General features: G+C 73.2%; 50 protein-coding genes and 3 pseudogenes (2 of these 53 cut by a window edge). 30 read left to right on the plus strand and 23 right to left on the minus strand.

What is annotated here, in order from left to right; all coding sequences use genetic code 11:
• The 3 genes in view from FE374_RS12795 to xdhC are tightly spaced (at most 1 nt apart) and all read left to right on the plus strand, a layout consistent with a single transcriptional unit that may run on beyond the window.
• Positions 1-479 carry the final stretch of a xanthine dehydrogenase small subunit gene (locus FE374_RS12795; protein ID WP_139929581.1) on the plus strand. 1,057 nt of this gene lie to the left of the window's left edge, so only the last 479 of its 1,536 coding nucleotides appear in the window; the start codon falls outside the window, past its left edge; its stop codon occupies positions 477-479.
• Positions 476-2,893, plus strand: a complete 2,418-nt coding sequence (xdhB, locus tag FE374_RS12800; protein ID WP_139929583.1) for a xanthine dehydrogenase molybdopterin binding subunit — start codon at positions 476-478, stop codon at positions 2,891-2,893. The genes FE374_RS12795 and xdhB overlap by 4 nt, the downstream gene beginning before the upstream one ends.
• Before the next feature lies 1 nt (position 2,894).
• On the plus strand, positions 2,895-3,740 hold the full coding sequence (gene xdhC / locus FE374_RS12805) for a xanthine dehydrogenase accessory protein XdhC (protein WP_139929585.1): 846 nt from the start codon (positions 2,895-2,897) through the stop codon (positions 3,738-3,740).
• Positions 3,741-4,090: 350 nt separating this feature from the next.
• On the opposite strand, the gene ligA is transcribed toward xdhC, so the two are convergent.
• Positions 4,091-6,448, minus strand: a complete 2,358-nt coding sequence (gene ligA / locus FE374_RS12810) for an NAD-dependent DNA ligase LigA (protein ID WP_139929587.1) — start codon at positions 6,446-6,448, stop codon at positions 4,091-4,093.
• A 36-nt stretch (positions 6,449-6,484) separates the two neighbouring features.
• The gene (locus tag FE374_RS12815; RefSeq protein WP_230978296.1) at positions 6,485-6,931 is read right to left on the minus strand and encodes a MarR family winged helix-turn-helix transcriptional regulator; all 447 of its coding nucleotides are present in this window, start codon (positions 6,929-6,931) and stop codon (positions 6,485-6,487) included.
• Between the two features lie 87 nt (positions 6,932-7,018).
• On the opposite strand from FE374_RS12815, the gene FE374_RS12820 reads away from it, so the two are divergent.
• The 7 genes from FE374_RS12820 to FE374_RS12850 all read left to right on the plus strand — a co-directional run bounded on the left by FE374_RS12820 (position 7,019) and on the right by FE374_RS12850 (position 19,255).
• Complete coding sequence (locus FE374_RS12820; RefSeq protein WP_139929589.1) at positions 7,019-8,905, plus strand: ABC transporter ATP-binding protein; 1,887 nt, start codon at positions 7,019-7,021, stop codon at positions 8,903-8,905.
• A gap of 50 nt (positions 8,906-8,955) precedes the next feature.
• The gene (locus tag FE374_RS12825) at positions 8,956-9,741 is read left to right on the plus strand and encodes an SOS response-associated peptidase (RefSeq protein WP_139929591.1); all 786 of its coding nucleotides are present in this window, start codon (positions 8,956-8,958) and stop codon (positions 9,739-9,741) included.
• Between the two features lie 116 nt (positions 9,742-9,857).
• Positions 9,858-11,210 (plus strand): sensor histidine kinase, encoded by a 1,353-nt coding sequence (locus FE374_RS12830; protein WP_230978297.1) that lies wholly within the window; start codon positions 9,858-9,860, stop codon positions 11,208-11,210.
• On the plus strand, positions 11,207-11,917 hold the full coding sequence (locus FE374_RS12835) for a response regulator (protein WP_139929593.1): 711 nt from the start codon (positions 11,207-11,209) through the stop codon (positions 11,915-11,917). Before FE374_RS12830 ends, FE374_RS12835 begins: the two co-directional genes overlap by 4 nt.
• Positions 11,918-12,186: 269 nt before the next feature.
• A complete protein-coding gene (locus FE374_RS12840) occupies positions 12,187-12,969 on the plus strand; it encodes an ABC transporter ATP-binding protein (RefSeq protein WP_139929595.1) in 783 nt (260 codons plus the stop codon).
• Positions 12,969-15,623, plus strand: coding sequence for an ABC transporter permease (locus FE374_RS12845; protein WP_139929597.1), 2,655 nt, complete (start codon positions 12,969-12,971; stop codon positions 15,621-15,623). The genes FE374_RS12840 and FE374_RS12845 overlap by 1 nt, the downstream gene beginning before the upstream one ends.
• Positions 15,624-15,760: 137 nt before the next feature.
• The gene (locus FE374_RS12850) at positions 15,761-19,255 is read left to right on the plus strand and encodes an FtsK/SpoIIIE domain-containing protein (RefSeq protein WP_139929598.1); all 3,495 of its coding nucleotides are present in this window, start codon (positions 15,761-15,763) and stop codon (positions 19,253-19,255) included.
• Here the strand turns inward: FE374_RS12850 and FE374_RS12855 are convergent.
• Positions 19,235-19,660, minus strand: a complete 426-nt coding sequence (locus tag FE374_RS12855) for a hypothetical protein (RefSeq protein WP_139929599.1) — start codon at positions 19,658-19,660, stop codon at positions 19,235-19,237. The genes FE374_RS12850 and FE374_RS12855 overlap by 21 nt on opposite strands.
• A gap of 239 nt (positions 19,661-19,899) precedes the next feature.
• Here FE374_RS12855 and FE374_RS12860 point away from each other — a divergent pair, with 239 nt between their 5' ends.
• Entirely contained in the window at positions 19,900-20,148 is a 249-nt protein-coding gene (locus FE374_RS12860; protein WP_139929600.1) for a WhiB family transcriptional regulator, read from the plus strand.
• A 94-nt stretch (positions 20,149-20,242) separates the two neighbouring features.
• On the opposite strand, the gene FE374_RS12865 is transcribed toward FE374_RS12860, so the two are convergent.
• Positions 20,243-21,694, minus strand: coding sequence for a sensor histidine kinase (locus tag FE374_RS12865; protein WP_388044340.1), 1,452 nt, complete (start codon positions 21,692-21,694; stop codon positions 20,243-20,245).
• Between the two features lie 230 nt (positions 21,695-21,924).
• Between FE374_RS12865 and FE374_RS12870 the strand changes: the two genes are divergently transcribed.
• Positions 21,925-22,419: a DUF2505 domain-containing protein gene (locus FE374_RS12870; protein WP_139929601.1), complete on the plus strand. Its 495-nt coding sequence runs from the start codon at positions 21,925-21,927 to the stop codon at positions 22,417-22,419.
• Between the two features lie 62 nt (positions 22,420-22,481).
• On the opposite strand, the gene FE374_RS12875 is transcribed toward FE374_RS12870, so the two are convergent.
• The 5 genes from FE374_RS12875 to FE374_RS12895 all read right to left on the minus strand — a co-directional run bounded on the left by FE374_RS12875 (position 22,482) and on the right by FE374_RS12895 (position 30,534).
• Positions 22,482-26,072, minus strand: coding sequence for a proline dehydrogenase family protein (locus FE374_RS12875; protein ID WP_139929602.1), 3,591 nt, complete (start codon positions 26,070-26,072; stop codon positions 22,482-22,484).
• 294 nt (positions 26,073-26,366) lie between these two features.
• Complete coding sequence (locus tag FE374_RS12880) at positions 26,367-27,800, minus strand: glucose-6-phosphate dehydrogenase (RefSeq protein ID WP_139929603.1); 1,434 nt, start codon at positions 27,798-27,800, stop codon at positions 26,367-26,369.
• A gap of 114 nt (positions 27,801-27,914) precedes the next feature.
• Positions 27,915-28,742, minus strand: coding sequence for an ABC transporter permease (locus FE374_RS12885; RefSeq protein ID WP_230978298.1), 828 nt, complete (start codon positions 28,740-28,742; stop codon positions 27,915-27,917).
• On the minus strand, positions 28,739-29,560 hold the full coding sequence (locus FE374_RS12890; protein ID WP_139929604.1) for an ABC transporter permease: 822 nt from the start codon (positions 29,558-29,560) through the stop codon (positions 28,739-28,741). The genes FE374_RS12885 and FE374_RS12890 overlap by 4 nt, the downstream gene beginning before the upstream one ends.
• The gene (locus FE374_RS12895) at positions 29,560-30,534 is read right to left on the minus strand and encodes an ABC transporter ATP-binding protein (RefSeq protein WP_139931582.1); all 975 of its coding nucleotides are present in this window, start codon (positions 30,532-30,534) and stop codon (positions 29,560-29,562) included. The genes FE374_RS12890 and FE374_RS12895 overlap by 1 nt, the downstream gene beginning before the upstream one ends.
• Before the next feature lie 76 nt (positions 30,535-30,610).
• Here FE374_RS12895 and FE374_RS12900 point away from each other — a divergent pair, with 76 nt between their 5' ends.
• Together FE374_RS12900 and FE374_RS12905 are read left to right on the plus strand one after the other, a co-directional pair.
• Positions 30,611-31,069 carry an OsmC family protein gene (locus tag FE374_RS12900; RefSeq protein ID WP_139929605.1) on the plus strand — a complete coding sequence of 153 codons (459 nt, stop codon included), beginning with the start codon at positions 30,611-30,613 and terminating at the stop codon, positions 31,067-31,069.
• The gene (locus FE374_RS12905; RefSeq protein ID WP_139929606.1) at positions 31,066-31,740 is read left to right on the plus strand and encodes a hypothetical protein; all 675 of its coding nucleotides are present in this window, start codon (positions 31,066-31,068) and stop codon (positions 31,738-31,740) included. Before FE374_RS12900 ends, FE374_RS12905 begins: the two co-directional genes overlap by 4 nt.
• Before the next feature lie 4 nt (positions 31,741-31,744).
• Here the strand turns inward: FE374_RS12905 and FE374_RS12910 are convergent, their stop codons facing one another.
• Together FE374_RS12910 and FE374_RS12915 are read right to left on the minus strand one after the other, a co-directional pair.
• A complete protein-coding gene (locus FE374_RS12910) occupies positions 31,745-32,782 on the minus strand; it encodes an alpha/beta hydrolase (RefSeq protein WP_139929607.1) in 1,038 nt (345 codons plus the stop codon).
• A 149-nt stretch (positions 32,783-32,931) separates the two neighbouring features.
• Entirely contained in the window at positions 32,932-34,473 is a 1,542-nt protein-coding gene (locus FE374_RS12915) for a DUF4389 domain-containing protein (RefSeq protein WP_139929608.1), read from the minus strand.
• A 775-nt stretch (positions 34,474-35,248) separates the two neighbouring features.
• On the opposite strand from FE374_RS12915, the gene FE374_RS19880 reads away from it, so the two are divergent.
• The 5 genes from FE374_RS19880 (at position 35,249) to FE374_RS12935 (ending at position 38,641) form a co-directional block, all read left to right on the plus strand.
• Positions 35,249-35,488 (plus strand): HAD family hydrolase, encoded by a 240-nt coding sequence (locus tag FE374_RS19880; RefSeq protein ID WP_230978299.1) that lies wholly within the window; start codon positions 35,249-35,251, stop codon positions 35,486-35,488.
• The gene (locus tag FE374_RS20220; RefSeq protein ID WP_330998413.1) at positions 35,488-35,814 is read left to right on the plus strand and encodes a hypothetical protein; all 327 of its coding nucleotides are present in this window, start codon (positions 35,488-35,490) and stop codon (positions 35,812-35,814) included. The genes FE374_RS19880 and FE374_RS20220 overlap by 1 nt, the downstream gene beginning before the upstream one ends.
• Before the next feature lie 84 nt (positions 35,815-35,898).
• Positions 35,899-36,279 carry a rhodanese-like domain-containing protein gene (locus FE374_RS12925; protein ID WP_139929609.1) on the plus strand — a complete coding sequence of 127 codons (381 nt, stop codon included), beginning with the start codon at positions 35,899-35,901 and terminating at the stop codon, positions 36,277-36,279.
• Positions 36,276-38,018, plus strand: a complete 1,743-nt coding sequence (locus FE374_RS12930) for an FAD-dependent oxidoreductase (protein WP_139929610.1) — start codon at positions 36,276-36,278, stop codon at positions 38,016-38,018. The genes FE374_RS12925 and FE374_RS12930 overlap by 4 nt, the downstream gene beginning before the upstream one ends.
• Before the next feature lie 218 nt (positions 38,019-38,236).
• The gene (locus tag FE374_RS12935) at positions 38,237-38,641 is read left to right on the plus strand and encodes a DUF302 domain-containing protein (protein WP_139929611.1); all 405 of its coding nucleotides are present in this window, start codon (positions 38,237-38,239) and stop codon (positions 38,639-38,641) included.
• Positions 38,642-38,686: 45 nt separating this feature from the next.
• On the opposite strand, the gene FE374_RS12940 is transcribed toward FE374_RS12935, so the two are convergent.
• From FE374_RS12940 to FE374_RS12965, 7 genes and pseudogenes are all read right to left on the minus strand, one after another.
• Positions 38,687-38,950 (minus strand): metal-sensitive transcriptional regulator, encoded by a 264-nt coding sequence (locus FE374_RS12940; RefSeq protein WP_139929612.1) that lies wholly within the window; start codon positions 38,948-38,950, stop codon positions 38,687-38,689.
• Positions 38,951-39,029: 79 nt separating this feature from the next.
• A complete protein-coding gene (locus tag FE374_RS12945; protein ID WP_139929613.1) occupies positions 39,030-40,232 on the minus strand; it encodes a hypothetical protein in 1,203 nt (400 codons plus the stop codon).
• Positions 40,229-40,375, minus strand: a complete 147-nt coding sequence (locus FE374_RS19890; protein WP_230978300.1) for a hypothetical protein — start codon at positions 40,373-40,375, stop codon at positions 40,229-40,231. The genes FE374_RS12945 and FE374_RS19890 overlap by 4 nt, the downstream gene beginning before the upstream one ends.
• Before the next feature lie 38 nt (positions 40,376-40,413).
• A pseudogene (locus tag FE374_RS12950) lies at positions 40,414-41,790 on the minus strand (leucyl aminopeptidase family protein); the annotation flags it as partial.
• 92 nt (positions 41,791-41,882) lie between these two features.
• Positions 41,883-42,389, minus strand: coding sequence for an SLC13 family permease (locus tag FE374_RS20225; RefSeq protein ID WP_330998414.1), 507 nt, complete (start codon positions 42,387-42,389; stop codon positions 41,883-41,885).
• Entirely contained in the window at positions 42,386-42,805 is a 420-nt protein-coding gene (locus FE374_RS12960; protein WP_139929614.1) for an META domain-containing protein, read from the minus strand. The genes FE374_RS20225 and FE374_RS12960 overlap by 4 nt, the downstream gene beginning before the upstream one ends.
• A gap of 65 nt (positions 42,806-42,870) precedes the next feature.
• Positions 42,871-43,356 (minus strand): DUF1269 domain-containing protein, encoded by a 486-nt coding sequence (locus FE374_RS12965; protein ID WP_139929615.1) that lies wholly within the window; start codon positions 43,354-43,356, stop codon positions 42,871-42,873.
• Between the two features lie 255 nt (positions 43,357-43,611).
• Between FE374_RS12965 and FE374_RS12970 the strand changes: the two are divergent.
• Positions 43,612-43,843, plus strand: a pseudogene (locus FE374_RS12970) (hypothetical protein); the annotation flags it as partial.
• 301 nt (positions 43,844-44,144) lie between these two features.
• On the opposite strand, the gene FE374_RS12975 reads toward FE374_RS12970, so the two are convergent.
• A complete protein-coding gene (locus tag FE374_RS12975; protein WP_139929616.1) occupies positions 44,145-44,438 on the minus strand; it encodes a hypothetical protein in 294 nt (97 codons plus the stop codon).
• A gap of 279 nt (positions 44,439-44,717) precedes the next feature.
• On the opposite strand from FE374_RS12975, the gene FE374_RS12980 reads away from it, so the two are divergent.
• The 6 genes from FE374_RS12980 (at position 44,718) to FE374_RS13005 (ending at position 48,745) form a co-directional block, all read left to right on the plus strand.
• Positions 44,718-45,149, plus strand: a complete 432-nt coding sequence (locus FE374_RS12980) for an Hsp20/alpha crystallin family protein (protein WP_139929617.1) — start codon at positions 44,718-44,720, stop codon at positions 45,147-45,149.
• Between the two features lie 126 nt (positions 45,150-45,275).
• Positions 45,276-45,947 (plus strand): CPBP family glutamic-type intramembrane protease, encoded by a 672-nt coding sequence (locus FE374_RS12985; RefSeq protein ID WP_139929618.1) that lies wholly within the window; start codon positions 45,276-45,278, stop codon positions 45,945-45,947.
• 32 nt (positions 45,948-45,979) lie between these two features.
• Complete coding sequence (locus FE374_RS12990) at positions 45,980-46,774, plus strand: thymidylate synthase (RefSeq protein ID WP_139931584.1); 795 nt, start codon at positions 45,980-45,982, stop codon at positions 46,772-46,774.
• Between the two features lie 8 nt (positions 46,775-46,782).
• Entirely contained in the window at positions 46,783-47,268 is a 486-nt protein-coding gene (locus tag FE374_RS12995; RefSeq protein WP_139929619.1) for a dihydrofolate reductase, read from the plus strand.
• Between the two features lie 227 nt (positions 47,269-47,495).
• A complete protein-coding gene (locus FE374_RS13000; protein WP_139929620.1) occupies positions 47,496-48,089 on the plus strand; it encodes a hypothetical protein in 594 nt (197 codons plus the stop codon).
• Positions 48,086-48,745, plus strand: a complete 660-nt coding sequence (locus tag FE374_RS13005) for an OmpA family protein (protein ID WP_139929621.1) — start codon at positions 48,086-48,088, stop codon at positions 48,743-48,745. Before FE374_RS13000 ends, FE374_RS13005 begins: the two co-directional genes overlap by 4 nt.
• 92 nt (positions 48,746-48,837) lie before the next feature.
• On the opposite strand, the gene FE374_RS13010 is transcribed toward FE374_RS13005, so the two are convergent.
• On the minus strand, positions 48,838-49,782 hold the full coding sequence (locus FE374_RS13010) for a VOC family protein (protein ID WP_230978302.1): 945 nt from the start codon (positions 49,780-49,782) through the stop codon (positions 48,838-48,840).
• A gap of 472 nt (positions 49,783-50,254) precedes the next feature.
• On the opposite strand from FE374_RS13010, the gene FE374_RS13015 reads away from it, so the two are divergent.
• The 3 genes from FE374_RS13015 to FE374_RS13025 all read left to right on the plus strand — a co-directional run bounded on the left by FE374_RS13015 (position 50,255) and on the right by FE374_RS13025 (position 52,536).
• On the plus strand, positions 50,255-50,644 hold the full coding sequence (locus FE374_RS13015; protein ID WP_139929622.1) for an STAS domain-containing protein: 390 nt from the start codon (positions 50,255-50,257) through the stop codon (positions 50,642-50,644).
• 240 nt (positions 50,645-50,884) lie between these two features.
• Positions 50,885-51,388 (plus strand): hypothetical protein, encoded by a 504-nt coding sequence (locus FE374_RS13020; protein WP_139927298.1) that lies wholly within the window; start codon positions 50,885-50,887, stop codon positions 51,386-51,388.
• A 173-nt stretch (positions 51,389-51,561) separates the two neighbouring features.
• A complete protein-coding gene (locus tag FE374_RS13025) occupies positions 51,562-52,536 on the plus strand; it encodes a diacylglycerol/lipid kinase family protein (protein WP_139931586.1) in 975 nt (324 codons plus the stop codon).
• A 23-nt stretch (positions 52,537-52,559) separates the two neighbouring features.
• On the opposite strand, the gene FE374_RS13030 is transcribed toward FE374_RS13025, so the two are convergent.
• On the minus strand, positions 52,560-54,467 hold the full coding sequence (locus FE374_RS13030; RefSeq protein ID WP_139929623.1) for a heavy metal translocating P-type ATPase: 1,908 nt from the start codon (positions 54,465-54,467) through the stop codon (positions 52,560-52,562).
• A gap of 376 nt (positions 54,468-54,843) precedes the next feature.
• Between FE374_RS13030 and FE374_RS20420 the strand changes: the two are divergent.
• Positions 54,844-55,032, plus strand: a pseudogene (locus tag FE374_RS20420) (hypothetical protein); the annotation flags it as partial.
• A gap of 155 nt (positions 55,033-55,187) precedes the next feature.
• On the opposite strand, the gene FE374_RS13035 reads toward FE374_RS20420, so the two are convergent.
• Positions 55,188-55,544: a carboxymuconolactone decarboxylase family protein gene (locus FE374_RS13035; protein WP_139929624.1), complete on the minus strand. Its 357-nt coding sequence runs from the start codon at positions 55,542-55,544 to the stop codon at positions 55,188-55,190.
• Positions 55,545-55,609: 65 nt separating this feature from the next.
• Positions 55,610-57,158 carry the 3' portion of an aa3-type cytochrome oxidase subunit I gene (gene ctaD, locus FE374_RS13040; RefSeq protein ID WP_139929625.1) on the minus strand. The gene runs 269 nt beyond the window's last position, so the window shows 1,549 of its 1,818 coding nt (coding positions 270-1,818); its start codon lies beyond the right edge, outside the window; it ends in the stop codon at positions 55,610-55,612.

A 57,158-nucleotide genomic window follows, 5' to 3' on the forward strand; every position in this document is an offset into this window, starting at 1 on the left:
CCACCGTGGTGCTCGCCTCCCTCGACGGGGAGCGTGAGGTGGCGCTGGCGGAGTACTTCACCGGCTACCGGCAGAGCGTCCGCGCCCCCGGGGAGATCATCCGGGCCGTGCGGCTGCCGGTGCCGCTCGCCCCGCGCACGGGCTTCTACAAGATCGCCAAGCGGCGCTTCGACGACATCTCCGCCGTCGCCGTCGCCGTCGCGATGCGGCTGGACGGCGACGTCGTCGAGTCCGTGCGGATCGGGCTGGGCGGGGTCGCGTCCACCCCGGTCCGGGCCCGCAGGACCGAGGAGCTGCTCACCGGGGCGACCTGGGACCCCGCGACCGCCGCCGAGGCCGCGGCGCTGCTGCGCACCGAGGGCACCCCGCTCGACGACCACCGCGCCAGCGCCCGGTACCGCGCGGCCATGCTCGAGCAGGCGCTGCTGAAGTTCTACGCCGAGGAGCGGCCGACCGCCGCGCTGGAGGTGGTCCGATGAGGTCCCTCGCCGAGCGCCCCGAGAGCCCGGTCGTCGGCGTGGCCGTCCCGCACGAGAGCGCCGCCCTGCACGTCACCGGTGCCGCCCTGTACACCGACGACCTCGTCGGCCGCGCGCCCGGGGTGCTGCACGCGTGGCCGGTCCAGGCCCCGCACGCCCACGCCCGGGTCGCCACGATGCGCACCGCGCCCGCGCTTCAGGTGCCCGGGGTGGTGCGGGTCCTCACCGCGGCGGACGTCCCGGGTATCAACGACGCCGGCATCAAGGGCGACGAGCCGCTCTTCCCCACCGAGGTCATGTTCTACGGGCACGCGGTGTGCTGGGTGCTCGGCGAGACGCTCGAGGCGGCCCGGGTGGGCGCCGAGCGCGTGGAGGTGGAGTACGCGCCGCTGCCCTCGCTGCTGACCCTGAGCGAGGCGATCGCGGCGGGCAGCTACCAGGGCGCCCAGCCCACCGTCAGCCGCGGCGACGCCGCGGCCGGCTTGACGGCGGCCCCGCACCGCTTCACCGGCGAGTTCGAGTTCGGCGGCCAGGAGCACTTCTACCTCGAGACCCACGCCTCGCTCGCCCACGTGGACGAGGGCGGTCAGGTGTTCGTCCAGTCCAGCACCCAGCACCCCACCGAGACGCAGGAGATCGTCGCCCACGTGCTGGGCCTGCACAGCCACGAGGTCACTGTGCAGTGCGTGCGCATGGGCGGCGGGTTCGGCGGCAAGGAGATGCAGCCGCACGGTTTCGCCGCGGTCGCGGCGCTCGGCGCGGTGCTGACCGGGCGCCCGGTCCGGGTGCGGCTCACCCGCACCCAGGACATCACGATGACCGGCAAGCGGCACGGCTTCCACGCCAGCTGGGAGGTGGGCTTCGACGACGACGGCCACATCCTGGCGCTGCGGGCCACGCTGACCTCCGACGGCGGGTGGAGCCTCGACCTGTCCGAGCCGGTCCTCACGCGGGCGCTGTGCCACATCGACAACGCCTACTTCGTGCCGGACATCGAGGTCCACGGCCGCATCGCGAAGACGAACAAGACCTCCCAGACGGCGTTCCGCGGCTTTGGCGGTCCGCAGGGCATGCTCGTGCTGGAGGACATCCTGGGCCGGTGCGCGCCGGTGCTCGGGATCGACCCCGCCGAGCTGCGCCGTCTGAACTTCTACGCACCCGGCCAGACCACCCCGTACGGGCAGCCGGTCCGCCACGCAGAGCGGCTCGTGGCGATCTGGGACCTGCTGCACGAACGGGCCGAGGTGGAGCGCCGCCGTCGCGAGATCGACGCGTTCAACGCCGCGCACCGGCACCTCAAGCGGGCCCTGGCGGTGACGCCGGTGAAGTTCGGCATCTCGTTCAACCTCACCGCGTTCAACCAGGCCGGCGCGCTGGTGCACGTGTACAAGGACGGCTCGGTGCTCGTCAACCACGGCGGCACGGAGATGGGCCAGGGCCTGCACACCAAGATGCTCCAGGTCGCGGCCACCGCGCTCGGCGTGCCGCTGGACTTCGTCCGACTGGCGCCGACCCGGACCGACAAGGTGCCGAACACCTCGGCCACCGCCGCCAGCTCGAGCACCGACCTCAACGGCGGCGCCGTGAAGGACGCCTGCGAGCAGATCCGCGAGCGGCTCGCCGAGGTCGCCGCGCGCCGGCTCAACATCCACCCCGACGACGTCCGCTTCACCGCCGGGAAGGTGACGGGCATCGGCTTCACCGACCGTGTCCTGACCTTCGCGGAGGTCGTGCGCGACGCGTACTTCCAGCGCGTCCCCCTCTTCGCCGCCGGGTTCTACCGCACCGAGGGGCTGCACTGGGACGCCGACCGCATGCAGGGCGAACCGTTCAAGTACTTCGCGTACGGGGCGGCGGCCTCCGAGGTGGAGGTGGACGGGTTCACCGGGGCCTACCGCTTCGTGCGCACGGACATCGTCCACGACGTCGGCGACTCGCTGTCCCCGCTCATCGACCTCGGCCAGATCGAGGGCGGCTTCGTCCAGGGCGCCGGGTGGCTGACCCTGGAGGAGCTGGTCTGGGACGTCTCCGACGGCGAGCGGCGGGGCCGGCTGGCCACCCAGGCGGCCAGCACCTACAAGCTCCCGAGCTTCTCCGAGATGCCCGAGGAGCTTCACGTCCACCTCTTCGAGCGCGCCACCGAGAGCGGGGTCGTGTACGGGTCCAAGGCGGTCGGCGAGCCGCCCCTCATGCTCGCGTTCAGCGTCCGCGAGGCGCTACGCCAGGCGGCCGGCGCGTTCGGGCCGCCGGGTCGCGCCGTCGAGCTGGCCGGGCCGGCCACGCCCGAGGCAGTCTTCTGGGCGGTGCAGGCGGCCCGCGAGGCCGGCCGGGAGGCGACGGCGGAGCGCGCCGCCGCGCCCAGCCAGGCGCGGGCGGACGAGCCTACGGGCCCGCCGGCACCGGTGCGAGGCTGAGATGGACTGGCTGGCGGCAGTGGCGCACCTGCGGGAGCAGGCCTGCGCCGGCGTGCTCGTCACAGTGACCACCGTGCGCGGTCACGCGCCGCGCGAGGCCGGCGCCAAGATGGTGGTCGCCGCCGAGGAGACCTGGGACAGCATCGGCGGCGGCAACCTCGAGGCCACGGCGGTCGACCGGGCCCGGGCGATGCTCCGCGACGGCGCCACGCAGCCCGACACCCTGCTCATGGCCCTCAACGAGCACGCGACCACCGAGCACGGCCGGCAGTGCTGCGGCGGCGAGGTCACCGTGCTGCTCGAGCCGCTGCCCACGCGGGCCACGGTCGCGGTGTTCGGGATGGGGCACGTGGGCCACGAGCTGGCCCGGATCCTGTCCCGGCTGCCGCTGAGCCTGCACCTCGTGGACAGCAGGGCCACGCCGCTGAGCGCCGAGCGGCTCGCGGACGTCGCGGGGCCCGCCGACGTCCACGTGCACCACGCCCCGGCGCCTGAGGTGGTCCTGCGGGGCCTGCCCGCCGGGGCGCAGGTGTACGTCATGAGCCACGACCACGCCGAGGACCTCGTGCTGTGTGACGCGGCGCTGCGCCGCGGCGACCTGTCGGTGGGCCTGATCGGCTCACGGGCCAAATGGGCGCGGTTCCGGGTACGGCTGCGGGCGGAGGGTCACGACGACGCCGCCGTCGACTCGATCCGGTGCCCCATCGGGCTGCCCACGGTCACCGGCAAGTCCCCGGCGGTCATCGCGATCGCCGTGGCCGCCGAGCTCGTGCAGACGCTGTCAGGGACGCCGACCCGTCTCCCTCCGCGCGAGATGTCGAGTAGTCCCCGACCGAGCGCGTCGTAAGCACGCGTGGAGGGCCCGTTATCGGGCGGTGACCACCAGATCGGCACTGGGATTGCGGTTCGCAGCGCCGCGCGAGCGGGGTTCGCGGTTGACGAGGGGCAGGACGTGTCCCGTCGCGCCACGTTGACACCACCGGACCATGGGCCGCCACCCCCGCCACCCCGCCGCCCCCGCCCCCTCCACCCCGAGCGCGCCCGTTCACGGCACGCGCGCGTGGTCCACCACCCGCCCGAGCCGCCTAGACGCACGCACGGCGAGAGCGGCCGCTCACGCGGCGACCGGCCAGAGGTGCCCACAAACCACGGAGGGAGCAGATGACACCTCGCGGAACGCTGGCTACCCGCCGCTAACTACTCGCCGTCGGGCTCCACCAGGTCGGCGACGGCGTCCGGCCCACCGGCCAGCAGCGCGACGAACCCGGCCTCGTCGAGGATGGGCCGACCCAGCTCACGGGCCTTGGCCTCCTTGGTGCCGGCATTCGCGCCGACCACGACGAAGTCGGTCTTCTTCGACACCGACCCGGAGGCCTTGCCGCCGCGGACGATGACGGCCTCCTTCGCGGAGTCGCGGCTGAAGTCCTCCAGGGACCCGGTGACCACGATGGTGAGGCCCTCGAGCGTGCGCTCGACGGACGCGTCGCGCTCGTCGGCCATGCGGACCCCGGCGGCCGTCCAGCTGTCCACGATCTCGCGGTGCCAGTCCTCCTCGAACCACGCCTTCAGCGCAGCGGCGATGACCGGGCCGACGCCGTCGACCGCCGCAAGCTCCTCGACGCTCGCCGCGCGCATGGCCTCCATGGAGCCGTACTCCACCGCGAGCGCGCGCGCCGCCGTGGGGCCGACGTGCCGGATCGACAGCGCAACCAGGACCCGCCACAGGGGCTGGTCCTTGGCCCGATCGAGCTCGGCGATCATCACCTCGGTGGTGGCGGTGGGCTTGGAGGGCTTGTTGACGGTGCCGTCGCGCCGGTGCGTGGGCGTGGTCCAGAAGAACAGGCGCTGCTCCCACGTGCCGGTGCCCACGCCGTCCTTCTTGATCTCACGCCACACCCGCACGTCCCGCAGCTCCTCGGCGGCGAGGTCGAACAGGCCGGCCTCGGTGGTGAGCACAGGGCGCTGGGGCGCGGGCAGTGCGGCGTCGGCGGCGGCGAGGTCCTCGGGGGTGGGCGTCCGGCCGTCGGCGCCGGCGAGTGCGCGGGCGGCCGCGACCAGCTCGCGGGAGGCCTCGGGGTAGACCAGGGCGAGGGCTGCCTCGTAGCCGAGCGCCTCGATGTCCAGCGCGCCGCGCGAGCCGATGTGGGCCACCCGCTCGGTGAGCTGGGCCGGGCAGGACCGGGCGTTGGGGCAGCGCAGGTCGACGTCGCCCTCCTTGGCGGGGGCGAGCGGCGTGCCGCACGAGGGGCACCGCTCGGGCATGACGAACGCCCGCTCGCTGCCGTCGCGCAGCTCGACCACGGGGGCGACGATCTCCGGGATGACGTCGCCGGCCTTGCGCAGGACCACCGTGTCGCCGATGAGCACACCCTTGCGGACCACCTCCTGGGCGTTGTGCAAGGTGGCCTGGGCGACGGTGGAGCCGGCCACCAGCACCGGTTCCATGACCCCGTACGGCGTGACCCGGCCCGTGCGGCCCACCTGCACCCGGATGTCGAGCAGCTTGGTGTTGACCTCCTCGGGGGGGTACTTGTAGGCCGCCGCCCAGCGCGGTGCCCGTGAGGTCGCGCCCATCTGGCGCTGCAGGGCGAAGTCGTCGACCTTGATGACGATGCCGTCGATCTCGTGCGCGACGGTGTGCCGGTGCTCGCCGTAGTGGGCAATCATCTCCTCCGCCTCGGCGCGGGAGCGGACCAGGCGGGTGTGGGTGGAGACCGGGATGCCCCAGGCCTTGAGCTGCTCGTAGAGGCCGAACTGGGTGGTCAGGGTCTCGGGCGGGGTGATGCCGTCCCACCGCACCGCGCCCACCCCGTGGGCGATCATGTCCAGCGGCCGGGAGGCGGTCACCCGTGGGTCCTTCTGGCGCAGCGAGCCGGCCGCGGAGTTGCGCGGGTTCGCGAACGGCGCCTTGCCCGCGGCGACCAGGGAGGCGTTGAGCTCCTCGAAGCCCGCGACCGGGAAGAACACCTCGCCGCGGACCTCGATGCTCGCCGGGTGGTCCTTCCCTGCCAGCTGCTGGGGGACGGAGGCGATGGTGCGCACGTTGAGCGTGACGTCCTCACCGGTGCGCCCGTCCCCGCGGGTCGCGGCGCGTACGAGCCGGCCGTGCTCGTAGAGCAGGTTCACCGCGAGCCCGTCGATCTTGAGCTCGCAGGTCATGGCCACGTCGGTGCGGCCGGCCGCCGCGTGCACCCGGGCGGCCCACTCGCGCAGCTCCTCGAGGGAGAAGACGTCGTCCAGGCTCATCATGGGCTCGTGGTGGGTGACCGTGGCGAACTCGGTCGAGAACGTGCCACCGACGCGCTGGGTGGGCGACTCGGGCACCCGCAGGTCCGGGTGCGCCTCCTCCAGCGCCTCCAGGTCGCGCATGAGCTGGTCGTACTCGGCGTCGGAGATGGTCGGCGCGTCCCGCACGTAGTACGCGAACTGCGCGGCCTCGAGGGCCTCGGCGAGGTCGGTCCAGCGCTGGCGTGCGTCGGCGTCCGCGGCCTCGGGCACCGCCGCGACGGTGTCCTGGAGCTCGGTGGCGGCAATCTCGTCTGTCACGCGTCCCATGATGGCGCACCGCGGTGACACCGACGCGGGCGCGCGTCAGCTGTCGGCACGGTCCACGGTCAGGCGGCGGAGCAGCACGCTGAGGGTCTCGCGCTCGTCGGGGGTCAGCGGGGCCAGGTACGCCTCGGCCGCCTCGGTGCGAGCCTGCTCGACGGCGGAGCGCACCTCGAGGCCCTCGGCGGTCGGTTGCACGACCACCGCCCGGCGGTCGTGCGGGCTGGGGGCCCGGCGTACCAGCCCCTTGGCCTCGAGGGCGTCGACCACCTCGGTGGCCGAGCGGGGCGCGATCCGCAGCTGGTCCGCGATGTCGGCCAGGCGTGGCTCGGCATCGCCGGAGCACACGGCACCCAGCGCGCGCGACTGGTGCGGCGAGAGCTCCCAGGGGGCGAGCGCGGACACCCAGCTCCGACGCAGGGCCCGGCCGGCCATGAGCAGCAGCTCCGCCGGCTCACCGGCGGAAGGGCGTGATGTAGGACGAGGCACAGGCTCAGCCTACCCGTAGCGTCGACACCTCATTGTGAGGTAACCTCACAACAGTTCACCCTCACCAACCGGATCGAGCTGATGCCCATGAGTGACGCCTTTGGCCCCCGCGGGGGAGGCCCGCGCGGGGGAGGCCCGCGCGGGGGAGGCCCGCGCGGCGGTCCCGCCCGGCGGGACCCCAAGGATCTGAAACAGCTGGAGACCCATCCAGCAGAGCTGCGCCGGATCGGCGCCCTCTTCCTCCCTTTCCGGGGCCGGCTCGCCGTCGTCGTCGTCCTGATCGTCGCCTCGTCGGCGATCGCCCTGGCCACCCCGTTCCTGATCCGCCGCCTCATCGACGAGGCGATCCCGGCGCAGGACGTCCGGCTCCTGCTGCTGCTGGTCGGGGCGATGCTGGCGGTAGCGGTGGTCGGCTCGGTCCTGGGGGTGTTCCAGACGTGGCTGTCCACCACGGTCGGCCAGCGCGTCATGCACCGGCTGCGCACGGACGTGTTCACCCATCTGCAGCGCCAGTCCCTCGACTTCTTCACGCGCACGCGCGGCGGGGAGGTCCAGTCCCGCCTGACCCACGACATCGGTGGCATGCAGAGCGTGGTCACGACGGCGGCCACGTCGATCGCCTCCAACCTCACCACCGTCGTCGGCACCGCGGTGGCGATGGGCGCCTTGAGCTGGCGGCTTTCCCTGCTCTCCGTCGTCGTGCTGCCGCCCGCGATCTGGCTGACCCGCAAGGTCGCGCTCATGCGGCGCGCGGTGACCACCCGCCGCCAGCGCGCCCTGGCGGACCTGCACGGCCAGGTCGAGGAGTCGCTCTCCATCTCCGGCGTGCTGCTCGCCAAGACGATGGGCGCCGGGCCGGCTCTCTCCCAGCGCTTCGCCCGCGGCTCGGCCGACCTGCTCGACCTCGAGGTCCGCGCCGAGCTCGCCGGACGGTGGCGGATGGCGACCATGCACGTCGTCTTCTCCGCCATCCCGGCGCTGATCTACCTGATGGCCGGACTGCCTGCCATGTCGGGCGGGATGACCATCGGCACCCTCGTCGCGTTCGTCGCGCTGCAGGGCACGCTCTTCCGCCCGCTGATGGGCCTGCTCGACGTGGGCGTGCAGGTCACCAGCTCCCTGGCGCTGTTCAGCCGCGTCTTCGAGTACCTCGACCTCCCGGTCGACATCGACGATCCCGCGCAGCCGGTCGACCTCGATCCCGACCTGACCCGAGGGGCCGTCCGGCTCGACGGCGTTAGCTTCACCTACCCGGGCGGGGACCGTCCCGCCCTGGCCGGCATCGACCTCGACGTCCCGGCCGGCACCCGCCTCGCTCTGGTCGGGGCCACCGGCTCGGGCAAGTCCACGCTGGCCTCCCTGGTCGCGCGGCTGCACGACCCCACGGCCGGCGCGGTGCGCATCGACGGCGTCGACCTGCGCGACCTCCGGCTGGAGTCGGTGGCACGGACCGTGGGCATCGTCTCCCAGGAGACCTACCTCCTCCACGCCACCATCCGGGAGAACCTGCGGTACGCCCGGCCCGGTGCCTCGGACGAGGAGATCGAGCAGGCCGCCCGCACTGCCCGGGTCCACGACCTCATCGCGTCGTTGCCCGACGGGTACGACACGGTCGTCGGCGCCCGGGGGCACCGCTTCTCCGGCGGCGAGAAGCAGCGGATCGCCATCGCGCGCACGCTGCTGCGCGACCCGCGCGTGCTGGTCCTGGACGAGGCGACGTCGGCGCTGGACACCCGCACCGAACGGGAGGTGCAGGCCGCTCTCGACGTCGTCAGCGCGGGCCGGACCACCATCGCGATCGCGCACCGGCTCTCGACGGTGCGCGGCGCGGACCTCATCGCCGTCCTCGACCGCGGGCAGGTGGTCGAGCTGGGCAACCACGACACCCTCGCGGCCGCCGGGGGCAGGTACGCCGCCCTGCTCGCCGCAGCCGAGGAGGGCAAAGCCGGAGACCGCACGCTGACCACCGCCTGACCGCAGGCGCCCGTCGGCCAGGCCGGCGCCCGCCGTGGCACGCTGGTGCCATGTGCGGTCGCTATGCCTCCTTCCGCCAGGCCCAGGACCTGGCGGACATCTTCGACGTCGCCGTGGTGGCCGAGGACGCCGCCGAGCTGCCGCCGTCGTGGAACGTCGCGCCCACGGACGGGGCGCGAGTGGTCCTCGAGCGGACGGTCCAGCCGGAACCCGAAGAGCACGCGGCGCCTGGCACGCGGGCGGCGGAGGCGCCGGCCCCGGGCGCTTCCGCGGAAGCGGTGCGTCGCGAGATGCACCTGGCGCGGTGGGGCCTGGTGCCGCACTGGGCGCAGGACCTCTCGGCCGGGGCGAAGATGATCAACGCCCGGATGGAGTCCGTGGGCTCGAAGTCGGCGTTCGCGACGCCGCTGCGGACCAAGCGGTGCCTCGTCGTCGCCGACGGGTACTACGAGTGGCAGAAGCCCGCCGCCGGGGCCGGACACGCCGCCAAGAAGACGCCGTTCTTCATCCGCCCGGCCGACGGATCGCCGCTGGCCTTCGCCGGCCTGTACTCCTGGTGGCGCCGGCCCGGGGACCCGGCCGCACCGTGGCTGCTCACCTGCACCATCCTCACCACCGCCGCCGTCGGCCCGATGGGCGAGCTGCACGACCGGGTGCCGGTGATCCTCTCCCGCAGCCATGTCGACCCGTGGCTGGACCGGTCGGTGACGAACGCCGACGAGGCCCTCGCCGTGGCCCGGCAGCCGGGACCGGAACTCACGTGGTACGAGGTGTCCACCCAGGTCAACGCCGTGCGCAACGACGGCCCTGAGCTCGTGGCCGCCGTCGCGCCGTGAGCGGACCCGGCACACGCGGCCGGGCACGCCCGCTACGCCCCCGGACGGACCCGGCGACCGCGGCCTCCGCCCCAGGGCGGACGTGGTCGCAGGGCGCCGGCACCTAACCTGACCGTGTGACGAGGACGAACGACGTGCGAGCGCGCCTGCGAGACCCCGCCCGCCGTCGCACCACGGTCGACTCCCTGGTCGCACTCGGTCTTGTCCTGCTGATCGGCGTCCCCACCGCCTACATCGCGCTGACCAGCGGCTACGGGCTCTCGGTGACGGCGACGGCGACGGCGACGGCCGCCATCGTCATGCCTGCTGCGCTGGCCTGGCGGCGCAACCGCCCGGTCGCCTCCGCGGTGACCATCTACGCCAGCGGCCTCCTCCACGTCCTCGTCGAGCTCGCTATGTTCCGTGGCATCGGTCTGCTGATCGTGCCGACGGACCTCCTCGTCCTCGTCGCCCTGTACTCGGTCACCGTGTACGGGCCCCGCTGGGCGCGCCGCACCGCCCTGGGGGGTGCCCTGCTCGGTGCGGGGCTCCTCGCCGTCGTCATGGCGTCCGAGTTCGGCGGCTCCGGCGTCTGGAACTTCCTGCTCATCCTTGCGGGCATCAGTGGGTCCATCCTGGCCACCTGGGGACTGGCGCAGTTCCGGCGCGGTCGCCTGGAGCACATCCAGTCGCTCATCGAGCGGGCCCGGCGACTGGAGGTCGAGCGCGACCAGCAGGCCCAGCTCGCCATCGCGGCCGAACGCACCCGGATCGCGCGGGAGATGCACGACGTCGTCGGACACACCCTCTCCGTGGTGATCGCCCAGGCCGACGGCGGACGTTACGCCGCCCGGACTGACACGGACGCCGCCGAGCGGGCGCTGACCACGATCGCGGAGATGGGCCGGGACGCGCTGGCGGACATCCGCCGGATCCTCGGCGTGCTTCGCGACGGCGACTCCGCCGAGTCCACGGCGCTGCTTCCCCAGCCGGTGGACGCCGACCTCGACGCCCTGGTGGAGCACGTGCGCTCCTCGGGCGCCGCGGTCTCGACCGTGCGGGTGGGCACCGCCCGGCCGCTGCCGCCGGGCGCGGGCCTGACGATCTACCGCATCTGCCAGGAGGCGCTGACCAACGCGCTCAAGCACGCCGGGCCCAGCGCGCGGATCACCGTGCTGCTGCAGTGGCAGCAGCCCGGCACGCTCGTCCTCCAGGTCGACGACGACGGCCGCGGCGCCGCCGCCCGGGGCGACGGGCACGGCCAGGGCCTGGTGGGCATGCGCGAGCGGGCCGCCCTGTTCGGCGGCAGCGTCTCCGCCGGCCCGCGCCCCGGCGGCGGCTTCCGCGTGCGCGCGCAGCTGCCCCTCGCCGAGCCCACCTGGACCGACGACGCTGCCGGGACCGCCTGGACGGCCGGCGCTGCCGGGTTGCCCGCGCCGCCCGCCATGCCGAGCAACGCACCCGTCCGCACCACCGAAGGGCCCCGATGACCACGCCGACCGACGCAGCACCGATCCGTGTGGCCCTCGTGGACGACCAGCAGCTCGTCCGTGCCGGCTTCGCCATGGTCATCAACTCCCAGCCGGACATGGCGGTCGTGCTCGAGGCCGGCGACGGCGCTCAGGCGGTCCGCCTCCTCGGCGACCACCGCGCCGACGTCGTCCTCATGGACGTGCGCATGCCGAACATGGACGGTCTGGCGGCGACGGCGGCGATCGCCGGCGACGGCGCCGGGAACGGTCCGGCCGAGGCCGACGGCAGCCCGCGCGTGATCATCCTGACCACCTTCGACGTCGACGAGTACGTGCTGCGGGCCATCAAGGCAGGCGCGAGCGGGTTCCTCCTCAAAGACGCACCGCCGGAGGAGATGCTCGGCGCGATCCGGACGGTGCACGCCGGCGACGCCGTCATCGCGCCGTCCTCGACACGGCGGCTGCTCGGGCACCTCGCCCAGATCCTGCCGGAGGCAGAGAAGGCACCACCCGCGGTGCTCGACGGCCTCACGGAGCGTGAGCGGGAGGTGCTCGTGCTGATGGCGCGCGGGCGGTCCAACACCGAGATCGGCGGCGACCTCTTCGTCGCCGAGGCGACCGTGAAGACCCACGTCGGCCGGATCCTGGCCAAGCTCGGGGTGCGGGACCGGGTGCAGGCCGTGGTGCTGGCCTACGAGACGGGCCTGGTCACGCCGGGCGCCTGACGCCGTCGCCCCCTCCCCCTCCCCCTCCCCGCGAGATGTCATCTTCTCCGTGAGACGTCATTGACATGTCGCGGAGGACTTGACATCTCACCGAACAGGGGCCGGCGTCGGGCTCTGTCGGCCTCCCGAGCGGTCACGCCTCCACCCATGGGATGACGCCTCAACCCGACCGTGGTCCGACGACGGCGATCGGGCACGTCCGTAACGTCGTGGGTACCGGCAGGAGCCGGACCGGCGCCTGTGGCGCTTCCCGATCGAGGAGCACGTCCATGTCTGCAGTCAGTCCCCCCGTCCGCCCGACCGCCCCGGACGCGCGCGCCGCCGTCCGCGCGGCCGGCCTGCGCAAGACCTACGGGCGGGGCGACGTCGCCGTGCACGCCCTCGACGGCGTCGACGTGGCGTTCGCGGCCGGCCGGTTCACGGCGATCATGGGGCCCTCCGGGTCCGGCAAGTCCACCCTCATGCACCTGCTCGCGGGCCTGGACGAGGCCACCGCCGGGCAGGTGTTCCTCGGTGAGACCGAGCTGACCGCCCTGGACGACCGGGCGCTGACCCTGCTGCGCCGCGCACGCGTCGGCTTCGTGTTCCAGTCCTTCAACCTCCTGCCCATGTACACCGCCGAGCAGAACATCACCCTGCCGTGCGAGCTGGCCGGGGCCAGGGTGGACCGGGACTGGTTCGCCACCCTCGTGACCACGTTGGGGCTGGGTGAGCGTCTGACCCACCGGCCCGCCGAGCTCTCCGGAGGCCAGCAGCAGCGCGTGGCCATCGCCCGGGCGCTGATCACCCGCCCCGACGTCGTCTTCGCGGACGAGCCCACCGGCAACCTCGACTCCCGCTCGGGCGCCGAGGTGCTCTCCTTCCTGCGCACCTCGGTGCGCGAGCTGGGCCAGACCGTCGTCATGGTCACTCACGACCCCAACGCCGCCGCCTACGCGGACCGCGTGGTGCTGCTCGCCGACGGGCGCATCGCCGGGGAGATCTCCGACCCCACCCCCGAGGCGGTCCTCGCCGGACTCGACGCCCTCCGCGGCCTGGACCCGGTGGCGTGATGCTGCGACTGACCCTGGCGCAGATGCGCCGCAGCGCCGGCCGGCTGGCTGCGGCCGGGCTGGCGATCGCCGTCGGCACCGCGTTCGTGGCCGCCACGCTGCTCGCGGGCGCGCTCGTGCGGGACACCACCTACCGCACCGTCACCGCGTCCCTCGGCGACGCCGACGTCGTCCTCTACCCGGCAGACCGGGTGCTCGACCCGGCCGCCGTGACCCGGATCGGCGAGCTCGACACGGTCGAGGCGGCCGACGGCGTCGCTCACCTGTACGGGCAGGTGCGGGCGGGTGGCCGGCTCGACGCGGCCGACCTGACCCCGGTGGCCTCCGCGGCGAGCCTCGACACGCACCGGTACCTCGACGGCGCCGCCCCCGCTCGCAGCGGGGAGCTCGCCCTGACCGGGGCGAGCGCGAAGCGCCTGGGCGTGGGCGTCGGGGACACGGTGCGCGCGGAGTGGGAGCTCTGGGAACCGGCCACCGTGGCCGCGCAGGACGGCGCCGCCGAGCCGTCCGGGGACTCCTTCGGCGAGGGCACCTGGGTGACCAGCGGCGCGGACCTGACCGTGACCGGCGTCCTCGTCGACCCCCCGAGCCTGTCCGGCGCGGCGTCCACCGCCCTGGTCACCCGGGCCGACGTCGAGGGCTGGCTGACGCAGATGGATCCCTCCGGCGGCCCCCTGACCTACGACTCGGTGCTGGTCGACGTCGCCGACGGCGCCGATCCGGCCGCCGTGGCCGAGGAGATCAGCGATGCGGTGCCGTCGACGGTGGTCCGCACGGCCCTGCAGGAGGCGGAGCACCAGACCGAACAGCTCACTGGGGACACCCAGACGCTGACCTACCTCGTGCTCGGCTTCGCGGCGATCGCGATGTTCGTCGCCGGGCTGGTCATCGCCAACACGTTCCAGGTCCTGGTGGCGCAGCGCACCCACGCCCTGGCGCTGCTGCGGTGCGTGGGCGCCACGAAGGCACAGGTGCACCGCTCGGTGCTGCTCGAGGCGGTCCTGCTCGGCGTGGTCGGTGGTGTCGTCGGCCTGCTCGCCGGGCTGGCCCTGGGCCAGGGGGCGCTGTGGTTCGTGGGACGGGCCGACATCGGCGTCGACGTAGCCACCACCATCACCGTGACACCGGCCGTGCTCGCCGTGCCGGTGCTGACCGGCGCGGTCGTGACGGTCCTCGCCGCGCTTGCACCCGCCCGGGCAGCCACCCGGGTGCGCCCGGTGGCGGCCCTGCGTCCGGCGTCGGCCCCCGGGAACGTCCGGGGCGGCGGCCGCCTGCGGTTCTGGCTCGCCGCACTGCTGATCACGGGCGGGACGGTCCTTCTGGGCGGCGCGGTGGCGCTCGCCGTCACGGGCGTCGCCGGGTCGGAGTACTCCCTCGGCATCGTCCTTGCCGTCGGCGTCCTCGGCGGCATCGTGTCCTTCGCCGGGGTCATGGTCGGCGCCGTGTTCCTCGTGCCCGGCGCGGTGCGCGTCCTCGGCCGGGCGCTGGGCGCCGCGGCCGGCGGACAGCGCCGCCCGACGGTGGCCCTGGCCACCGTCAACGCCACCCGCAACCCCCGCCGGACCTCGGCGACGGCCTCCGCGCTGCTCATCGGGGTGGCGCTGGTGACGCTGATGGCCACCGGGGCCGCCGGTGCTCGCGCCAGCCTCGGCGCGACGCTGGACGCGCAGTTCCCCGTCGACCTCGCGGCCGAGGTGAGCTCCGGCGGTGCAGAGGGCGCACTGACGCCCGCGCAGGTCGACGCCATCGCGTCCACCGAGGGGGTCGAGCTCGCGGTCACCGTTCCGACAGCGCAGGTCGAGCTGGCACGCGCGGACCACGTCACCTCGGCCGAGCTCACCGTGCTCGACCCGTCCGACCTCGCCGCGGTGGTCCGCGCCCCCCGGGTGTGGGCCGGCCTGACCGACGACGTCCTCCTGGTGGGCGACGACCTCGCCGACGCCCTCGACGCCACGGACGGGGACGAGGTGACGATCACCGCCGGCACGTCCGCGGAGGCGACCGACGGCGCCGCCGTCACCGTGGTGGTCGTGCCCGAGGCCGGCTGGCTCGCCGTCGCGACCCCGGCTACCGCCCCGGCGGCGGCGCAGCCCGCCGTGACCCAGGTCTGGGCCCGGCTGTCCGGCGACGACCCCGCCGGCACCGTCCAGGCGGTGCGCGGGGCGCTCGCCGAGGCAACGACGAGCGCGGGCGCCGTGCCCTTCGTCACCGGAGCGGCGGCGGAGCGCGAGGCGTACGAGCAGGTCATCGACACGCTGCTGTCGATCGTGATCGGACTGCTGGGCGTCGCCGTCGTCATCGCGCTGATCGGGGTGGCGAACACCCTGTCGCTGTCGGTGATCGAGCGGCGGCGCGAGCATGCGCTGCTGCGGGCCACGGGCATGACCCGCGGCCAGCTGCGGGCGTTGCTGGCGGTCGAGGGCGTGCTCATCGCGGTCGTGGGGGCCGCGGTCGGCGGGCTGCTCGGGCTCGTCTACGGCTGGGCCGGGACCGCCGTGATCCTCGGAGGCACCGGTGAGCTCGTGCTCGCCGTGCCGTGGGACGCCCTGGTGGCCGTGGCCCTTGTCGCCATCCTGGCTGGGCTGGTGGCGTCCGTGCTCCCGGCACGCTCGGCGGTGCGCACGCCGCCGGTGGCTGCGCTCGCCGCGGAGTAGCCGGGTGTCCCGGGCCTCGTGGAGGTGGCATCGCCACGGCCACGAGGCCCGGGTATCGCCGGGCTACGGGCCGGGATACGGCCCAGCCCTCCACAGGGCGGGACCGCCGTGTGGGTGGCACGCGGCACGCTCATCGCATGAGCCAGGAACGATCTCCGACCGGTGCGGTGCCGGACCCGGCCGCTGCGCTGCGCTCCGCCTTCCACCTGGCCGTCGTCGCCGGGCCGGCGACGGGCTCATGCCTGCCGCTGCGAGCACGGCCCGCTCTGGTCGGCCGCGCCGATGCGGACCTGGCGCTGGCGGACGCGCTCGTCTCGAGACAGCACCTCCAGGCACGCGTGCACCGCGGCCGGGTCCAGGTGCGCGACGTCGGCTCCGTGAACGGCACCTTTCTGGCGGCCCACCGCTGGTGCCGTGCCTTGCCTCCCCGGGGTGTCCCCGGGCTGGGCCCGCCCCGGTCGGGTGGCCGGCGGCCGCGGGGGCTCGGTCGCGGGCGGCGCCTGACAGGGCGGTGGCGTGAGGCACCGCCGGGCACGCGGCTCGCGCTGGGCGAGTCGGTGCTCGAGGTCCGCGCCCGCCCGGATCTGGCACCCGCACGTCCGGTCCGCGTGACAGCCGGGCGGTTCCCCTCCGACCGCGTGCGCCTGGTCCTCCCCCTCCTGCTCTGCCTCAGCCTTCTCCCGCTGCTCGCCACCTCAGGCGCCAACGGCTGGCGGTGGGCCATGCTCGCCCTACCGCTCGGCGCCCTGCTGACCGGTATGGCCGGCAGCCGCCCCAACCGTGACGGACCGCCGGAGGGTCGCGGGCCACCGTCTCCGCGCTCGCCCCACCTGGCCGTGACGGACCCGGCGGCGCTGCTGCTGCGAGCCGCGGCGGCCCTGGCGCCCGAGCCGGCCGAGGAGGTCCTGCGCGCACGACTGCCCCGGCCGGTCCGGCGCGCCCGGACGATCGCCCCGCGCGGCGGCGACCGGGCGGAGGACCTGCTCGAGCTCCGGCCGCACGACCGGGTGGCACTCGTCGGTGCCCGGGCCGAGAGCCAGGCCGCGGCGCGCTGGATCGTCGCCCAGCTGGTCGTGCGTCACGGCCCCGCCGTCGTGCATGCCGACCTGCCGCCAGCGTGGGACTGGGCGGCTCTGCTGCGTTCCCCCGGCCGGCGTGACCCGCCCGGCTGGCACCTGACGGTGCGCGAGGCCTGGGCGGACGTGCCAGCGCCGCCGAACGAAGCACCGTCCACGGACCAGCACCACGCGGTCCTGGTGCTGGCAGAACGGGTCGAGCAGGCACCCGCGTGGTGCACACGGATCGTCCCGGTGTGCGCGGACCTCACGGTGCCGGTGCCCTGGGCCGCTGCCCTGGCCGCAGTCGTGGCCGCCGGTCACCCGGACACCGCTGGCGCGTCCCTGCCCACCGTGGTGCCGCTGGCGGGCCTGCTGGGTCCCCTCGACCGGCTCGAGCAGCGATGGGCGACGACGCCGCCTGGGCTGTCGGCACCGGTGGGCGTGGACGAAGACGGCGTGGTCGAGCTGGACCTGGCCGCCACAGGTCCGCACGCCCTCGTCGCCGGGACCACCGGGTCCGGCAAGTCGGAGCTGCTGCTCAGCTGGCTGCTGGGGCTAGTGGTGCGCCACTCCCCCGGCGACCTCCAGCTCGTGCTGGTCGACTACAAGGGCGGCGCGACGTTCGATTCCCTGGCCGGCCTGCCGCACGCGGCTGGGGTCCTCACCGACCTCGACCCCGCGGCGACCGCTCGCGCGCTGGCCAGCCTGCGCGCCGAGGTCCGCCGCCGCGAGCGGGTGCTCGCGGCGGCGGGTGCGCGCGACCTCGCCGCGCTGCGTGCGCGGGACCTCGCCGCGATGGGTGCTCGCGGCACGGAGCCGACCGGTGCCCATCGGCAGCTGCCCCGCCTCCTCGTGGTGGTGGACGAGTTCCGCGAGCTCGCCGAGACCCACCCCGAGGTGCTCGGCGCCCTCGTCCGTCTCGCGGCGCAGGGCCGTGCTCTGGGCATCCACCTGGTGCTAGCCACGCAGCGCACCGGCGGCGCCGTCGGGCCCGACGTGCGGGCCAACCTCAACGTGCGCGTGTGCCTGCGGACCCTCGAACCCGCCGACTCGCTGGAGGTGCTGGGAGTGCCCGATGCGGCGAACCTGCCCCCGGTGCCGGGCCGTGCGCTGCTGCGCACCGAGCGGCTGCGAGAGATCCAGGTGCCCTGGGGTGGGGCCGACGGTGCTCTTCCAGCGGCCGTCGTCGCCGCTGCCCGACGCGGCTGGGACCGCCTCGGCCACGGCGTCGCGCCGGAGCGCCCGTGGGCCGCGCCGCTGCCGGTCGACGTGCCGCTCTCGGATCTGCCGGCACCGTCGACCACGTGGGGGGCGCCGACCTGTGCACTCACCCTGCCGCTGGCGCGGTCCGACCTGCCCGACGAGCAGCGGCTCGGCGTGTGGGCCTGGGACGGCACCCCGATCCTCGTGACCGGCGGACCAGGAACGGGGCGGACCGAGACGCTGCGCGCCGTCGTCGCCCAGGCGCTGACAGCGGGCCTCGCCGTACACGTGGTAGCGGCCCGGCCGGACCAGTTCGGCGACCTGCACGGACCGACGCTGGGCACCGTCGTCGGCGCCGGCGACCCCCGGCGCATGTCCCGCCTGCTGACGCTGCTGCGCACGGCGCAGCCTGCGCGCTCGGTGCTGGTGATCGACGACGCCGACGTGGTCTGCGACCAGCTGGACGGCACCGGACCGCCCGGGCAGGGCGCCGCCGTGCTGGGGCGTCTGCTGCGCGAGGCCGGCCGGGCGGGTCTGGCGGTGGCCGCCTCCGGGCCCCCGGCCACCGTGGTGGCCCGGTGGGCGGAGCCGGTGCGGAGCCGGCTCGTCCTGTCGCCGCGCGACGAGACCGAGGCTCTGCTCGCCGGTGTGCCCAAGGAGCTCAGGCCCGTCGCGGACTTTCCCGGCCGCGCTGTGCTGCTCGCGCCGGGGACCGCGACCGCCATGCAGATCGCCCGCGGGGGGAGGATGCACGCCGCGGGACCGCAAGGCCGAGAGGTCCTGCGGCTCGCGCCCATCCCGTCGTCGGTGAACGCGGCCGGCCTGCCGCCGGCCTTGCCCGGCAAGGTGGCGATCGGTCGCGGCGGGGACGACGCCGGTCCGGTCTGGGCGCCCTGCGGACCACGGGACCGCCTCCTCGTGCTCGGCCCGCCCGGCAGCGGTCGCACCACGGCCCTGGCCACGGTGCGGGCCGGGCTCGCCGCCGCGGGCCGCGCCCTCGCGTCGCTCCCCGGTCCGGGCACCGTGCCGGCGGCGGAGGTCCTGGTGCTCGACGACCTCGACCGCTGGCCGGCGGGCGCGCTCGACGAGCTGGACCGGGAGCTGCGCGGGCACCCCGCTGCGGTGGTCGCCGCCGCCACCAGCGATGCCGTCGTCGCGGCCTACCGCGGCCCGCTCGCCACCTGGCGGAGCACGGCGGCGCTGCTGGTGCTGCGCCCGGGCGAGGCACCCACCCAGCTCACCGTCACGGACCTCGCCCCCGCCGTCGACACGGCACGGCCGCTCCACCCCGGCCTGGGAGTGCTGGTCGTGCGCGGGTCAGCGGTCCCGGTACAGGTCGCGCGGTCTCCCTCAGGCGATGACCGAGGGTGAGCCCGTCACCGAGGCGTACTCCCGGGAGGAGGGCCACAGCACCCCGGCGATGACCCCGGCGCTCGTCAGCACCAGAAGCACCACCATGTAGGCCGGCAGCACCCCGGTCATCGCGATGGCCGTCACGGCCTGAAGCAGCTGCCAGGTGATCACGGGCCCGCGGCCCCACCGTCGGCCCCGCCACAACGCCCGGCCGGCGGCGACGAGCACGAGGGCGAGACCAAGGAAGAACACGGCCATGGCGACCGTGGTGCCGACGTTGAGCACCAGGCCGCGGAGGACGTCCAGGAGGAAGGCGCCCGCCAGGCCCACCAGCGCGGCCGCCTCCACGACGACGGCGAGCAGTGCCGCCCGCAAAGGAAGGGGGACAGCGGCGGACCGGGGACCGTCGGTGGAATTACTCACCCGTCGAGAGTAGTCCGGGCGTCGCCGGCTCGGTCGAGCCCCTCATCAGGGAAGACGTGCCGCAGCGCGTCCAGATGTGAGGAAAGCCACGTCCGTAACCAGTTGGTCACTTGTCCGAAACCTCTTGTCGTCGCATCTTTCGCGTGTCAACCTTGGTCTCAGCAGCAACACCCCGTCGGTCGGGCCGCTGAATCCCCTGTGGAACCAGTAGCCCGACGTGTGCCCAAAGGAGCCCCTAAATGGATTGGCGTCACCGCGCTGCGTGCCTCACCGAGGACCCGGAGCTGTTCTTCCCCATCGGGAACACCGGCCCCGCACTGTCGCAGATCGAAGAGGCGAAGGCCGTCTGCCAGCGGTGCGACGTGGTGGACACCTGCCTGAAGTGGGCTCTCGAGACCGGCCAGGACTCCGGCGTCTGGGGTGGCCTCAGCGAGGACGAGCGCCGCTCGCTCAAGCGCCGCACCGCCCGCGCCCGTCGCGCCGGCTGACCACACCTCCAGCTGGAGCGCGCTCCTCACGCACCACCCACGACGCCGCCGGGAGACCGGCGGCGTCGTCGTGTCCCTGCGCCGGGCACACGCTTCAGCGTTCGCGCTGGTGCGCCCGAAGGACCACCTCGGTGCCTCCCTCGGGGCGGGGCCGCCACTCGATCGAGCCGCTCAGCTCACCGGTGACGAGCGTCTTGACGATCTGCGTCCCTAGGCCGGTGAGCACCTTGCCGTCCTCGATGCCCCAGCCGTCGTCGCGGACCAGGACCTCGAGGTCCGCGCCGTCGCGCTCCGCGTGGACGATGACGTTGCCGCTGCGACCACGCAGGCCGTGCTCGACGGCGTTGGTCACCAGCTCGGTCAGGACCACCGCCAGCGACGTCGCCGCCTCCGCCCCGACCAGCCCGAAGCTGCCCTCCACGATCGTGCGGACCGAGGAGTCCGGTGAGGCAACGTCCGCGGCCAGCCGCAGGACCCGGCCGAAGACCTCGTCGAAATCGACGACCTCGTCGATGTTCTGCGAGAGCGTCTCATGCACCAGCGCGATGGTGGAGACCCGTCGTTCGGCCTCGTCGAGGGCGTCCTTCGTCTCCTTGTTGTCCGTGCGGCGGGCCTGGAGGCGCAGCAGGGCGGAGACGGTCTGCAGGTTGTTCTTCACGCGGTGGTGGATCTCGCGGATCGTGGCGTCCTTCGTGATGAGCTCGCGCTCCCGGCGCCGCACCTCGGAGACGTCCCGGCACAGCAACAGCGCGCCGCGCCGCTCGCCCCGGTCGGTCAGCGGCACGGCACGCAGGCTGAGCGTCACCCCGCGGACCTCCACCTCGGTCCGCCACGCCGCCCGGCCCATGACGACGACGGCGAGCGTCTCCTCGATGGTCGAGGACTCCTCGAGCAGCTCGGTGACCACCTCGGCGAGAACCTCACCGCGCAGCTGGCCGATGACCCCGAGCCGGTGGAAGTTGCTCACCGCGTTGGGGCTGGCGTAGATCACCCGCCCCTCGGCGTCGAGGCGCACGAGGCCGTCACCCACCCGGGGGGCGCCCCGGCGCGAGCCGGTGGGCGCGCCGGTCTGCGGGAACTCCCCGCGCGCCACCATCGCGCAGAGCATGTCGGCGACCTCCACGTAGGAGATCTCCAGCCGCGACGGGACCCGGGTGGCCGGCAGGCTCGACTCACGGGTCATCACCCCGATCGGCCGGCCCTCGTGGACCACGGGCACCAGGACCTCCCGGATGCCGTAGGAGCCTCGCGACTGCTCGGCGCGCACGTGGATGCCGCCGTCCTCGAGGGTCTGCTCGAACAGCAGCTGTCGCTGCTCGGGGAGCTGGTCACCGACGATGTCGTCGTAGTGCACCGTGGCCGCCGTGGAGGGACGGCAGTGGGCCGCCGCGACGAAGCCGCCGTCGCGCGAGGGCAGCCACAGGACGAGGTCGGCGAACGCGAGATCAGCCACGACCTGCCAGTCGCCGACCAGCTGGTGGAGCCATTCGGCGTCCTGGGGCTGGAGGTCGATGGTCTCCGCGATCATGTTCGCCAGGGTGGGCACCTCCTCACCCTAATGCGGACGCCGGGCCGCTCGGACCCGCGGCGGCTGCCCGGCGCGGTAGCCGTGCCGGCCAGCTGGCCGGCCCGGCGGCCGTGGCGCGCAGAGGCGGCCGTGGCGCGCAGAGGCGGCCAGGTCGGGACATCGGACGCACCCGACCGGGGGCGGGGCCGGGTACGCGCCATTAACCTGGGACCTCACCGCCCGCGAGGGCAGCCAACGATGGGACCACGGTGCACTTCTCCTCCACGATCGACTACCCCGCCGACGTCGAGGCGGTGGCCGCGATGCTCGCCGACCCCGAGTTCGTCGCCCGCAAGGCCGCCGCGACCGGCGCGCTCGAGAGCCACGAGGAAGTGGTCCGAGACGGTGAGGCGTTCACGGTCACCACCCGGCTGAAGCTGCCCACGACGATGGTGCCGGCCAAGTTCCGTTCGCTGGTCGGCGAGGCGATCGAGGTGGTGCTGATCGAGGCGTGGGCCGCCCCGGCCGCCAACCGCTCCCGCTCGTCCACCCTCTCCCTGGACATCCACGGCGTGCCCGTGCGTGTGTCCGGCACCCAGCACCTCGCCGCCTCCGGCGCGGGCACCACCGAGACGTACGACGGCGAGGTCAAGGCCTCCATCCCGCTGTTCGGCCGCCCCATCGAGCAGGCGGCGGTGGACACCGTGGGACAGGTGGTCGACGTCGAGCGGCGTATCGGCCTGGAGTACCTCACCGCCCGCTGAGCCCGTCCGCCCCCCGCACCCCCACGGCCACTTGTGACCTGTCGCCGGTGAGCGCGGGGGGTTCAGTCGCGCTCGGGCGGCAGGTGGCCGAACCGGTGCAGGGTGCGCGAGACGGCCTGCTCGCGCAGCACCGTCAGCAGCTCCCGCCGGCCGGTGGCCAGCACCGGCTGGGCGAGCACGGACACCTCTTGCCCCGCGAGGTCGCCCGGCAGGGTGGCCGCCTCGTCCCCGATCACCCGGACCCGCCCGGTGACCGCACCGAGGCGCACCCGCGCGACGAGCTGGTCGCGGGACTCGGCCAGCTCCACGTGCTCCGCGAGCCGGCGCAGCCCCAGGCGGGCCGGTTCACCGGTCGTCGCGAGCGCCTTGAGCGCGTCGGAGAGCACCGGGTCGAGGCTGACGCGCACCGGGCCGCCGGCCAGCTCGGCGGCGAGCAGCACCCGGACCAGCTCGACGACGCCGGCACCGGAGCCGGCACGCACCGTGAGCGGCACCGGCAGGTAGCGCAGCACGTTCTCCTCGGCGTGCAGACCGGAGCGGTCCACCTCACGGCCGAGCTCGGCATCCCAGGCGGCGGCGTCCGAGGCGACGGCGGCCCGCAGCCAGGACCGGTCGGCCTGGGAGGTGATCAGCCCGGTGTAGTCCGCGAGCGCCTGGCGCACGTGCCGGGCGGGCTCGGCCTGCTCACCGGGCACGCCGTCGGCGTCCCAGTCGCCCAGCTGCGCCACATAGTTCGGTCCCCCGGCCTTGGCGCCCGGCCCGACGGCGGAGCCCTTCCACCCGCCGAAGGGCTGGCGCTGCACGATCGCGCCGGTGATGTGCCGGTTGACGTAGGCGTTGCCCACCTCGACGTGGTCCAGCCAGTAGGCGATCTCCTCCTCGTCGAGGGAGTGCAGCCCGCCGGTCAGGCCGAAGTCGGTGGCGTTCTGCAGCTCGACCGCCTCGGCGAGGGTGCGGGCCCGCATGATGCCGAGCACGGGCCCGAAGCACTCGGTGAGGTGGAAGAACGAGCCCGGCGCCACGCCGTCCTTCACGCCCGGGGACCACAGCCGCCGCGACTCGTCCAGCGGCCTGGGCTCGACCACCCAGGACTCCCCCGGCTCCAGGGTGGTCTGGGCCCGGCGCAGCTTGCCCTCCGGCGGCTCGATGACCGGACCCATGGTGGCGCCCAGGTCGGTGGGCCAGCCCACCCGCAGCGAGCGCACGGCGTCGACCAGCTGCCGGCGCAGCCGCGCGGACGTGCCGGCGGAACCGACGAGGATCACCAGCGACGCGGCCGAGCACTTCTGCCCGGCGTGGCCGAAGGCGGACTTCACCAGGTCCGCCACCGCCAGGTCGTAGTCCGCCGCCGGGGTGATGACCAGGGCGTTCTTGCCCGACGTCTCGGCGTACACCCGTGGGCCGCCGGGGCGCCCGGCGCGCCAGGTCTCGAACATGCGGGCGGTCTCGATGGCGCCGGTCAGGACCACGGTGTCCACGCCGTCGTGCGCCACCAGCGCCCGCCCGACCTCGCGCTCGTCGGCGCGCACCACCTGCAGCAGGTCTCTCGGCGCCCCGACCGCGGCCAGCGCGGCGTGCACCGCCGCGACCGCGACCTCGGTGCAGGCGGGTACCGGGTGGGCGGGCTTGATGACGACGGCGGAGCCGGCCGCGAGCGCGGCGAGCACCCCGCCGGTGGGGATCGCGACCGGGAAGTTCCACGGCGGGGTCACGAGCGTGAGCGTGGCCGGGGTGAAGCGGGCGCCGTCGGTGGACAGGTGCCCGGTGGCGGGGTCGAGCTCGGGGATGCGGTCGGCGTAGTACCGGGCGAAGTCGATGGCCTCTGAGACCTCCGGGTCCGCCTCGGCCACGGTCTTGCCGCCCTCGGCGGCCATGGCGGTGACCAGCTCACCGCGGCGGGCCTCGAGCTCGTCCGCCGCGCGGCGCAGGACGGCGGCCCGCTCGGCGGCTGGGCGCGCGATCCACGCGGGCTGGGCGGCGCGCCCGGCAGCGACCACGGCGTCGACCTCGGCCACCGAACCGAGCACCGGGGAGGTCAGCGGCGCCGGACGGGCGGCGACCCGGTCGGCCGCCCAGACCCGCACAGTCGGCAGCGCCGGGTCGGCGTCGGTGGTGTTGGCGAACTGGTCCCCGGCCGGCGGGTGCTCGGGAGTGCGACGCGGCGCCGCGGGGGTGGTGGTCATCGCCGCGACCGACGCCCGGAACCGGGCCTCCTGGTCCGCGATGGTGCCCTCGGCGGGGGCGCCGTCGGACGCTGCGGACGCGGCGCCGAGGTGCGCCGCGCCGTCCAGGTCCGCTGCGCCGTCGCCGGCGAAGAGCGCGTGCAGGAAGTTCTGCGGCTGGGCGTTCTCCTCGAGCCGGCGGATGAGGTAGGACACGGCGACGTCGAAGTCCTCCGGCGCCACGACGGGCGTGTAGAGCAGCACCGAGCCGACGGCGTCGCGCACGGCCCGCGCCTGCGCGGGGGCCATGCCTTGCAGCATCTCGACGTCGAGGGACTCCGCGACGCCGCGCCGCTCGGCGAGCAGGTGGGCGAGGGCGACGTCATAGAGGTTGTGCGAGGCCACGCCCAGGCGGACGACGCCGGCGAGCTCGGGCCGCAGCACCCGCTCGGTCAGCCGCAGGTAGTTGGCGTCCACGTCGGCCTTGGTCGCGTAGGGCGCCTGGGCCCAGCCGTGCAGCTCGGCCTCGACCCGCTCCATCGACAGGTTCGCGCCCTTGACCACGCGGATCTTGATGCCCGCGCCGCCGGCCGCCACCCGCTGGCGCGCGAAGGCCACGAGCCGATCGAGGGCGGCGACGGAGTCGGGCAGGTAGGCCTGCAGCACGATGCCGGCCTCGAGGTCGTGGAGCTCGGGCTCGGCGAGCAGGGCGGTGAAGACCTCGACCGTGAGGTCCAGGTCGCGGTACTCCTCCATGTCGAGGTTGACGAACGCGTGCGGGGTGCGGGCCAGGGCCGCCTCGTACAGCGGCCGCAGCCGGCGCAGCACCCGGGCGGTGGTGCCCTCGGTGTCCCACGTGGAGATCTGCGAGACCAGTGAGGAGACCTTGACGGAGACGTAGTCGACGTCGTCGCGGGCGAGAAGCGCGAGGGTGCGCTCGGTGCGGGCACGGGCCTCCGTCTCGCCCAGCACGGCCTCGCCGAGGAGGTTGATGTTCAGCCGGAAGCCCTGCTCCTTGGCCTGGGCGAGATGCTCCGCCAGAGAGGGGTCATGGGCGTCCACCACGAGGTGCCCCACCAGCTGCCGCAGCCGCCGCCGGGCGAGCGGGACCACCGCCCCCGGCGCCAACCGTGCAACCTTCGAGCCGACGGCGAGCAGTGCCTGGTCGGTGGGGCGCAGGAACCCGGCGGCACCGGTCGCCAGGTTCCCGAGCTCCTTGGCTGCCACCCGGGGGTCCTCGGGGCGGGCGACCCGGTCGACGAACCGCACGGCGAGGTCCAGGCCGGCCGGGTCACCGACGAGCGCCGCGAGCTGACCGTTCGAGGTGCGTTCGGCGTCGGTCTGCCCCTGCTCGGTCGCCTCCAGCCAGGTGCGGGCAAGGGTGACCGCGTCCTCCACGAGGGCCTCGACGTCCGCCGGTGCACCGCTGCTCGCGGACCCCGGTCGGGGGGCGTCGTCCGGTGTCGAGGTCGGGGCGAACTGCGCGGTCATGGGGTGGTCTCCTCACGTGCGGGGCGGTAGCGGTCCGGCGCCGTGCCGGGCCCGCGGCGGTGCGGTCGGGTCCTCGTGAGCCACGCTACTTCCCGGGGAGGGTAGACGTGGGCTCGGAACGTTCGGGGCCCACGAGCCTCGCGGGGTCCACGCCGGGCGCTGACATGTCGCGGAGAAGATGACATCTCGCCGGTGAGGGCGGAGGGCCGCGTGGGGCTCGCAGTGCGCGCCTGGCTCGCCGTTGAGCCAGGTGCGTGACCCACGTTACAACGCTTCGGGCCGTCGTCGGCCGGATCACTCCCCCAGCATCCACCGGTGGGGTGCCGCCAGCCGGCGCGCCTCCTCGGGCCCCCACGAGCCGGGCGCGTAGGGCAGCGGCGTGGGGCGGTCGGGGCCCTGCAGCGGCGCGAAGGCGGTGAACGCGGCCCGCAGGCCGTTCTCGGTGGTGTACAGCGACCGGTCACCGATCAGGGCGTCGTTGATCAGGGAGGCGTAGGGCGAGAGGCCCTCACCGCCGGGCACGTCGTCGAGGTCGAGGCGGGCGCGCCCGGAGGAGTAGGTCAGCTCGGGCCCAGGGGTCTTCACCGTGATGCCGAGGGCCACCTCACCCTCGCCGGCGAAGTCGATCTCGATGGTGTTGGGCTCCTCCAGCTCGCCACCGAGCGGGCCGAACGGCGGGGAGAGCACCAGCGTGATGCGCTGCTCCTTGCGGGCCATGCGCTTGCCGGTGCGGAGCAGGAAGGGCACACCCCGCCACCGCTCGGTGTCCACCCACAGCCGGGCGGCCACGAAGGTGTCCTGCGTGGAGTCCGCTGCCGCACCCTCGATGTCCCGGTAGCCCTCGAACTGGCCCAGCACCACGTCCTCAGTGGGGTCGAGCGGCCGGAAAGCCCGCAGCGCCGCCTCCCGGGCCGCGATGACGCTGGCGGGGTCGCGCAGGTCGGCGGGGGGCTCCATCGCCACCTGGCCGACGACCTGGAAAAGGTGGGTGACGAGCATGTCGAGGGCTGCGCCGGTGGCCTCGTAGAAGCCGATCCGGTTCGTGACGTCGAGGTCCTCGGGCACGTCGATCTGCACCTGGGCCACGCTCGCCCGGTTCCACTCCGAGCTGAAGAGCTGGTTGGCGAAGCGCAGCACATAGATGGTCTGGACCCCCTCCTTGCCGAGGAAGTGGTCGATGCGGAAGATCTGCTCCTCCGCCAGCACCTCCTTCACGGTCGCGTCCAGCTCCTCGAAGGACGCCAGGGAGCTGCCGTAGGGCTTCTCGAAGACCACCCGGGCCCCGTCGGCCAGGCCGTGGGCGCCGAGGCCGCGGGTGATGGGCCCGAACGCCGCCGGTGGCACGGCGAGGAAGTGCAGCACGAGGGGCTCGGCGCCGGTGTCCGCCCGCAGCTCCGCCCGCACCTCCTCGAGGAGCGTCGGCAGCCCGGCGTCGTCGTCGGGGCCGAACCTGCCGCCGCAGTACCGCGTCCGGTCCCGGACCTCGTCCCAGTCGTCGCAGAGCCCGTGCTCGCTCGCGGCCACCGCCGCCTGGAAGCGGTCCCGGAACGCGTCGTCGTCGAGCTCCTCGGCGGCGACACCGATCAGCCGCCACGCGTCGGGCATGAGGCCGCGGCGGTGGACCTCGACGAGTGCCGGCAGCACCATCCGGCCGGCGAGGTCCCCGGTGGCGCCGAAGAGGACGATGACGACGGCGTCGGGCAGCTGCTGGGGGGCCGGTGCGGTCATGGCCGCAACCTACGCGCAGCGCGAGGTTCCGTCGCGCCGGTGGGCACCGCGGTGCGCCGGTGGGGGGCACGGCCGGACCGGTGGGCGTCCGCCGTCGGACGGGTGGACCGGGGGTCAGGAGAGCAGCAGCTTCTCGATGCGCCGCGCGGCACCCCACACCCCGAGCAGGCCCAGGACCACCAGGTACACCACATGGCCCGCCACACCAGGGCCCACCTCCCCGAGCATCAGGGCCCGTTCGAGCGCGACGCCGTGGTAGAGCGGGGTCGCCTGCACCACCAGCTGCAGGGCCGGTGGGTACACGGCCAGCGGGAAGAAGGTGGCCGAGAACAGGAAGAGCGGCTGCACGGCCAGGGTGACGAAGTCCAGGTCCACCCAGGAGCGCAGGAAGGTCGTCGCGAACATCCCCACCGCGGAGAACGCGAAGCCGATGAGGATGGCCGCCGGCAGGGCGAGCACCGCCCACGGCGAGGGCACCATGCCCGCCACCCAGGCCACGAGGAGGAACGCGGCCGAGTACAGCGTGCCCCGGGTGAGCGCCCACAGCACCTCCCCCACCGCGACGTCCCGAGGGCCCAGCGGCGTGGCCAGCACGGAGTCGTAGAGGCGCGCGTAGCGCAGCTTGAAGAAGACGTTGAAGGTGGACATGACCGCCCCGTTCATGGCCGACGACGCCAGCAGCGCCGGGGCCACGAACACCGCGTAGGGCACCACCGAGCCGGCGTCCGTGGTCACCGTCTGCACCAGCGCGCCGACGCCGACACCGAGGGAGAACAGGTAGAAGACCGGCTCGGTGAACCCCGAGACGAGCAGCAGCCAGGTGCGCCGGTAGGCCATGACGTTGCGCTCGACGAGGACCCGGGCCAGGCCCGCCCCGGCCGGGACGGGCACCGCCCGTGCAAGCCGCCGCACGGCCCTGGTGAGCACCGCCGACCCGCTCACACGACCAGCCTCCGGGTGAACGCGCGCCGCGCCCACCACAGCCCCGCGGCGGTCATCAGCGCCAGGACCGCCACGTGGCCGGCCACCGCCGGCCAGGCGGGGGCGGGCGAGGTCAGCGCCCGGCACGCCTCGACCCCGTGCCACAGCGGCGTCACCCAAGCGACCGGCCGCAGCAGGGCCGGGAGCTGCTCGACGGGGAAGAAGGTGCCGCAGACGAGGAACAGCGGGGTGACCACGAGCCGGTAGATCACCGAGAACGACGTGTCGGCGCTGTCGGTGAACTGTGCGGCGACGGCGAAGCAGGGCGCGGCGAACGCCAGCCCGGTCAGCACGGCCACCGGGATCGCGAGCAGCACGCCCCAGGACGCCCACGCCCCGAACAGGGCAGCGACCGCGACGAACGCCACCGTGCCCAGGGTGAGGGAGAACGCCACGTAGGCCAGGTGCCCGGCCAGGACGTCGGCCACGCCGATCGGGGTGGCGAGCATGGCGTGGTACTGCCGGGTCCAGCGGATGGCGCCGAGCACGCTGTACGTCGACTCGGTCACGGCCGCCCACATCGCCTGCGCCGCCAGGATCCCGGGTACGACGTAGTGCAGGTACGGCACGCCGTCGACGCCGCCGGCGGACCGGTCGACGAGGGAGCCCAGCATGAGGCCCATGGAGAGCAGGAACATCAGCGGCATGAGGAACCGGCTGACCACGCTGGAGACCCAGGTGCGCCGGTACTGGAGCCACCAGAAGCCCAGCACCGGCATCCACCGGCGCCTGGCCGGCTGAAGGGCCGGTGGGGCGCCGCGCGCGGTGGGCGCGCTCATCAGTCCACCAGCGACCGGCCGGTGAGGTGGAGGAAGACGTCCTCCAGGGTGGAGCGGCGCACCAGCGCGGACAGCGGCCGCAGACCGCGGGCGTGGACGGCGGCCGCCGCCGCGTCACCGTCGGGGGTGTAGACGAGCACCCGGTCGGGCAGCACCTCGACGCGGGCGCCGACGCCGTCCAGCGGCAGGTGGGTGCCGTCGTCGTCGGCGAAGCGCAGCTCGAGGACCTCCCGGGTGGCGTAGCGCTCGATGAGCTGGCGCGGGGAGCCCTCGGCGACGATCCGGCCGTGGTCCATGACCACCAGCCGGTCGCACAGCTGCTCCGCCTCGTCCATGTAGTGGGTGGTGAGCACGAGGGTGACCCCTTGCTTCTTGAGCCGGAACAGCCGGTCCCACAGGGCGTGGCGGGCCTGCGGGTCCAGCCCCGTGGTGGGCTCGTCGAGCAGCAGGATCTCGGGGTCGCTGACGAGCGCCCGGGCGATGGTCAGCCGCCGCTTCATCCCGCCGGACAGCGGTTCGACCTTCGACGCCGCCCGGTCCCCGAGCTGGGCGAACTCGAGCAGCTCCACCGTCCGCTCGCGCACCACGGTCCACGGCAGGCCGAAGTAGCGGCCGTAGATCCAGATGTTCTCCTCGACGGTGAGCTCCTCGTCGAGGGTGTCGCGCTGGGGGACCACGCCGAGCCGGGCCCGGACGGCCGGCCCGTGGGTGGCGGGGTCGAGGCCGAAGATGCGCAGCTGCCCTCCGGACGCGGGCGAGACGGCCCCGACCATCTTCATGGTGGAGGACTTCCCGGCACCGTTGGGGCCGAGGAAGCCGAACGCCTCGCCCCGGCGCACGTCGAAGTCGACGCCGTCCACGGCGACCAGCTCGCCGAACCGCTTCGTCAGCGCCCGGCCGCGGATGAGGACGTCGTCGTCCACTGCGGGGCCGTCGGGGTCCACGCGGCCGACCGTACGCCACGGCACCGTCATCGTCAGGTGGGCCTGGTGCCCGCGTCGAGTGCCGCACCGCGAGCGGTGACGGGTGGCGGCGTGCGACGATCGGTTCATGACCGATCTCGACGTCGACCCGGACGTAGAAGCGACCCCGTCACCGGCGCTGTGGGCCGAGCGCACCGGCACCCGTGCCTACACCGGGCACAACACCCGCGGCGCCCACGTGCGCATCGGGGACAGCAAGGAGGAGGGGGTCTTCTCCCCCGGTGAGCTGCTCCAGCTCGCCCTCGCCGCGTGCAGCGCGCTGTCCGCCGACCACCGGCTCTCCCACGCCCTCGGCGCCGACTTCGACGCCGTGGTGGGGGTCTCCAACGAGAAGAACCAGGAGGAGAACCGCTACGAGCGGCTGACGGTGGAGATCGTGAGCGACCTCTCCGCCCTGGACGATCAGACGCGGGCGAGGACCCTCGAGCGGGCGGAGATCGCCATCGAGCGGGGCTGCACCGTGGGACGTACGCTCGCAGCCGGCGCCCCACACCAGATCGTCTTCACGGACGAGGCCGCGGGATGAGCGGGGGGACGCCGGTGCTCGACCGGCTCCTCGACCGGGCGGTGCAGCGCTCGAAGGGCCACGAGGTCGCGACCAAGCTGCGCCAGGAGCGGCCCGGAGCGAGCCCGGCCGAGCTCGTCGCCGTGCTCGAGAGCCGCTACGTACGCAACGCCGGCCTCCTCGGTGGCGGCGTCGGGGCGGTCGCCACGGTGCCCGCCGTCGGCACGGGCACGGCCGCGGTGCTCACCACCGCCCAGGTGGCGGCGTCGATGACCTCCGCCGCCACGTTCGTGATGGCGGTGGCCACCCTGCACGGCGTGCGGGTCGACGACCTCGAGCGACGGCGCACGCTGCTCATGGGCGCGCTGCTGGGCGAGGACGGCGCAGAGGCGGTCTCCGGGCAGATGGGCCTGGGCACGTTCTACTGGGCCAAGGCTGCCCTGACCAAGCTGCCCATCAACACGATCCGGACCCTCAACCGCCGGCTCCGGCGCCGGCTGCTCCGGGCCGGGGCGGTGAAGGGCGGATCGGTAGTCCTCGGGCGGCTGGCCCCGTTCGGCGTGGGGGCCGTGATCGGGTACTTCGGGACCCGGGCGGTCGCCAAGAACGTGGTCGAGGGCGTGGAGAAGGCCTTCGGCCCAGCACCGGCGACGTTCGCGGACGCCCAGACGTTCGCGGACGCCCGGACCTGAGCCGTCAGGCCGCCGTCGCCGCGTCGAGGAAACCCACCACGTTCTCCTCCCACCCCGTGGGGTCGGTGGCCAGGCCGGCGGTGTGCCCGGCGCCGGGTACCACCCACACCCGCACGCTGCCCGGCGCGGCGTCGTGCAGCCACGCCGCCGCGTGCTGTTCGTCGGGCTCGTTCCCGCCCGCGACCAGGAGGACCGGGCGCGGTGCGGCCCGCCGCACCGCCTCGCGGAGCGGCACGGGTGACGCCGCAGGCGTGAGCGCGGCCGCGACGGCAGTCTGCGCCGCCTGGATCCCCTCCTGGACGCGGCCCCGCCAGCCATAGACGTCGGAGAGCCAGTCCAGGTCCGCCGCCTGCCGGCCCGTCACCCCCTCGGCGACGACGGCGCGGATGCGGCTGTCCCGCGCGGCGGCGCCGATGGCCTCCTCCCCGCCCATGGACAGCCCGACGACGGCGACCCGGCCGGGGTCGACCTCGCTCCGGCTGGTGAGGAAGCTGACGGCGGCGGGGACGTCGGTGTCGCCGTACCAGCCCCACCGCATGGCCTGCCCGGTGCTGGCGCCGTGCCCGCGCGCGTCGACGGCGAGGACGCCGTACCCGCGCCCTGCCAGTACGGCGGCGTGCTCCAGCACGGCACGGCGGGAGGATCCCGAGCCGTGCAGCAGCACCACCGCGGCGCCGGTGCGAGTGGGGACGTACCACCCGGCGAGGCGCTCGCCGTCGCCGGTGGGGACCGAGACGTCCTCGGCGACCAGACCCACATCCGCCGGGTCGCCCCGGCGCGCGCCGGGCCGCGGGCCGGCCCCGGCGAGGACGCCGACCCCGAGGACGTCGACGGCGCCCAGCACCCCGACCAGGACAGGGACCAGCAGCAGGCGCCACCACCGGCGAAGGGACCGGGCGAGCTCCACCATGGCCACCACGACGAGGAGGAGGCCGAGCCCGACGGCGAGGTAGCCCGCCCCGCGGGCGAGGGACCCCCGCGCAGGAACCCCCGCGCCGATCCCGGCGGCGATGGCGAGGACGCCGACGACGAGTGCGAGCACGCCCCGCCCGGCATGCACCCGGCGGGTCCGGCCCGCGTCCGGCCGGCGGGTCCGGCCCGCGTCCGGCCGGCGCGGCGGTGGGGCGGTCCCGATCTCGTGAGGCCGGGTGCCGCCGTCGCCAGGCGCCGGCCGGTCGCGGAGCACGGAGGTTACCCGCTGATGGCGCGTCGCGACGTGACGACGATGATCGCCGCTCCCGCGACGGCGAACGCGAGCCCGGCCACGAGCGCGCCGAGCGCGAACCAGGGCAGCCACGGGACGGTCGCGCCGACGTCGACGGTGGCGTCGATGCCCGACGAGCCGTCGGGGGCCATGACGACCGCGACCCAGCGCCCGCCGGGCAGGTCGACGCGCACGCTCTGGGTCCCTGGCCCGGCGGCGTCCGCCAGCCAGAGCCGCATCTGCTCCGGCGGAACGGTGAGCTGGCCGCCGTCGTGAAGCTGGAGGCGCCGGTTGCCCTCTCCCACGTGGTGCCGGACGCCGTCGAGGTAGGCGGCGGTGTCGGCGGCCGGGGCGACGCCGAGGAACACGTCCCCGCCATCGGTCGCCGTGGCGCGGACCCGGACCTCACCGAAGAGGCGCTGCGGCCAGTCCACGGGCATGCCGTCGCCCCGCAGGTCGACCTCGCCGAGCACCACGGCGTACCCGTCGCTCGCCACGTCCTGGGCCCGGCTGGTGACGAAGCCGTCGTCACGCTCGAAGAGGTGCCAGAAGCCCATCGTCGCGCCGGTGGCCAGACCGCCCAGGCCGATCAGCGCCAGCAGCGAACCGAGCACGACGGCGACCAACCGGCCACCGGTCCAGGTGGCCCGGGGTGGCGGCGCACCAGGAGGCGGCGCGGCGGGACCGAGCGATGCGGGCGGCGGGCCACCGTAGTACCCGGGCGGCGGGCCGCCATACCCGGGCGGCGGGCCGCCGTACCCGGGCTGAGGGCCGCCGTACGCGGGCACCGCACCGGTGGACGGACCCGACGGCCCTGCCGGCGGCGGTCCCGTGTACAAGGAGACGCCTTCGTGCTCACCCATGTCGAGGCGGAACGGCGGGTACTTGTCGGTCATGAGGCCGGCGTACGCCGCCACCCGGATGACCCAGCGGTTCAAGCCCAGCAGGAGGTCGTACAGCGCCCGCGGGTAGCTGCCGGTCACCAGGAGGATCACGCCGGCGACGAGGACGAGGATGGCGATGAGCCCGCCCTCCCAGCGCCAGCCGGCATCGGTCGTGGAGCGCACGATGGTGGCCCCGCCCCCGACGAGCAGCCCGACGACGATGTACTGCGGGATGGCCAGGAGCCACCACTTCACCAGGGCCAGGCCCCGGGAGAGGTGGTCGGGGTAGTCCACGCGCAGGTGGGCCGGGTAGTCGTCGACCTCGGCGAGCGTGAACGGTGGGTACTGGTCGGTGGCCAACGCGCCGTAGGAGTAGTACGCCACCCGCCAGTTCCACCGGAGCACCCCGACGTTGAACTCGAAGATGCTCTCCGGGTACCGGCCGGTGACGACGATCGCGACGAGCGCGACGACGCTCAGCACGAGGAACGCCGCCCACAGCAGCGCCAGGATCAAGTAGTGCGGGATCGCCAGAACCCACTTGACGAGCCAGAGCCAGCGCGACAGTGTCGCGGGACGCTGGGCGTCGACGTGCACGGGGTAGGCGGGGACGACGGGCGACGGCGCAGCGGCTGCGGTCACCATGGTGGTCACCTTCTTCGCTTCCTAGGGACGCGCTCGGCCGGGCTCAGGTTCCGGGACGGGGATGATGCCCGCGACGGCGGACAGGTGACGGCCTGGTCTGCCGGCGCGCGCCGTGCTGGCCGTACGCGCCGGCCGTGACGCCTTCGCGGTGGGCCACACCGTCGCCACGGGCGCTCGCCGTGCGGTGCGCCGGATCGTCGTGGCCACCGGTCCTCCCTGGTCGATGACACCTCAAGCCAACTCCTGGCTGCCGGGCCGCCGCAAGGGACGAACGGCCCCGCGAAGGACCCGGACGGACCCCGCTCCTCTCGGCCGCACGGAGGCCGAGGACCTCGTCCGCTGGACCCAGACCTGCCTCGAGACACGCTGGCGGATGCAGGACCTCGCCGGTATGCCACCGACGGCGTTAACACGCCGGGTGGTGGCGGTCTGGCCCTGGGTCTTGTAGTCCTCGCAGCACGGTCCCGGCCCGGAGCACCGGCAGCCGGCCGCACGTCGTGCACCTGGTCGTCGCCGCGGCGGTGGTCGCGCTCGAGAGCTCCCTGATCCGGCTGACGGTTCCGCTGGGTGATGAGTGGTTCTGGACGGCCGCGCTGGAGGCCACTGGGGGTGGTGACGACACCACTGTGGCCGATCGACCTCTCAGGTCGGTGCCAGACCGGCCTCCCAGCGTGTTCCACGCGTCGAGACCTGCACTTTCCTACCGAGACCTGCCGTTCCGCAGGCAGGTGTCGGCGTAACTTGCAGGTCTCGACGCGGTAGGGCGCCTCGCCGGGTGGTCGCCCTCTCGGACCTGGTCCGTGCCGAGACGGCCACGACGCTTGCGGCGCTGCGTCGCGCCGGGGTGCGGTCGACGCTCATGCTCACCGGCGACACCGTCCCCACCGCTCGGCACATCGCCGCCCAGGTGGGTATCGACGACGTGCGCGCCGTCCTGCTTCGCCAGGACAAGGTGGCGGTACGGGAGGTGAAAGGCGGCCTGGGGCAGCGGGAAGAACGTTCGACCGTCCGGTGATGATGGTGGGCGACGGCGTCAACGACGCACCTGTGCTCGCCGTCGCCGACATCGGCGTGGCGATGGGTGCCAAGGGCTCGACGGCCGCGTCCGAGTCCGCCGACGTCGTCAAAATGCTCGACGACCTCTTCCGCACCGTGCGGGCCGTGCGGATCTGCCGGCACACGATGCGGGTGGCCTGGCAGGCGATCGGCCTCGGCGTCGGCCTGTCCCTCGCGCTCATGGTCCTCGCCGGGTTCGGGCTGCTGCCGGCGATCGTGGGCGCCTGGCTGCAGGAGGCGGTCGACCGGCAGCCCGCACTGTCCGACGGGCTGGGTCGCGGGTGACCGAACCACCGCGGCGAACCGTCACGCACACAACTCGACCTTCATACCCCCCCGGGTATACGGTGATCACGGAAAGGAGCCCAGATGACCAGCGCGCCCCCCTCCACGTCCCTCCTTCAGCGCCTGCGCCGGCTCTTCGGCGCCCCGGCCGAGGGCACCCTCGGCTCGACGATCGACGCCTCCCGCGCTGTGCAGGCCGTACGTGAGGGCGCCAGCCTCCTCGACGTCCGCGAGCGCCATGAGTGGAAGACCGGGCACCCGCCGCAGGCGGTCCACCTCCCACTGGGCGAGCTCGACATGGCCGCTCGCCACCTGCCCGCGGACCGCCCAGTCGTCGTCGTGTGCGCCAGCGGGATGCGCTCGCGCGGGGCGGCCAAGCGCCTGCGCTCGCTGGGGTACGACGCCGCGAGCCTGTCCGGCGGTCTCGGGGCCTGGCAGCGCGCGGGCGGGGCGGTGCGGCGATGACGTCGGACCTCACCGCCCCGGCCGGGCGGCGGATCGTCATCGTCGGCGGCGTCGCCGGCGGGATGAGCGCCGCTGCGCGCGCCCGGCGGCTGGACGCCCGCGCGCGGATCGTGGTCCTCGAGCAGGGCCATTACGTCTCCTTCGCCAACTGTGGCCTGCCGTACCACCTCTCGGGCGAGATCCCCGACCGGAGCGAGCTGCTGCTGCACACGCCCGCCTCGCTCGCGCGGACCCTGGACCTCGACGTCCGCACGGGCCACCGGGCGCTCTCGATCGACCGCGCGGTCCGGAAGGTGACGGTGCGGAGCGCGGCGGGGACGTACACGCTGCCCTACGACGCGCTGATCCTCGCCCCCGGCGCCGAGGCGGTGCGCCCACCTATCGACGGTCTCGACCACCCCGTGGTGCACTCGCTGCGGACCGTGCCCGACGTGGACCGCGTGCGCGCCCGGATCGACGCCCTGACGGACGCGTCCGGGCAGGACGCACCCACCGCCGTGGTCGTCGGCGCCGGGTTCATCGGGCTCGAGGCCGTCGAGGCGCTGGTCGCCCGGGGGCTGCGCGTCCACCTCGTCGAGCTCGCCGACCACGTGCTGCCACCCCTGGACGCTGAGCTCGCGCCCCTGCTGGCCGAGGAGCTGCTCACGCACGGCGTGCACCTGCACCTGGGCGCCTCCGCCCAGTCGGTCGCCGCCATGGATACCGGTTCCGCCGGCGCCGCGAGCGTGACTCTGTCCGACGGCGCCGTCCTCTCCGCCGATCTCGTCGTCGTCAACGTCGGCGTGCGGCCGGCCAGCAGGCTGGCCCGAGACGCCGGCCTGGAACTCGGGGCCCGCGGCGCGATCCGGGTCGACGCCGACCAACGCACGTCCGACCCCCAGATCTGGGCCGTCGGCGACGCCGTCGAGGTCATCCAGGCCGTTACCGGCGCGACAGCCCCCGTCCCTCTCGCCGGCCCCGCCAACAGGCAGGGCCGCCGGGCCGCCGACTCAGTCTGCGGCCGGCGCACCACCCCCCAGGCGCCCGTGCTGGGCACTGCCATCGTGCGCGTCTTCGGACTTACGGCCGCGGTGACCGGCGCGAGCCAGACCCAGCTACGCGCGGCCGGAATCGATCACGAGGTCGTCCACCTGCACCCCGCCCACCACGCCGGCTACTTCCCCGGCGCGGAGCAGATCCACCTCGTCGCCAGCTTCGCCCCCGACGGCGCCCTGCTGGGCGCCCAGGCGGTGGGCCGGGCGGGCGTGGACAAGCGCATCGACGTGCTCGCCACCGCGATCCGCGCCGGGATGGGCGCGGACGACCTCGCCGAGCTCGAGCTGGCCTACGCCCCGCCCTACGGCTCGGCCAAGGACCCGGTCAACATGCTCGGCTTCGTCGCCCAGAACGTCCTCGACGGCACCATGCCGCAGTGGCAGGCCTGGGAGCTCGACGAGGTCCTGGCGACCACCCTGGTGCTCGACGTGCGCTCCCGCGCGGAGTACGACGGCGGGCACCTCGACGGCGCCCTGAACATCCCGCACACCGAGCTACGACAGCACCTGCGCGCCGTGCGCGAGGCAGCCGCAGGACGCCCGATCAGCGTGCGCTGCGCCAGCGGTGTGCGCTCCTACCTCGCCACCCGCGTGCTGCTCGCCGAGGGTCTCGACGCCCGCAACCTCTCCGGCGGCTGGCTCACGCTGCAGGCCGCGCGCCCAGGTGTCGGCCGGGCGGAGCTGTCCGTCGCCGGCCGGCGCTGAGCTGTGCGTCGCCGTTCGGCGCCGGCTCGTCCGGGCCCGACGTCATCGAATCCCCGTCACAACCGGCACAGACGAAGGAGCACCACATGTGCAGTCCCACCGGCTGCGACCGCTGCGGCAAGACCACGTGGACCGGGTGCGGCATGCACGTCGACGCCGTCATGGCCGACGTCAGCCCCGAGCAGCGCTGCACCTGCCGCTGAGACGCGAGGAGCACCATGAGCTACGGCATGACCCTCACGCTCGACCAGCCGTTCGACCGGATCGTGCCCGCAGTGAAGGAAGCGCTCGCCGAGCAGGGGTTCGGCATCCTCACCGAGATCGACATGGCGGCGACGCTGCGGGCCAAGCTCGGTGTCGAGACCACCGGGCAGGTCATCCTCGGTGCCTGCAACCCGCCGCTGGCACACCGTGCACTGCTGGCCGAGGAGTCCGTCGGGCTGCTCCTGCCCTGCAACGTCGTGGTGCGCGCCACCGCCGGGGATCGGACCACCGTGGAGGCCCTCGACCCCGCCGTGATGGTCGCTGTCACCGGCAACGAGGCGCTCCGGCCGGTGGCCGACGAGGCCGCCAAACGGCTGCGGGCAGCGCTGGAAAGCCTCGAGCAGCGCCAGAGCGGCTGACTCAAGGGCGAGGACGCGCCTTGGTCACGCCGCGACAAGGCGTCATCACGCCAACGACAAGAACAGCTTCTCCAGCTTCTGGACGTCGAGCGTCTGCTCGCCGTCGGACTCCACGAGGCACTGCTTCATGCCCGTGGCGATGATCGCGAACCCGGCTCGGTCCAGGGCGCGCGAGACAGCGGAGAGCTGGGTGACGACGTCCTCGCAGTCCCGCCCCTCGTCAAGCATCCGCACGACGCCGGCCAGCTGGCCCTGCGCACGCTTCAGCCGGTTGACGACCTTGCCCATCTCGTCGCGGTCGAGCTGCATGACGGACCCCTCTCGTGGCTTCCCGAGGATACCCCACCGGGTACGGGCAGCTCCGAACGGCGGCGTCGTCTTGGCCGGATCAGGAGCCGATGCCCGAGGCGATGATGCTAGTGACCACCACCGAGGTGATCGTGACGGTGGAGAAGCCGGCCACGATCATCTTCGGCAGGATGTCGGCCTCGATCGCCGCGACCTCCTCCGGGCTCTCCCCCGCCCCCTTCGCGGCCTCCTGGCTGAGGATCAGCGTGCCGGGGAAGCCGTAGAGCGCGGTCAGGCCGATGCCGATCGACATGGAGATGCTGTAGCCGAGGAGCTTTCCCACCACGCCGGCGAACACGGCGATACCGACCAGACCGAACACGAACGCCAGCAGGAGCGGGAGTGCGAGCGCTGCGACGTCCGAGGGTGACACCCCGGCCAGCGGCGCGAACACCAGGATGAGGATGGAGATCATCATGAGCCCGAGGGCGTCGATGCCGCCCAGGACGGAGGGCTTGAACACTCCGGTGGCGCGCAGGGTGATGCCCAGGATCAGGGCGACGACGAAGGTGTTGAGGATGCCGTCGGTGAGGTCGTTGAGCAGGATCGAGACCAGCACGACGGCGCCAACCACCAGCAACGTCCCAGCCGTGGTCTGCAGTGCGGCCGGCAGCCGGGTCGCCCGCTCGGTCTCGCTCGTCGCGGTGACCGGCGTGGGGAGGTTCCCGGCGCGGTACTCGCCTTTGAGGCGCCGGGCCTCCTGGCGCAGGATGAGCGAGGTCAGCGGGAAGCCGACCAGGCCCTGCAGCGCGGCGATGAGCACGGGGAAGATCGCCACGGCGGTCAGGCCGTAGCCGAGCGCCGCCTCCTGGACGATCAGGACGGAGATCGTGCCACCGCTCAGGGCCCCGGTCCCGGCGATGACGAAGTCCAGGGCGCTGGCGACCCCGTCGTACCCGCGCGGCGCCCGGCCCCCGAAGATCAGCGCCGCGACGAGGAGCAGCACCCCGATGCCGATCACGGTCGAGATGCCGATCAGCAAGGTCTTCCACTGCTTTTTGAAGTCCTCGATGCTGATCAGGGTGCCGAGGTGGACGATGATGAACCCGACCACCACGCCTCCCAGCCCCAACAGCGCCGAGCTGGAGAGCAGGTCCTCGGGGAAAAGACCGGTGAGGAACCCCACCAGGAAGATGATCGACGCCACGAACAGTGAGGACAGCAGCGACTTCGTTTTCTTCGAGATGAAGTCGCTGACCGTCCAGATCGCCATGACGACGACGAATGCGAGCACCGGGTTCATGCGCCGGTCCTCCCCTGGTCGCCGGCCCCGGGACCGGGGCTCCCGACCGGCTCGGTGAACCGGCGTGCCAGCTCGAGGAGCAGGCGCGCCCCGTACCCGGTGGCGCCCTTCGAGCGCCACGCCTTGTCCTTGTCGACCTGCATCGTCCCGAGATGTCCAGGTGCGCCCAGGGCACCTCGCCGACGAAGTCGTCCAGGAACAGTGCGGCGGTGATGGCGCCCGCGTGCGGTCCGCCCAGGTTTGCGATGTCGGCAATCTCGGAGTCGAGCTGCTCGCGGTAGCTGCGCTGGAGCGGCAGCTGCCAGGCGGGCTCGTCCGTGGCGGCGCCGGCGGCCCGGACCTGGTCGACCACACCCTGGTGGTTGCCGAGCAGGGCGGCGACCCTCGGGCCGAGGGCCGCGAGGGCGGCCCCGGTGAGGGTGGCGATGGTCACGACGGCGGAGGGGCTCTCCTCGGTGGCGAGGACCAGGGCGTCGCTCATCGCCAGGCGGCCCTCGGCGTCGGTGTTGCGCACCTCGATGGTCTTGCCACCACGGGCGTGGAGCACGTCGCCGAGCACGTACGCGGAGCCGGAGGGCATGTTGTCGGTGCACGCCAGGAAGCCGGTCACCCGGCAGGTCACCCCGGCATCGCGCAGCGCGGTGAAGGTCCCGAGGATCGCGGCGGCGCCACCCATGTCCATCTTCATGAGCAGGTGCATGGGATCCGAGGGCTTCAGGCTGATGCCGCCGGAGTCGTACATGATGCCCTTGCCGACCAGGACGAGGTGCCCCGCCGCGGCCTCGCCGTCCGCCGGCGTGTAGGTGAGCTTGACCAGGCGCGGCTCCTCGGCGCTGCCCCGGTTGACCCCGAGCAGGCCGCCGCACCCCATCTCCACGAGCTCGGCCAGCCCGAACACCTCGACGTCGAAGCCGTGGACGGGCCCGAGCTGGACGGCGACGTCCGCCAGGTCCAGGGCCGTGAGGTGGCCGGGCGGGGTGTTCGCCAGGTCGCGGGCGAGCGCGGTGGCGCGGACGGTGACGAGGCCGGCCGCGATGCCCGCCTCCACCTCCGCGCGGTCGGCGCCGTCGAGCGCGAGCCGCACCGAGGTCAGGGCGGTCTCCTTGGGCTCGGCCCGCAGCACCGAGTACCGGTAGCGGGCCAGGAGCGTCCCTTCGGTAAGTGCCTGGGCGGCGGCCCGGGCGTCCACGCCGCCGAGGGCAGGCAGCCGCAGCCCGACCGCCCCGGCACGGGGGGCGGCGCGGGCGAACGCGGCCGCGGCGTCGCGCACGGCGCCCACGCTCTGCTCGGCGAGCGCGCCGCCACCCACGGCGAGAGCCAGCGGGGCGGACTCACGCGCCACGATCAGCACACTGCCCACCTTCGCGTCGAAGCCGGCGCGGGAGAGGGCGTCGCGGGACAGGCCGAGCTCGGCGGCGACGTCGGCGTCGGTATGGACGACGACGCCGGTCGCCGCCACGTCCGCGACGGCGTCGACCGCCCGGACGTCGACCTGTGCCCGCTGGGACGGGATCGGGGTGAAGGTGTCGGGGATGACCTTGTTGGGGCGACGCGACATGAGCAGCCTCCTTGGCGCGAACGGGCCCGCGCCCGTGCCTGCACGCGCCACGGTCCGCCAGTGCAGCGCGTTCACGCATCACCCGTTCCGGGTCACTCCGTTCTGCCGGACAGCGCCAGCACCGATCCCGCGTGGGCGGCGAAGGCGAGCGGCATCACCATGTGCGACGGCGGGTGTCCACCGCGGACGGCCACGACCACGACCATCGGCCGCAGTGCGGCCACCGACCCGTTCGGACTGACGACGGCGGTGAGCACCCCGGCGAGGACCATCACGGCGACGAGCAACGACCGCACGCCGGTGCCGGCGCGGTCGGTCAGGGCCCGGCCGGCCCAGGTCGTCACCCCGGTCGCGTCCAGCGCCTCGCTGATGACTAAGAGGGATGCGACGAACACGACGATCGGGTCCCCGAACCCTGCGAGGGCCGCCCGGCGTCCAGCACCCCGGTGAGGTACAAAGACAGCGCGGTGGCGACGGCGACCACGCTCACCGGCAGCCGGTTCCACAGGAACAGCGCCGCCGCCACGGCCAGCACCGCGAGGCTGGTGACAGCGGGATCCATGTCCGTCGCGGCTCTCTGTGCGGTCCGGGCCGGTCACTCCTGCTCGAGGGTGAGGCCGTCGGCGTCGTCCCCGACGGTCAGCGTCTCCCCGTCCAGGTTCAGGGTCGGCCCGGACAGCAGGAGCTGCTCGAGCCAGGCGTCCTGGTCCATCAGCTCGCCGGAGCAGGCCATCATCGTGGTGGCCAGGGCGTCGTCGACGGCGAGGGTGCCGCCGTCCCAGCTCGCGCCGCCGGAGAGGGTGTTGCACCCGGCCACCGCCGAGATGGTGTCCTCGCCGAAGATGAGCCGGACCTGTGAGTCCGCGACGAGGTCGTGCCCGCGCACCTCGGTCGAGACGAAGGCCTTGCCCACAAGGTCAGGACCGCCCTCAGCCACCCCGACGCCACAGGCGGCGAGGAGGCTGGCAGCGAGCACGAGCGAGCCGGCGGGCACGGCGCGCCCGCGGCCTGCCACCCGGCCCCTGCGGCGAGGGCCGACCCTCCGGCGAGCGTTCACGGCAGCTTCCGCCTCACGCGCGCTCAGCCGGCCCCCAGCTCGTCGGCGAGCTCCTTCTCGTCCTCCTCGGAGAGGGAGGTCTGCAGCACGGTGCCACCGAACTCACGCATCGCAGCGGCGAACTTGTCCTCGGTGAGCTTCCCGGCCATGACCACGACGGCGGCCTTGCCGGGTTCGAGCATGTTCTCGACCCGCTCCTTGAAGGCATGGTCGATGCCTGACTTTCCCAGCTTCCCGGTCACGGCCCCCAGGGCGCCACCGAGCAGGAGCCCGACGCCGGGCACGAGGAAGAGCAGGCCGAAGATCGCGCCCCACAGCGCGCCGGAGGCCGCGGAGGCGCCGACGATCTTTGACGGGGTGTCCACGTGCTTCTTGCCCTCGGCGTCGACCTCGACCACGGCGAGCCCGGTCAGGTTCACCACGAAGTCCCGCTGCAGGTCAAGGACCTTCGCGTACGCCTGCTGCGCCGTGGCGTGGTCGTCATATCCCAGGATGATCAGCTCGGACACGTCGGACTCCTTCTTCTCGGTGGTCAGATTCTTCGAGGTTGACCGCTGCTTCTCGGTTCTCCTCGGTGCGTGCGCCGTCCTAGCCTCTCGCCCATGCCCGGAGCGTGGCTCATCCGGAACGGATGGTCCGGTGAGGGCCGGGACCCGAAGGCGTCGCGGGTTCGTTTCGCCACGTCGTGGTCCGTTGGCGATCGGTCCTCGGCCGGAGTTCACTTCCCTGACCGGGCCATGCGCTCGCTCGTCTGGAGGTGTCCGATGGCCAGGACGGACCGGATCGCACAACCCTTGGGCACCCGCACGCCGTACCGGGGTCGGTGAGACCTGGCCGGTGCGTGTGGACAGCTACCTCGCCGACGGCGTCGATCCCGCCGACGTCGACCGGTGGGTGCAGTCGGCCTCGGTCCTGCACTCCAACGGCGACGCGCTCGACATCGTCGTCAAGGACGGCCGCATGGTCGGGGTCCGGGGCCGCGCGGGCGACCGAGTAGGTGCGCGAGAAGGCCGCCGACCTGATGGGGCGCCGGGGTGAGGTTGCGCTGCCCCTGCTCCGGGACCTGCGCGGCATCTACACCGGGGCTGCCGGGGTCTGCGCCGACTGGGAGCTCATCGCCCATGCGGCGCAGAGTCTGAAGGACACGGAGCTGGTCGAGCTCGCCCAGCGTTACGGGGCCGAGAGCAAGCGCCGGATGAAGTGGGCGAACGGCAAGCTGAAGGAGTCGGCCACACAGGTCCTGCTGTGGTGTGCGGCCCGGCGGGGGGCCCGCCGTGAGCCGTCGCGCCGGCCGCCGTCAGGACCGGCGGCCGCGCAGCGCGATCACGGGTGCAGAGAAGAACGCGAGCCCGAGGACAAATCCGAAGTCGTACCAGTTCCCGTTGTTGTCGACCTCGTAGATGTTGACGGTGTCCGTGAAGAGGGACACCAGGAACGTGATCGGCAGGATGATGCCCTGCCACAGGCCCCACCAGAACCCGTAACCGCGGGGGCTCACCTCCGGGTTCAGGCCCGCTGCGCACGCCCCCAACAGCAGGAGCCCGGCCGCAACCAGGCCGACGATCACGAGTGTCCTCCTCGCTACCGACATGACCTCACCTCCACGCACACTCAACCGCGCGCCACCCCAGCGCGTCGAGTGCTTCGCGTCCAATGCTGAGGCCACACCGCCGCTCAACCTGCGTGCCTCGCCGCCGAGCGGCGCCTTGCGTCGTGGAGGCTCAACTCTTTCGCCGCGGGCGATCAACGCTTAGCACTCTCCATGTGAGAGTGCTAAAACTGGAGTCATCAGCCGCCCGGTCCGAGAGCTACGGACCCCGGCGGGACCGACCCGGACCGTCCGGGCCAGGAGCACGTGGAGGTGGTACCCATGGCCAACCGTTACGACCCGTTCCGCGACGTCGACCGATGGCTGACGAACGCCCTGCGACAGGTGCCCTCGTCGCCCGGCATGCCGCTGGACCTCTACCGCGAGGGCGAGAGCTTCGTCGCGAAGGTGGACCTGCCCGGCGTCGACCCGTCGACCATCGACATCGACGTCGAGGAGCGCACCCTGACGATCCGGGCCGAGCGCAAGGAGCAGGGCGAGGACGTGCAGTGGCTCTCCCACGAGCGCCCCACCGGCACCTTCGCCCGCCAGCTCTCCCTGGGCAGCGGCCTCGCGCTCGACCGGATCGAGGCCGGCTACGCCGACGGCGTGCTGACCCTCACGATCCCCGTGGCCGAGGAGGCCAGGCCGCGCAAGATCCAGGTGAGCCACACGGGCACACCGACCAGGATCGAGCAGCCGGCCGGGGCCTGACCCCGGTCGGGGCCTGACCCCGGTCGCGGGTCGACGCCGCACGAGGCAACCCTGCGCACCCGGCGACGGCGCCACGTGGCGCCGTCGCCGTTTGCGGGCCCCACGCCTGGTTCGTACCGTTCCCGTGTGCGGCATGTGGGGCACGAGCGCGCGCGGCGGACGGCGACCTTGCTCGCGCCCGTGACGGTGCCGGTCTCGATGTCCGCGGCGTTCGCGCTGCTCGGGCGGAGGCTGCCCGCCCGCCGGGCCTACGCCGTCGGCTTCGCCGTGTACTGGCTCGGCTGGGGCACGGCCTTCCCGCTGTGGGTCCTCGGCCCGCGTGAGGCGTGGCGGTGGCTGGGCGGTGGCCGGCGCCCGCACGTCGGCGAGGCCGTGCTGCTGCTCGTGCCGCTGGCCGGGGCCGTCGCCACCGAGCTGGTCCCGCAGCGCCGTCTCGTCACCGCACGGGTGGCCGCGGTCATGGTCGCCACCGCCACGGTCAACGCCGCGTCGGAGGAGCTGCTGTGGCGCGCGCTCTTCCTTGCCCAGTTCCCGGACGACGCGGCGCGGGGCCGTCTCTGGCCGTTGGCCGGCTTCACCGTCTGGCATCTCGCGCCTCAGCTCGTGCTCCCGTCCCGGCGCGGGAGGCTGCCGTTCCTCGGCGGCGCACTGCTCGTGGGCGCCGCCGCCACCGCCGTCGGCGCCCGCTGCGGCGGCCTGCGCACGGTGCTCGTGGCGCACATGGCAACCGACGCGTGCGGGGTGCGGGCCGCGCGATTTCGGCTGGGAATGCCGGTGCCGCCTACGATGCACCCGTGACCCAGAGCCCGCCGCCGGCCCCTGCCGCACCTGTGAGCACCGCCTACGAGGACCTGCTGCGCCACGTCCTGGAGCGTGGGACCGCCAAGGCGGACCGCACCGGGACCGGCACCCGAAGCGTCTTCGGCCACCAGATGCGCTACGACCTCAGCCAGGGCTTTCCCCTCGTCACCACCAAGCGGGTGTTCCTGCGCGGCGTCGCGGAGGAGCTGTTCTGGTTCCTGCGCGGTGAGCACAACGCGCGCCCCCTTCAGGAGAAGGGCGTGCACATCTGGGACGAGTGGGCCGGGCCCGACGGCGAGCTCGGCCCGGTCTACGGCGTGCAGTGGCGTTCGTGGCCCACGCCGGACGGGCGGCACATCGACCAGGTGCAGCAGGTCCTCGACACCCTGCGCACCAACCCGGACTCCCGCCGGATCATCGTCTCGGCCTGGAACGTCGCCGACCTGGACCAGATGGCGCTCATGCCGTGCCACGCGTTCTTCCAGTTCTACGTGGCCGACGGCCGGCTGAGCTGCCAGCTCTACCAGCGCAGCGCAGACCTCTTCCTCGGCGTGCCGTTCAACATCGCCTCCTACGCCCTGCTGACGCACATGGTCGCCCAGCAGGTGGGGCTCGAGGTGGGCGACTTCGTCTGGACCGGGGGCGACTGCCACATCTACGACAACCACGTCGACCAGGTCACCGAGCAGCTCTCCCGCGAGCCCTACCCGTTCCCCACCCTGCAGCTGCGCAAGGCGGGCTCGCTCTTCGACTACACCTGGGACGACGTCGAGGTCGTCGGCTACCGGCACCACCCTGCCATCAAGGCCCCGGTGGCCGTCTAGTGCTCGGCATGATCTGGGCGCAGGCCCACGACCGGGTCATCGGTGCCGGTGGCACCATGCCCTGGCACCTGCCCGAGGACCTCGCGCACTTTCGTGCCGCCACGACCGGCTCCGCCGTCGTCATGGGGCGGGGCACCTGGGAGTCGCTGAACCCGCGCTACCGGCCACTGCCCGGGCGCCGCAACATCGTGCTCACCCGCCAGGTGGGGTTCGTGGCCGAGGGCGCAGAGGTGGTCGGCACGCTCGACGACGCCCTGCGCCTGACTAGCGACGCCTGGGTGATCGGCGGCGGGCAGGTCTTCGCCGAGGCCCTGTCCCGCGCCGACCGGCTGGTGGTCACCGACATCGACCTGGCGGTCGACGGCGACACACGCGCCCCGGCGGTCGACGACCGCGTCTGGGAGGTCGATGCCGCGGACCCCGACCGCGGCTGGCACACCGCCGCGAACGGCCTGCACTACCGGTTCACCACGTTCCACCGCCGCGCGTCGTAACGCCCCTCTCGGGTCGACCACCCGGGGTATCGCTGCGTCCGGTAGTTCCCTCAGGACATCCCTGAGAGAACTCCTACCGGCTCCTACCGGCGCCGAGGTGCTCCCTACGCGCCTGCGCCAGCCCCCCGGCACCGGCTGCGGCGCCGGCCTGGCCTTGCCTGGCCTGGCCCGATAGGGGCGCCCGATATGCTTGGTTTCGGACGTTTGCCTTCGAAATCTGGAGTGTCATGAGAACCGCACGTCGCACCGCGCTGCTCGGCGCCGGCATCCTGGTGGCCGTCGCCCTGGCCGCCTGCTCCTCGCCCGAGGACGGCGCCGCAGCGGCCGGGGCCACCGGGGACGCAGCCACCGTGGCGGCCGAGGCGGGTACCGACGCACCACCCGCGACGAGCGCCAGGGTCGCCGACATCGACCCGGCCGACGTCGTCGCCGAGCAGACCTACACGGTGCCGGGCAGCCAGGACACGGTCACCGTGGGCCTGCACTCGCTGGTGGTGGACGGTGAGGTGATGACGCTGCACCTGTTCTTCACGCCTGAGTTCTCCTCGGTATCCGACGACGCCGCGATCTCCGTCTTCGACATGGTCGGCTCCGGGTTCGGTCCCACGCTGGTGGACCGGCAGAACCTCAAGGAGTACACGATCCTCAGCGAGAACATCACCACCGACTGGGAGGCCGACCAGGTCTACACCGAGGCCACCAACGGCGAGCCGGTGCTGTGGTGGGCCGGGTTCGCCGCCCCGCAGGACGACATCGACACCATCGACGTCCGGGTGCTCGACGAGCTGCCCGAGTTTACCGACGTGCCGATCGTCCGATGAGCCCGTCACCCTTCGCCCACCCCTACAGGCTGCGGGCACGTGCCCGCGCGGGTGACGCGGGCGCGGGAGCTGCGCGCGCCGGCGTCGCGGGCGTGGGAGTTGCGCGCGCCGGCGTCGCGGGCGCCCTCGTCGTCACCCTGGTTGCGACGCTCGCACCGGCGGCGCACAGCTTCACGTCACCCGACGAGCTGCCGGAGCCCACGGCGGAGCTGCTCGCCCGGTCGGTCATCGCGTGGGACCCGACCGGCTCGGTGATCGCGTGGGACACCGCGGACACAGTGCGCAGCGTCGAGCAGGTGCAGACCGAGGGCGCACAGACCACGATCACCCTCGCCACGGACGTCCTGTTCACGCCGGACAGCGCCGAGCTGCCCACGACCGCCGCCGGCCGGGTCGGCGAGCTCGTCGGCCAGATCCCCGACGGCGCGGCGGTGCAGGTGCACGGGCACACCGACTCCGTCCAGGGCGCGGTGGACAACCACCGGCTGTCCACCGCCCGGGCCGAGGCCGTGGCCGCCGTCGTCCGGGCCGAGCGACCCGACCTCCTCCTCGACGTCGCCGGCTTCGCCGCCACCCGGCCGGCCGTGACGGAGAAGCCGGAGGATCCCTCGACCCGGGCGGCGAACCGCCGGGTGGAGATCGTCTACGCGGGCTGAGCGCCGCGACGGCCCGCCCACGAGCTCGTGGGCGGGCCGTCGTCGTCGGGCTGCGGCGCTCGCGCGCCGCGCAACCGGCAGGTGCTCGCGGGTCAGGCCGCGGCGCGGATCTCGATGAGGTTGTTCCAGGGGTCGTTCAGACGCAGCACGGCGCCGTCGTGACGAAGCTGGACCCCGTCGGCCGCCAGCCGGCCCGACACTGCGGCAACCTGCTCGGTGCTGGGCAGCACGATGTCGACCGTGCCCAGGCCCAGGGCGGGCACGCGCGGGCCGGCGCCCGCGCTGTTCCAGGTGTTCATCGCCATGTGGTGGTGGTAACCACCGGCGGAGACGAACAGCGCCTGGTTGCCGAGGCTGGTCGTCTCCTCAAAGCCCAGCGTGCGCACGTAGAAGTCCCGCGCGGTGGCCACGTCGCCGACCTGCAGGTGCACGTGACCGACGACGGCACCGGCCAGCCCGGAGGCGGGCGTGGTGGGGATGGTGGGGTCGGCCGTCGCGATGATCTCGCGGGCGGCGTCCGTGAGGTGCTCGGCGAGGAAACGGTTGGGGTCGAGCCACTTGGTGCCCATCTTGACCTGGCCGTTGGTCCACTCCCACGTCTCGCGGGGGCGGTCGACGTACAGCTCGACGCCGTTGCCCTCCGGGTCGGTGAAATAGAAGGCCTCGGAGACGTCGTGGTCGCCGGCGCCGGCGTAGGTGCCCGGCGCCCGGACCGCGACGGACGCGAGGACGGCGGCCAGGGCGGCCTGGTCCTCGAAGAGGATCGCGGTGTGGAACAGGCCCGCGCTGCGCGGTGAGCCGGGCGGGAGCGAGGGGTCGTGCCGCAGCACGAGCAGCGGCGTGCCATGACGACCCATCACCACCTCGTTGCCTTCGGCCCGCATCACCGTGAGCATGACGGCGTCGCGGTAGTACCGGGTCATGAGGTCGAGGTCGCCCACGAGGAGGGTGACGGCGCCCATGGAGGTGCTGGCCGGCAGCAGCTCCTCGACGGCGCGGGTGGGCGCGGGGGCGGCGTGCTGGACGGTCTCGGTCATGAGGACTCCTCGCGAGTGGGACGGATCATTACTTGATGCTTCAACATCTGCTGCGCCCACAGTATTCCTCGCCGCCGCCCTGGTCCACACCTGGCCGCGTGAGCCCGGTCATGTCCACGACGCCGGGCGGGCCGTACGGGCTCACGATGGCGCGGGGCGGCCGGCTGCGACGCTACCCCGCTGGTGGACTTCCGTGATTTGGGCACTGCACTCTTCACCGAACGGCTCCGGACCCATGCAGACCGGTCCCTATTGTGTAGATCTACATCGTAGACTTACTATGTAAACATCGCGTAGCAGAACACGCATCGTCAGCGGGTGCCGACCCGTTCAGCACCACTCACACGAACCGTGTCGCCCTCCGGCCCCAGCCGAGAAGGACGCGACGAACGCGTTGTGACCGTCGCGTGGATTCGCGTGCATCGCCCGGACCAACCGAAGTGGATACCCCACTTCGGGAGAAGAGGCCACCATGGCTGCCCACTCCCCGCTCCCCGAGCCCGAGCCCGGCACCGTCGCGCTGTTCGCCCTGGAGGATCGCGTCCGCCTGGTGCTCTCCGGCGAGCTCGACCTGGCCACCAAGGCAGACCTGCTCCGAGCTGTCCGGGAGGCCGTGCGGTACGACCAGCCGGTCGAGGTCGATACCCGCCACGTCACCTTCATGGACTCGTCAGCGATCACTACTTTGAGCCGGCTTACCCAGCACACCGACCAGCGCCCCATCTTCATCAGCCCGTCCGACGTGGTCCGGTTCCTGCTCGACGTCACCATGATCGGCGAGCTCGTCGACGTCGTCGACCACGACGGGGCCCTGCCCGCCGCCACCGCCGTCCACCAGGCGTCGGTCACCACATCAGCTTGAGCCCGCACCGGCCGCTCTCGGCCGGGCCCGGCCACCCCGCACGCTTCTCTGGCCTGGCCTGGCCTGGCCTGGCCGCTGCACTCCGCACGCTCTTGGCCTGGACGCATTCACCACGACTCGTAAGTCAGCCCAAGATGCGGCCTCCGGTCGCACAGGTCAGGCTGCTACCTCCCGTGGCGCACACCCGGTCCAGCCGACCGCCCCCGTGCCGCCTTCTCATTTCCCCAGAACGGATCTCACATGACTGCACCGCGCACGAACGCCACCTCCGCGACCCGCGACACCCGACGGGCCAGGACCACCGGGCTCGCCGCAGCGGCCGCCGGCATCCTTGTCTTCAACATCTCCCCGTTCATGAACTGGGTCAACCCGGCCGACGGCGCCGACCCCCGAACCGGGTACGAGACCGACTCCCTCGTGCCCTTCATCGCCTACCTCGGCCTGGGCCTGCTCCTCGCCCTGGTCTACGCCACCAAGCGCGCACGCCGTGGCCAGCACCGCGGCCTCACCCTCGTCACGATGGCCGTCGGCATCGCCGCGACCCTGCAGTGCCTCGCCTTCGCCATCAACCCGATGGGCGGCCTCGAGCGCGGCGACGACCTCTCCTCCGACATCGGCGTGTGGATCGGCCTCATCGGCGCCGCGATCTGGGCCGTCGGCGCCGCCATGCTCGCCAAGGAGATCGAGGGCGACGACGACGAGCGCACCGAGAACTACACCCGCGACGACGCCCACAACGACTGACAGATGAGGGCCGCCTCACCGCGGCCCCCCGCTGAGGCGAGCGGCGCAGCACAGGCCGCTCGCCTCAGCTGTCGCCGGCGGACCCGACGCCGGCCGAGCGACAACCAGAAAGGGCCCACGTGAACACGAATCAAAAGGCAGTCGATGCGTCCGCCACCGCCGGTACTGGCGCGGTGGGCGAGCACCCCGAGCCCGCCGAGCGCCAGCGCGTCAAGCACGACGGCCCCCTGCGCACGGCGGTCGTGGTCAATCCCGCACGGGTCGAGGGCCTGGACGAGCTTCGCGCCACCATCGAAGAGACCCTGGCCGCGGCGGGCTGGCCGGTCCCGCTGTGGTTCGAGACCACGCCGGAGGACCCCGGCGCCGGCCAGGCCCGCCAGGCGGTCGCAGAGGGCGCCGAGGTCGTCTTCGTCAGCGGCGGGGACGGCACCGTTCGCTCGTGCGTCCAGGGCCTCGCCGGCAGCGAGGCCGCACTGGCCGTGCTGCCCGCCGGCACCGGCAACCTCCTGGCGACCAACCTCGGCCTGCCCGACGACCCCACCGAGGGCGTGCGGCTCGCCGTCGACCGCGGACGTCACCTCCTCGACATCGGCGAGGTCGACGGCCAGGCCTTCGCCGTCATGGCCGGCATGGGCTTCGACGCCAAGCTGCTCGAGTCCGCCTCCACCACCCTCAAGGCGCGCATCGGCTCGCTGGCCTACGTGCTCTCCGCCCTCAAGCACCTCCGCGACCGCCCGATGCGCGTCCAAATCCAGATCGACGACCACCCACCGTTCCGCCGGCGCGCACGCACCGTCGTCATCGGCAACGTCGGCCGCCTGCAAGGCGGCGTCCGACTCCTCGCCGACGCCGAACCAGATAACGGCCAGCTCGACGTCGCCATCCTCGCCCCCCGGCACCTCGCCCACTGGGCGGCCATGGCCTGGGGCATCCTCCGCCGACACGAGCACGTGCCCCGGATGGAGGTGCTGCGCGGCTCACGCATCACCATCACCAGCGACCGCGACCAACCCTGCCAGCTCGACGGCGACGTCATCGAGCCACGCCGGGTTCTCGCGGCGACCGTCCGACCCGCAGCGCTATGGCTGTGCGTCTACCAGCCCGATCGCAGCCCCGACCTCGCGGAAGGTGCACCCAAGGGCCGCTAGCGTCGACCACCGACGGGCGTCGGTCAGGCGAGGACCGCTTCAGGCGCGTGGTGGTCGGCGGACGCGACGGCTACGTCAGCCCTCATCCGCTCCACCTCGGCGACTTCCGCCCGTCCCGGCCGCATGGCGAGCAGGGCCCAGAGGATGCAGGCGAGGTCCACGACTTCCTGCAGCCACGCGCCGACGATCGCCGGCAGCATCCCGGCCGCCGCGACGCCCATCAGTCCCACCGACATGGCCACGCCGATACCGATGGCCTGCCAGGCCACGCGCATGGTTCGGTGGCCGATCTGGACGGCCCGAGCGCTGCGGGAGAGGTCGTCGATCGTGATGACGACGTCGGCGGACTCGCTGGCCGCGCTGGCCCCCCGCGCTCCCATCGCGACGCCGACGTCGGCGGCCGCAAGCACGGGCGCGTCGTTGACGCCGTCGCCCACCATCATCACCGGCCGTGGATCGGCGGCGCGCACCGCCGCGACCTTGTCCTGCGGCAGCAGCTCTGCGCGCACGTCGTCGATGCCCGCCTCGGCGCCGATGTGCCGGGCGACGTGCTCGCCGTCGCCGGTGAGCATCATCGTGGTGCGCACGCCGGCGCGGTGCAGGGAGGCCATCGTCGCCCGGGCCTCGGCCCGCAGCTGGTCGGCCAGCGCGACATACCCGGCGTAGCGCCCGTCCACCGCCACGTGCACGCCGGTGGCTCCAGCGGGCAGCCGGGACGTGTCCTGACCGGTCTCGCGCTCCACGAAGCGGGCACTGCCGACCACGACGGCGTGGCCACCCACCGTCCCGCGCACTCCGTTCGCGGGAATCTCGGTAACGTCCTCCGCGGCGGGGACGGTGCCTCCGCCGGTGCGCGCCTGGTCCACGACGGCGGCCGCGAGCGGGTGGTTCGAGTGCTGCTCGACCGCCGCCGCCAGTGCCAGCATCTCCGCCGGGGCCATGCCCTCGGTGCGGACAGCGGTGACGCGCGGTTTGCCGTAGGTGAGGGTGCCGGTCTTGTCGAAGGCGACCGTGCGTACGCGGGCCAGCTGCTCGAGTGTCCCGCTGCTCTTGACGATCACCCCGTTGCGGGCCGCACGCGACATGCCGCTCATGAACGCCACCGGGGCGGCGATGATCAGCGGGCAGGGCGTGGCGACGACGAGCACCTCGGCCATCCGGGCGGGGTCCCCGGAGACGATCCACGCGCCGACGGCCAGGGCCAGGGCACCGATGGTGAACGGCACCGCGACCCGGTCGGCCAGCCGCACGAACGGCGCCTTGGACTCCTGGGCCTCGCGGACGAGCGCGATGATGCGCTGGTACTGGGAGTCTGCCGCGGTAGCGGTGGCGCACACCTCGATGGCCTCCCCGCCGTTGATGGCACCGGAGAGCAGATCGTCCCCGTGGGCGTGGTCGACCGGCAAGGACTCCCCGGTGAGCGAGGACTCGTCGAGGCTCGCGCCGTCGGACTCCAGCACACCGTCCACGGGGACCACCTCGAAGGGGCGCACCACGAGACGGTCGCCGATCGCGACGTCGTCGACCGGTACGTCGGTGAGCTGCCCGTCCGCACCCAGCCGGTGGGCGGTGCGGGGCGCGTTCTCCAGCAGCCCGGTCAGCTCCCGCCGGGCACGCCCGGCCGCGTAATCCTCCAGCGCCTCGCCACCGGAGAGCATCAGGCACACGACGAGCGTTGCCCAGTACTCCCCCACCGCCACGGTGGAGGCGATGGCGGTGACGGCCAAAAGGTCGATCCCGTACCTGCCCGAGCGCAGGTCGTCCACCATGCCGCGCGCCTGCAAGAGCGCGACGACGGCGGCGAGGGCGGAGATGACCCATCGGGCGGCGGTCTCCTGGCCACCGAGCTCGAGCACACCGCCGATCAAACCGGCGGTGATGGTCGCGATGACCACCGGGTATCCGAGCAGGCCGCTGAGGAACTTCCGCATACGTCATTGATACGCCGGATTTACCCTTGCGTATAGCAAGGAAAGGCTCACCTCAGGAGCGCAACCGGGGCAGACCCGCCGTCGTGCGCCATTTTGTTAAGCTTGAATCATTCCATGATCCTGCCCACTGGGAACCGGGTCGAGACGCGACAGGTAAACGCTTGAACCTGGGAGCCCCACGGGTTCCAGACGCCAGCAGCGGCTCGTGGGTTCGCAACGCTGAGGCCTTTTAAGGCGGGCATGGTCTGCACAGTCGGCAATCAATGACGCATTGTTGCCTGCCGTCACCCCCTGCTCGTGGCGGCTGGTCGACAAGCAATGAACGGGCGTCGGTCGTGACCTGTCCGTATGCGCCAGAACATCACGGTCGCCCTGGGTCATCCTGCTGCTGGCCGGCGTCTTCGCCGGCGGCGTGACCGTGTCGATCGGGGTGCTCGTCCACGAGGCCTCCGTCGTCGTCGTCATCGCCGACGCCATGCGGCTTCTGCGCCGGTAGGACACCACTGCCACGGTGCCCACCACCACGAGTGCGCCGGCCGCGGCGGCAGAGCTCGCGACCCGCTGAACCGCAGGGCCGCCGGACGGGCACCGTCCGTCCGGGCCCGTGGGCCCGCGCGTAAAGCGACGTCGTCCGTGCCTGTCAGTCACAGCCAGACGCACACCGGACCGGGCAGAAGGACCTTCAGATCAGAGGATAAGTGGAGGGTGCTCGATTCCCTTTCACGAAGATCTCGTTGCCGCTTGAACGGCACCTTCACCGAGGGCGTGCAGCGCCAAGGTGGCGTGCGCATACGCGCCGCCCGCACGCATCTCGGCGGCGACCCAGATCGCCTCCATGATCTCCTCGGGGCTCGCTCCCCTGCGCGCTGCCAGCTTGGTGTGACCGTCGATGCAGTACGGGCACTGCGTCACATGGGCGACGGCAACAGCGATCAGCTGCTTGATCTTCTCCGGCAGCGCGCCGTCAGCGAACACGGCCCGACTGAACTCCTCGAACGCCCCGTGGATCTCCGGCGCCAGCTCTCTGCGCCGAGCGGCGAGCTCCGGGGTGGTGCGGTGGTACATCGTCTCGTCCATGAGATTCCTTTCATCACGGTGTGGAACGCTGGAGGGCACGGGCTCCGTGCCGCTCGCAGGCGATATCAGCCGCCTTCTGGGAGGCCCACGTCCGGCGGCCCATCCCCGGACCTGACCGACTCATCGCTCCGGCGCGTGATGCGTTCGGCGAGCATCGGAGTGCGGCCTTCGGTCTCCGGCCCGCCGTAGAGAGACTCGAGGACGCCACTGTCTGAGCGCGAGTGCTCCATGGCGGCGACCTCCGGGTGGTGCAGGTCGAAGGCCGGCCGCTCCGAGCGGATGCGCGGCAGCGAGGTGAAGTTGTGGCGCGGGACCGGGCAGGCGGTGGCCCACTCGAGGGAGCTGCCGAAGCCCCAGGGGTCGTCGACGATGACGGTGCGTGGGCCACGCTGCGTCTTGTAGACGTTGTAGAGGAACGGCAGCGTGGACACGGCCAGGATGGCGGCGCCGACCGTGGAGATCTGGTGGTAGAGCTGGAAGCCGTCCTCGGGGAGGTAGTCCGCGTATCGGCGGGGCATGCTCTGGGCGCCGAGCCAGTGCTGGACCAGGAAGGTGGTCTGAAAGCCGACGAACAACAGCCAGAAGTTGATCTTCCCCAGCCTCTCGTCGAGCATGCGCCCGGTCCATTTCGGCCACCAGAAATAGAAGCCGGAGTACATCGCGAACACGACGGTGCCGAAGACGACGTAGTGGAAGTGCGCGACGATGAAATAGGTGTCGTGAACCTGGAAGTTCATCGGCGGGCTGGCGATGATGACCCCGGTCAGGCCCCCGAAGAGGAACGTGGCGAGAAATCCCAGCGCGAAAAGCATCGGCGTCTCGAACGTGACCTTTCCACGCCACATGGTGCCTAACCAGTTGAAGAACTTGATCCCGGTGGGGACCGCGATGAACATGCTCATCAGCGAGAAGAAGCTCAGAGCAACGCCGCCCGTGGTGAACATGTGGTGCGCCCAGACGGTCATCGAGAGCGCCGCGATCGCGATGGTGGCGAAGACGAGGCCCTTGTAGCCGAAGACGGGCTTCCGCGAGAAGACGGGCAGGACCTCCGTGACGATGCCGAAGAACGGCAACGCGATGATGTAGACCTCCGGGTGGCCGAAGAACCAGAAGAGGTGCTGCCACAGCAGGGCCCCACCCGCATCGGGGCTGTAGACCTGTCCGCCGAGGACCCGGTCAACCGCCAGGCCGAACAGGGCTGCCGCCAGCACCGGGAAGGCCATCAGCACCAGGATCGACGTGATGAGAGCGTTCCAGGTGAAGATTGGCATCCGAAACATGGTCATGCCCGGGGCACGCAGCGTGATGACGGTCGCGATGAGGTTGACGGCCCCGAAGATCGTCGCGAACCCGGTCATCGCCAGGCCCATCACCCACAGGTCGCCACCCAGCCCCGGGGAGAACACGGCGTTCGACAACGGGTTGTATGCCGTCCAGCCGAAACTCGCCGCACCCTTCGGGGTGAGGGAGCCACTGACCACGATGAGGCCACCGAAGAGAAAGAGCCAGTACGAGAACATGTTCAGCCGAGGAAACGCCACGTCCGGTGCACCGATCTGCAAGGGCACCATGATGTTGGCCAGACCGGTGAAAAGTGGCGTCGCGAACAACAGC

It is taken from the genome of Georgenia yuyongxinii (assembly GCF_006352065.1).
Classification (GTDB): Bacteria; Actinomycetota; Actinomycetes; order Actinomycetales; family Actinomycetaceae; genus Georgenia; species Georgenia yuyongxinii.

Coding starts and splice junctions, on each gene's coding strand:
- xdhB (WP_139929583.1), top strand. CDS start 476: ATGAGGTCCCTCGCCGAGCGCCCCGAGAGCCCGGTCGTCGGCGTGGCC.
- xdhC (WP_139929585.1), top strand. CDS start 2,895: ATGGACTGGCTGGCGGCAGTGGCGCACCTGCGGGAGCAGGCCTGCGCC.
- ligA (WP_139929587.1), bottom strand. CDS start 6,448: ATGGGACGCGTGACAGACGAGATTGCCGCCACCGAGCTCCAGGACACC.
- FE374_RS12820 (WP_139929589.1), top strand. CDS start 7,019: ATGAGTGACGCCTTTGGCCCCCGCGGGGGAGGCCCGCGCGGGGGAGGC.
- FE374_RS12825 (WP_139929591.1), top strand. CDS start 8,956: ATGTGCGGTCGCTATGCCTCCTTCCGCCAGGCCCAGGACCTGGCGGAC.
- FE374_RS12835 (WP_139929593.1), top strand. CDS start 11,207: ATGACCACGCCGACCGACGCAGCACCGATCCGTGTGGCCCTCGTGGAC.
- FE374_RS12840 (WP_139929595.1), top strand. CDS start 12,187: ATGTCTGCAGTCAGTCCCCCCGTCCGCCCGACCGCCCCGGACGCGCGC.
- FE374_RS12845 (WP_139929597.1), top strand. CDS start 12,969: ATGCTGCGACTGACCCTGGCGCAGATGCGCCGCAGCGCCGGCCGGCTG.
- FE374_RS12850 (WP_139929598.1), top strand. CDS start 15,761: ATGAGCCAGGAACGATCTCCGACCGGTGCGGTGCCGGACCCGGCCGCT.
- FE374_RS12860 (WP_139929600.1), top strand. CDS start 19,900: ATGGATTGGCGTCACCGCGCTGCGTGCCTCACCGAGGACCCGGAGCTG.
- FE374_RS12875 (WP_139929602.1), bottom strand. CDS start 26,072: ATGACCGCGCAGTTCGCCCCGACCTCGACACCGGACGACGCCCCCCGA.
- FE374_RS12880 (WP_139929603.1), bottom strand. CDS start 27,800: ATGACCGCACCGGCCCCCCAGCAGCTGCCCGACGCCGTCGTCATCGTC.
- FE374_RS12890 (WP_139929604.1), bottom strand. CDS start 29,560: ATGAGCGCGCCCACCGCGCGCGGCGCCCCACCGGCCCTTCAGCCGGCC.
- FE374_RS12895 (WP_139931582.1), bottom strand. CDS start 30,534: ATGACGGTGCCGTGGCGTACGGTCGGCCGCGTGGACCCCGACGGCCCC.
- FE374_RS12900 (WP_139929605.1), top strand. CDS start 30,611: ATGACCGATCTCGACGTCGACCCGGACGTAGAAGCGACCCCGTCACCG.
- FE374_RS12905 (WP_139929606.1), top strand. CDS start 31,066: ATGAGCGGGGGGACGCCGGTGCTCGACCGGCTCCTCGACCGGGCGGTG.
- FE374_RS12915 (WP_139929608.1), bottom strand. CDS start 34,473: ATGGTGACCGCAGCCGCTGCGCCGTCGCCCGTCGTCCCCGCCTACCCC.
- FE374_RS20220 (WP_330998413.1), top strand. CDS start 35,488: ATGATGGTGGGCGACGGCGTCAACGACGCACCTGTGCTCGCCGTCGCC.
- FE374_RS12925 (WP_139929609.1), top strand. CDS start 35,899: ATGACCAGCGCGCCCCCCTCCACGTCCCTCCTTCAGCGCCTGCGCCGG.
- FE374_RS12930 (WP_139929610.1), top strand. CDS start 36,276: ATGACGTCGGACCTCACCGCCCCGGCCGGGCGGCGGATCGTCATCGTC.
- FE374_RS12935 (WP_139929611.1), top strand. CDS start 38,237: ATGAGCTACGGCATGACCCTCACGCTCGACCAGCCGTTCGACCGGATC.
- FE374_RS12940 (WP_139929612.1), bottom strand. CDS start 38,950: ATGCAGCTCGACCGCGACGAGATGGGCAAGGTCGTCAACCGGCTGAAG.
- FE374_RS12945 (WP_139929613.1), bottom strand. CDS start 40,232: ATGAACCCGGTGCTCGCATTCGTCGTCGTCATGGCGATCTGGACGGTC.
- FE374_RS19890 (WP_230978300.1), bottom strand. CDS start 40,375: ATGCAGGTCGACAAGGACAAGGCGTGGCGCTCGAAGGGCGCCACCGGG.
- FE374_RS12975 (WP_139929616.1), bottom strand. CDS start 44,438: ATGTCGGTAGCGAGGAGGACACTCGTGATCGTCGGCCTGGTTGCGGCC.
- FE374_RS12980 (WP_139929617.1), top strand. CDS start 44,718: ATGGCCAACCGTTACGACCCGTTCCGCGACGTCGACCGATGGCTGACG.
- FE374_RS12995 (WP_139929619.1), top strand. CDS start 46,783: ATGATCTGGGCGCAGGCCCACGACCGGGTCATCGGTGCCGGTGGCACC.
- FE374_RS13000 (WP_139929620.1), top strand. CDS start 47,496: ATGAGAACCGCACGTCGCACCGCGCTGCTCGGCGCCGGCATCCTGGTG.
- FE374_RS13005 (WP_139929621.1), top strand. CDS start 48,086: ATGAGCCCGTCACCCTTCGCCCACCCCTACAGGCTGCGGGCACGTGCC.
- FE374_RS13010 (WP_230978302.1), bottom strand. CDS start 49,782: ATGACCGAGACCGTCCAGCACGCCGCCCCCGCGCCCACCCGCGCCGTC.
- FE374_RS13015 (WP_139929622.1), top strand. CDS start 50,255: ATGGCTGCCCACTCCCCGCTCCCCGAGCCCGAGCCCGGCACCGTCGCG.
- FE374_RS13020 (WP_139927298.1), top strand. CDS start 50,885: ATGACTGCACCGCGCACGAACGCCACCTCCGCGACCCGCGACACCCGA.
- FE374_RS13030 (WP_139929623.1), bottom strand. CDS start 54,467: ATGCGGAAGTTCCTCAGCGGCCTGCTCGGATACCCGGTGGTCATCGCG.
- FE374_RS13035 (WP_139929624.1), bottom strand. CDS start 55,544: ATGGACGAGACGATGTACCACCGCACCACCCCGGAGCTCGCCGCTCGG.